The 57,671-nt window shown below is 44.2% G+C and carries 42 protein-coding genes, 2 rRNA genes and 1 pseudogene; 35 read left to right on the plus strand and 10 right to left on the minus strand.

All coding sequences use genetic code 11. From position 1 onward, the window contains the following. Positions 1 to 125: 125 nt before the first annotated feature. The 4 genes from MHH57_RS11815 to MHH57_RS11830 all read left to right on the plus strand — a co-directional run bounded on the left by MHH57_RS11815 (position 126) and on the right by MHH57_RS11830 (position 5,445). Positions 126 to 3,052: ribosomal RNA gene (locus MHH57_RS11815) — 23S ribosomal RNA — on the plus strand. Positions 3,053 to 3,203: 151 nt separating this feature from the next. After that, a 5S ribosomal RNA gene (gene rrf, locus MHH57_RS11820) occupies positions 3,204 to 3,320 on the plus strand. A 278-nt stretch (positions 3,321 to 3,598) separates the two neighbouring features. After that, on the plus strand, positions 3,599 to 4,450 hold the full coding sequence (locus MHH57_RS11825) for an alpha/beta hydrolase (RefSeq protein ID WP_069011302.1): 852 nt from the start codon (positions 3,599 to 3,601) through the stop codon (positions 4,448 to 4,450). Positions 4,451 to 4,722: 272 nt separating this feature from the next. Next, positions 4,723 to 5,445 (plus strand): YjjG family noncanonical pyrimidine nucleotidase, encoded by a 723-nt coding sequence (locus MHH57_RS11830; RefSeq protein ID WP_069011304.1) that lies wholly within the window; start codon positions 4,723 to 4,725, stop codon positions 5,443 to 5,445. 297 nt (positions 5,446 to 5,742) lie between these two features. Here MHH57_RS11830 and MHH57_RS11835 read toward each other — a convergent pair whose 3' ends face one another. Both MHH57_RS11835 and MHH57_RS11840 read right to left on the minus strand, forming a co-directional pair. Then, positions 5,743 to 8,019 (minus strand): alpha-galactosidase, encoded by a 2,277-nt coding sequence (locus MHH57_RS11835; protein WP_069011305.1) that lies wholly within the window; start codon positions 8,017 to 8,019, stop codon positions 5,743 to 5,745. A gap of 84 nt (positions 8,020 to 8,103) precedes the next feature. Further along, positions 8,104 to 9,090, minus strand: a complete 987-nt coding sequence (locus MHH57_RS11840) for a substrate-binding domain-containing protein (RefSeq protein ID WP_069011307.1) — start codon at positions 9,088 to 9,090, stop codon at positions 8,104 to 8,106. Positions 9,091 to 9,267: 177 nt separating this feature from the next. Between MHH57_RS11840 and MHH57_RS11845 the strand changes: the two genes are divergently transcribed. From MHH57_RS11845 to MHH57_RS11920, 16 genes are all read left to right on the plus strand, one after another. Beyond that, positions 9,268 to 11,076 (plus strand): histidine kinase, encoded by a 1,809-nt coding sequence (locus MHH57_RS11845; RefSeq protein ID WP_342435113.1) that lies wholly within the window; start codon positions 9,268 to 9,270, stop codon positions 11,074 to 11,076. Next, a complete protein-coding gene (locus tag MHH57_RS11850) occupies positions 11,069 to 12,175 on the plus strand; it encodes a response regulator (RefSeq protein ID WP_029518497.1) in 1,107 nt (368 codons plus the stop codon). The genes MHH57_RS11845 and MHH57_RS11850 overlap by 8 nt, the downstream gene beginning before the upstream one ends. A 199-nt stretch (positions 12,176 to 12,374) precedes the next feature. Further along, positions 12,375 to 13,676 carry an extracellular solute-binding protein gene (locus MHH57_RS11855; protein ID WP_029518496.1) on the plus strand — a complete coding sequence of 434 codons (1,302 nt, stop codon included), beginning with the start codon at positions 12,375 to 12,377 and terminating at the stop codon, positions 13,674 to 13,676. Positions 13,677 to 13,755: 79 nt separating this feature from the next. Then, on the plus strand, positions 13,756 to 14,634 hold the full coding sequence (locus MHH57_RS11860; protein ID WP_029518495.1) for a sugar ABC transporter permease: 879 nt from the start codon (positions 13,756 to 13,758) through the stop codon (positions 14,632 to 14,634). Between the two features lie 28 nt (positions 14,635 to 14,662). Beyond that, positions 14,663 to 15,505, plus strand: a complete 843-nt coding sequence (locus MHH57_RS11865) for a carbohydrate ABC transporter permease (protein WP_029518494.1) — start codon at positions 14,663 to 14,665, stop codon at positions 15,503 to 15,505. Between the two features lie 491 nt (positions 15,506 to 15,996). Continuing rightward, positions 15,997 to 16,698 carry a response regulator transcription factor gene (locus MHH57_RS11870; protein WP_069011312.1) on the plus strand — a complete coding sequence of 234 codons (702 nt, stop codon included), beginning with the start codon at positions 15,997 to 15,999 and terminating at the stop codon, positions 16,696 to 16,698. Beyond that, the gene (locus MHH57_RS11875) at positions 16,695 to 17,681 is read left to right on the plus strand and encodes a sensor histidine kinase (protein WP_209950342.1); all 987 of its coding nucleotides are present in this window, start codon (positions 16,695 to 16,697) and stop codon (positions 17,679 to 17,681) included. Before MHH57_RS11870 ends, MHH57_RS11875 begins: the two co-directional genes overlap by 4 nt. Positions 17,682 to 17,781: 100 nt before the next feature. Then, positions 17,782 to 18,561 carry an ABC transporter ATP-binding protein gene (locus tag MHH57_RS11880; protein WP_342435114.1) on the plus strand — a complete coding sequence of 260 codons (780 nt, stop codon included), beginning with the start codon at positions 17,782 to 17,784 and terminating at the stop codon, positions 18,559 to 18,561. Then, positions 18,527 to 20,539 (plus strand): ABC transporter permease, encoded by a 2,013-nt coding sequence (locus MHH57_RS11885; RefSeq protein ID WP_029518490.1) that lies wholly within the window; start codon positions 18,527 to 18,529, stop codon positions 20,537 to 20,539. Before MHH57_RS11880 ends, MHH57_RS11885 begins: the two co-directional genes overlap by 35 nt. A 181-nt stretch (positions 20,540 to 20,720) precedes the next feature. Beyond that, on the plus strand, positions 20,721 to 21,830 hold the full coding sequence (locus MHH57_RS11890) for a TolC family protein (RefSeq protein ID WP_342435115.1): 1,110 nt from the start codon (positions 20,721 to 20,723) through the stop codon (positions 21,828 to 21,830). A gap of 35 nt (positions 21,831 to 21,865) precedes the next feature. After that, a complete protein-coding gene (locus MHH57_RS11895; protein WP_069011321.1) occupies positions 21,866 to 23,320 on the plus strand; it encodes an efflux RND transporter periplasmic adaptor subunit in 1,455 nt (484 codons plus the stop codon). Continuing rightward, positions 23,317 to 24,054, plus strand: a complete 738-nt coding sequence (locus MHH57_RS11900; RefSeq protein WP_208332515.1) for an ABC transporter ATP-binding protein — start codon at positions 23,317 to 23,319, stop codon at positions 24,052 to 24,054. The genes MHH57_RS11895 and MHH57_RS11900 overlap by 4 nt, the downstream gene beginning before the upstream one ends. After that, complete coding sequence (locus tag MHH57_RS11905; protein WP_069011322.1) at positions 24,051 to 25,265, plus strand: ABC transporter permease; 1,215 nt, start codon at positions 24,051 to 24,053, stop codon at positions 25,263 to 25,265. The genes MHH57_RS11900 and MHH57_RS11905 overlap by 4 nt, the downstream gene beginning before the upstream one ends. 66 nt (positions 25,266 to 25,331) lie before the next feature. Beyond that, positions 25,332 to 26,273, plus strand: coding sequence for a polysaccharide deacetylase family protein (locus MHH57_RS11910; RefSeq protein ID WP_342435116.1), 942 nt, complete (start codon positions 25,332 to 25,334; stop codon positions 26,271 to 26,273). A gap of 40 nt (positions 26,274 to 26,313) precedes the next feature. Beyond that, a complete protein-coding gene (locus MHH57_RS11915; RefSeq protein ID WP_029518484.1) occupies positions 26,314 to 26,790 on the plus strand; it encodes an RNA polymerase sigma factor in 477 nt (158 codons plus the stop codon). A 177-nt stretch (positions 26,791 to 26,967) separates the two neighbouring features. Next, a complete protein-coding gene (locus MHH57_RS11920; protein WP_069011325.1) occupies positions 26,968 to 28,569 on the plus strand; it encodes an alpha-amylase family glycosyl hydrolase in 1,602 nt (533 codons plus the stop codon). A gap of 243 nt (positions 28,570 to 28,812) precedes the next feature. Here MHH57_RS11920 and MHH57_RS11925 read toward each other — a convergent pair whose 3' ends face one another. The 4 genes from MHH57_RS11925 to MHH57_RS11940 all read right to left on the minus strand — a co-directional run bounded on the left by MHH57_RS11925 (position 28,813) and on the right by MHH57_RS11940 (position 33,351). Then, positions 28,813 to 29,595 carry an HAD family phosphatase gene (locus tag MHH57_RS11925; protein WP_029518482.1) on the minus strand — a complete coding sequence of 261 codons (783 nt, stop codon included), beginning with the start codon at positions 29,593 to 29,595 and terminating at the stop codon, positions 28,813 to 28,815. A gap of 30 nt (positions 29,596 to 29,625) precedes the next feature. Continuing rightward, positions 29,626 to 30,675 carry a 2-amino-2-deoxy-D-mannitol dehydrogenase GutB1 gene (gene gutB1, locus MHH57_RS11930; protein ID WP_029518481.1) on the minus strand — a complete coding sequence of 350 codons (1,050 nt, stop codon included), beginning with the start codon at positions 30,673 to 30,675 and terminating at the stop codon, positions 29,626 to 29,628. Between the two features lie 34 nt (positions 30,676 to 30,709). Then, positions 30,710 to 31,948 carry an aspartate aminotransferase family protein gene (locus tag MHH57_RS11935; RefSeq protein WP_069011327.1) on the minus strand — a complete coding sequence of 413 codons (1,239 nt, stop codon included), beginning with the start codon at positions 31,946 to 31,948 and terminating at the stop codon, positions 30,710 to 30,712. A gap of 194 nt (positions 31,949 to 32,142) precedes the next feature. Beyond that, positions 32,143 to 33,351 (minus strand): MFS transporter, encoded by a 1,209-nt coding sequence (locus tag MHH57_RS11940; RefSeq protein WP_069011329.1) that lies wholly within the window; start codon positions 33,349 to 33,351, stop codon positions 32,143 to 32,145. 510 nt (positions 33,352 to 33,861) lie between these two features. On the opposite strand from MHH57_RS11940, the gene MHH57_RS11945 reads away from it, so the two are divergent. From MHH57_RS11945 to MHH57_RS11975, 7 genes are all read left to right on the plus strand, one after another. After that, positions 33,862 to 34,770 (plus strand): AraC family transcriptional regulator, encoded by a 909-nt coding sequence (locus MHH57_RS11945; RefSeq protein ID WP_029518478.1) that lies wholly within the window; start codon positions 33,862 to 33,864, stop codon positions 34,768 to 34,770. Positions 34,771 to 34,885: 115 nt separating this feature from the next. After that, complete coding sequence (locus MHH57_RS11950) at positions 34,886 to 35,950, plus strand: Gfo/Idh/MocA family oxidoreductase (RefSeq protein ID WP_039275006.1); 1,065 nt, start codon at positions 34,886 to 34,888, stop codon at positions 35,948 to 35,950. Between the two features lie 632 nt (positions 35,951 to 36,582). Then, positions 36,583 to 37,611, plus strand: coding sequence for an AraC family transcriptional regulator (locus MHH57_RS11955; RefSeq protein WP_069011330.1), 1,029 nt, complete (start codon positions 36,583 to 36,585; stop codon positions 37,609 to 37,611). Positions 37,612 to 37,746: 135 nt separating this feature from the next. Beyond that, on the plus strand, positions 37,747 to 38,541 hold the full coding sequence (locus tag MHH57_RS11960; RefSeq protein WP_069011331.1) for an SDR family oxidoreductase: 795 nt from the start codon (positions 37,747 to 37,749) through the stop codon (positions 38,539 to 38,541). A gap of 92 nt (positions 38,542 to 38,633) precedes the next feature. Continuing rightward, the gene (locus MHH57_RS11965) at positions 38,634 to 38,936 is read left to right on the plus strand and encodes a putative quinol monooxygenase (protein WP_029518474.1); all 303 of its coding nucleotides are present in this window, start codon (positions 38,634 to 38,636) and stop codon (positions 38,934 to 38,936) included. A gap of 638 nt (positions 38,937 to 39,574) precedes the next feature. After that, positions 39,575 to 40,057 carry a GNAT family N-acetyltransferase gene (locus MHH57_RS11970; RefSeq protein WP_069011332.1) on the plus strand — a complete coding sequence of 161 codons (483 nt, stop codon included), beginning with the start codon at positions 39,575 to 39,577 and terminating at the stop codon, positions 40,055 to 40,057. 167 nt (positions 40,058 to 40,224) lie between these two features. Further along, the gene (locus MHH57_RS11975) at positions 40,225 to 40,992 is read left to right on the plus strand and encodes an S-layer homology domain-containing protein (RefSeq protein ID WP_069011333.1); all 768 of its coding nucleotides are present in this window, start codon (positions 40,225 to 40,227) and stop codon (positions 40,990 to 40,992) included. Between the two features lie 946 nt (positions 40,993 to 41,938). Here MHH57_RS11975 and MHH57_RS11980 read toward each other — a convergent pair. After that, positions 41,939 to 43,324 carry an MFS transporter gene (locus MHH57_RS11980; RefSeq protein WP_029518470.1) on the minus strand — a complete coding sequence of 462 codons (1,386 nt, stop codon included), beginning with the start codon at positions 43,322 to 43,324 and terminating at the stop codon, positions 41,939 to 41,941. A gap of 110 nt (positions 43,325 to 43,434) precedes the next feature. On the opposite strand from MHH57_RS11980, the gene MHH57_RS11985 reads away from it, so the two are divergent. Beyond that, positions 43,435 to 44,322: a LysR family transcriptional regulator gene (locus MHH57_RS11985; protein WP_342435117.1), complete on the plus strand. Its 888-nt coding sequence runs from the start codon at positions 43,435 to 43,437 to the stop codon at positions 44,320 to 44,322. Between the two features lie 170 nt (positions 44,323 to 44,492). Here MHH57_RS11985 and MHH57_RS11990 read toward each other — a convergent pair whose 3' ends face one another. Next, the gene (locus MHH57_RS11990; protein WP_209950340.1) at positions 44,493 to 45,335 is read right to left on the minus strand and encodes an AraC family transcriptional regulator; all 843 of its coding nucleotides are present in this window, start codon (positions 45,333 to 45,335) and stop codon (positions 44,493 to 44,495) included. A 149-nt stretch (positions 45,336 to 45,484) separates the two neighbouring features. On the opposite strand from MHH57_RS11990, the gene MHH57_RS11995 reads away from it, so the two are divergent. Together MHH57_RS11995 and MHH57_RS12000 are read left to right on the plus strand one after the other, a co-directional pair. Next, a complete protein-coding gene (locus MHH57_RS11995) occupies positions 45,485 to 47,545 on the plus strand; it encodes a beta-galactosidase (protein ID WP_342435118.1) in 2,061 nt (686 codons plus the stop codon). A gap of 197 nt (positions 47,546 to 47,742) precedes the next feature. Continuing rightward, a pseudogene (locus tag MHH57_RS12000) lies at positions 47,743 to 48,320 on the plus strand (glycoside hydrolase family 2 TIM barrel-domain containing protein); the annotation flags it as partial. Positions 48,321 to 48,442: 122 nt separating this feature from the next. Here MHH57_RS12000 and MHH57_RS12005 read toward each other — a convergent pair. Next, positions 48,443 to 48,784 carry a helix-turn-helix domain-containing protein gene (locus MHH57_RS12005; protein WP_029518466.1) on the minus strand — a complete coding sequence of 114 codons (342 nt, stop codon included), beginning with the start codon at positions 48,782 to 48,784 and terminating at the stop codon, positions 48,443 to 48,445. 106 nt (positions 48,785 to 48,890) lie between these two features. Between MHH57_RS12005 and MHH57_RS12010 the strand changes: the two genes are divergently transcribed. The 3 genes from MHH57_RS12010 (at position 48,891) to MHH57_RS12020 (ending at position 53,452) form a co-directional block, all read left to right on the plus strand. Further along, positions 48,891 to 49,805 (plus strand): arginase family protein, encoded by a 915-nt coding sequence (locus MHH57_RS12010; RefSeq protein WP_069011336.1) that lies wholly within the window; start codon positions 48,891 to 48,893, stop codon positions 49,803 to 49,805. Between the two features lie 913 nt (positions 49,806 to 50,718). Then, entirely contained in the window at positions 50,719 to 53,112 is a 2,394-nt protein-coding gene (locus MHH57_RS12015; protein ID WP_069011337.1) for a cellulase family glycosylhydrolase, read from the plus strand. A gap of 235 nt (positions 53,113 to 53,347) precedes the next feature. Then, the gene (locus MHH57_RS12020; protein ID WP_023988604.1) at positions 53,348 to 53,452 is read left to right on the plus strand and encodes a DUF6254 family protein; all 105 of its coding nucleotides are present in this window, start codon (positions 53,348 to 53,350) and stop codon (positions 53,450 to 53,452) included. 457 nt (positions 53,453 to 53,909) lie between these two features. Here the strand turns inward: MHH57_RS12020 and dapA are convergent, their stop codons facing one another. Then, positions 53,910 to 54,791: a 4-hydroxy-tetrahydrodipicolinate synthase gene (dapA, locus tag MHH57_RS12025; RefSeq protein WP_165150627.1), complete on the minus strand. Its 882-nt coding sequence runs from the start codon at positions 54,789 to 54,791 to the stop codon at positions 53,910 to 53,912. 114 nt (positions 54,792 to 54,905) lie between these two features. Here dapA and MHH57_RS12030 point away from each other — a divergent pair, with 114 nt between their 5' ends. Then, positions 54,906 to 55,778: a LysR family transcriptional regulator gene (locus tag MHH57_RS12030; RefSeq protein WP_069011343.1), complete on the plus strand. Its 873-nt coding sequence runs from the start codon at positions 54,906 to 54,908 to the stop codon at positions 55,776 to 55,778. Between the two features lie 379 nt (positions 55,779 to 56,157). Then, complete coding sequence (locus tag MHH57_RS12035) at positions 56,158 to 57,180, plus strand: NADH:flavin oxidoreductase/NADH oxidase (RefSeq protein ID WP_342435119.1); 1,023 nt, start codon at positions 56,158 to 56,160, stop codon at positions 57,178 to 57,180. The last annotated feature ends 491 nt before the right edge of the window (positions 57,181 to 57,671 follow it).

The raw sequence follows: 57,671 nt of genomic DNA on the forward strand, positions 1-57,671 counted from the left end.
TTAGAATATTCCTTTAGGCTGATCTTGTGTAAACAAGTGAAATAAAGGTAGCTGCCTTGAATTTCATTCACACGTAAGTGTTGAACCGAAATTCAAAGCAAATCGTATTTACGATGTAAATACTAGGTTAAGCTACAAAGAGCACACGGAGGATGCCTAGGCGCCAGGAGCCGACGAAGGACGTGGCGAACAACGATAAGGCCTCGGGGAGCTGTAAGCAAGCTTTGATCCGGGGATGTCCGAATGGGGAAACCCGGCTGTCTTCATCGACAGTCACTTTCTGCTGAATACATAGGCAGAATAGAGGCAGACCAGGGGAACTGAAACATCTAAGTACCCTGAGGAAGAGAAAACAATAGTGATTCCGTCAGTAGCGGCGAGCGAACGCGGATTAGCCCAAACCAAGGAGCTTGCTCCTTGGGGTTGTGGGACGTCTCACATGGAGTTACAAAGGAACCGGTTAGATGAAGAGGTCTGGAAAGGCCCGCCAGAGAAGGTAAAAGCCCTGTAGTTCAAAACTTGTTCTCTCCGAGACGGATCCCGAGTAGTGCGGGGCACGTGAAACCCCGTATGAATCCGGCAGGACCATCTGCCAAGGCTAAATACTCCCTGGCGACCGATAGTGAAGCAGTACCGTGAGGGAAAGGTGAAAAGCACCCCGGAAGGGGAGTGAAATAGATCCTGAAACCGTGTGCTTACAAGAAGTCAGAGCCCGATCTATGGGTGATGGCGTGCCTTTTGTAGAATGAACCGGCGAGTTACGTTCCCGTGCAAGGTTAAGGTGAAGAGCTGAAGCCGCAGCGAAAGCGAGTCTGAATAGGGCGAATGAGTACGTGGACGTAGACCCGAAACCGGGTGATCTACCCCTGTCCAGGGTGAAGGTGCGGTAACACGCACTGGAGGCCCGAACCCACGCATGTTGAAAAATGCGGGGATGAGGTGGGGGTAGCGGAGAAATTCCAATCGAACCCGGAGATAGCTGGTTCTCCCCGAAATAGCTTTAGGGCTAGCCTCGGAAAGAAGAATCGTGGAGGTAGAGCACTGATTGGGTGCGGGGCCCGCAAGGGTTACCAAGCTCAGTCAAACTCCGAATGCCATAGATTTAGTTCCGGGAGTCAGACAGTGAGTGCTAAGATCCATTGTCGAAAGGGAAACAGCCCAGACCATCAGCTAAGGTCCCCAAGTGTGTGTTAAGTGGGAAAGGATGTGGAGTTGCACAGACAACCAGGATGTTGGCTTAGAAGCAGCCACCATTGAAAGAGTGCGTAATAGCTCACTGGTCGAGTGACTCTGCGCCGAAAATGTAACGGGGCTAAACACACCACCGAAGCTATGGCTTGATGCTTGCATCAGGGGTAGGGGAGCGTTGAATGCGGGTTGAAGGTGTACCGTAAGGAGCGCTGGACTGCATTCAAGTGAGAATGCCGGTATGAGTAACGAAAAGATCTGTGAGAATCAGATCCGCCGAAAGCCTAAGGGTTCCTGAGGAAGGTTCGTCCGCTCAGGGTAAGTCGGGACCTAAGGCGAGGCCGATAGGCGTAGTCGAAGGACAACAGGTCGAAATTCCTGTACCACCGTAATCCGTTATGAGCGATGGGGTGACGCAGTAGGGTAGTGACGCGGACGGATGGATGTCCGTCTAAGCAGTGAGGCTGGTGTGTAGGCAAATCCGCACATCGTAAGGCTGGGCTGTGATGGGGAGCGAAAATTATAGTAGCGAAGGTCATGATCTCAGACTGCCAAGAAAAGCCTCTAGCCAGGAGAAGGTGCCCGTACCGCAAACCGACACAGGTAGGCGAGAAGAGAATTCTAAGGCGCGCGGAAGAACTCTCGTTAAGGAACTCGGCAAAATGACCCCGTAACTTCGGGAGAAGGGGTGCCTCGGTAGGGTGAATAGCCCGAGGGGGCCGCAGTGAAAAGGCCCAAGCGACTGTTTAGCAAAAACACAGGTCTGTGCGAAGCCGCAAGGCGAAGTATACGGGCTGACGCCTGCCCGGTGCTGGAAGGTTAAGGGGAGTGGTAAGCTCGCAAGAGCGAAGCTATGAACCGAAGCCCCAGTAAACGGCGGCCGTAACTATAACGGTCCTAAGGTAGCGAAATTCCTTGTCAGGTAAATTCTGACCCGCACGAATGGCGTAACGACTTGGGCGCTGTCTCAACGAGAGATCCGGTGAAATTTTAATACCTGTGAAGATGCAGGTTACCCGCGACAAGACGGAAAGACCCCATGGAGCTTTACTGCAGCTTGATATTGAATTTGGGTACGATCTGTACAGGATAGGTGGGAGCCGTCGAACTTTGAGCGCCAGCTTGAAGGGAGGCATCCTTGGGATACCACCCTGATCGTATCTAGGTTCTAACTTGGTACCGTAATCCGGTGCGAGGACAGTGTCAGGTGGGCAGTTTGACTGGGGCGGTCGCCTCCTAAAGAGTAACGGAGGCGCCCCAAGGTTCCCTCAGAATGGTTGGAAATCATTCGAAGAGTGCAAAGGCAGAAGGGAGCTTGACTGCGAGACCTACAAGTCGAGCAGGGACGAAAGTCGGGCTTAGTGATCCGGTGGTACCGCATGGAAGGGCCATCGCTCAACGGATAAAAGCTACCCTGGGGATAACAGGCTTATCTCCCCCAAGAGTCCACATCGACGGGGAGGTTTGGCACCTCGATGTCGGCTCATCGCATCCTGGGGCTGAAGTAGGTCCCAAGGGTTGGGCTGTTCGCCCATTAAAGCGGTACGCGAGCTGGGTTCAGAACGTCGTGAGACAGTTCGGTCCCTATCTGTCGTGGGCGTAGGAAATTTGAGAGGAGCTGTCCTTAGTACGAGAGGACCGGGATGGACGTACCGCTGGTGTACCAGTTGTTCCGCCAGGAGCACCGCTGGGTAGCTATGTACGGAAGGGATAAGCGCTGAAAGCATCTAAGCGTGAAGCCCCCCTCAAGATGAGATTTCCCAGTATGTAAGACCCCTTGAAGACGACGAGGTAGATAGGTTGGGGGTGGAAGTGCAGTAATGCATGGAGCTGACCAATACTAATCGGTCGAGGGCTTATCCTAAAGATAAAGCGCAATGAGTTTCGGATCCAGTTTTCAGGGTGTAACCTTGAACGTATGTACAAGAGACATACGACAAGCGCATGGCTATTCATGCACACGATAAGTGATGAAGCGAATAGCCGTACGATAGAATTTGCACAGCAAATTCATGTTTGGTGGCGATAGCGGAGGGGTTCCACACGTACCCATCCCGAACACGACCGTTAAGCCCTCCAGCGCCGATGGTACTTGGACCGCAGGGTCCTGGGAGAGTAGGACGTCGCCAAGCACGATAAAAGTATGACCTCTATATAAAAAACCGCGATAATCGCGGTTTTTTTGTTTCCAAAAAGATGTGTTTGTCAAAAATCCTGTATGAATGCCATAAGTCAAGACAAGTAAGACAAAAGTAAACCCGTTTTGTTTTTGAAAAAAACATGTTAAACTTTTCTCATAAAAATAAATGTACTTTCTGAGGTGAGTTGAAGTGTTGGAACGTTCTATGGAGAATACAAGGGAATTACACAAAGGAAAGGGAGTGATTTGAAAAAGAGAAGGTGATTATAAATGAGCACTTATCAAACAGTTTTTAGTGATGGATTTGAGCTGAAATATGCTATAAGAGGTAACGGAAGGCCGATATTGGTGATCGGCAGTAGTGTATATTATCCTCGTTTATTTTCAGACCATTTATATAAAAAGTTTCAGTTTATTTTTCTGGATCATCGAGGGTTTGCAAAACCGACTCGAGCTTTAAAACCAGAAGACTATACTTTGGATAAAGTTATTAATGATATAGAAACAGCAAGACAATGCCTTCATCTAAATGAATTTATCATATTAGGACATTCCGGGCATGCCTTTATGGCTTTGGAATATGCTAAACAATACCCGGATTATGTTCAAAAAGTGGTGCTATTAAATTCAGCACCTACGAACAGCCAAGAAAGACAGCGGCAAAGCTCTTCATTCTTTTATGAAACGGCCAGCCCAGAAAGAAAGGAACGTTTTGAAAAGGACATTGTTTTATTAGAGGAAGATATCAAAAGAGACCCAGATAGAAGATTTGTTCACATGTGTATACGAATGGGAGCCCAAACCTTTTATGATTATGCTTACGATGCGGCTTATATGTGGAAGGATGTATACACGAATATGCCTATCATTGATTATTTATGGGGAGAAGCTTTCGGTAACATGAATTTAATACAATCCTTGGCGGATATCCACAAACCTGTATATATTGGTTTGGGAAGGTATGATTTTTTGGTTGCGCCAGTTTCTTTATGGGATAGGGTCGATGACACCTACGAGAACGTGAAAAAAGTGATTTTTGAATATAGTGGGCATAACCCAATGTTTGAAGAACCTCATTGTTTTGATCAAACATTAGCTAAATGGATTAATGAAGATCACTAGGATTTTTGCTAAATCATCTCTTAGATGCTCAGAAGCCCGTAAAATGAGAATCACCTTCATTTTACGGGCATTCTTATTGAGCGTTATTTACCTTTTGCACCGGTGACAAAATACTATGACTTTGTTATTAGTGACTTGACGGTTTAACTAGGTTCTGTATAATAACCGAAAGGTAATAATGTATTGTTAGTTTTTCGTTGTGCTACTATCAGAAACAATCTAAGACTCATGGAACTGAACAATAGTCGTAAAGCAATGATATGGAGGTCGTTATGAAATACGAAATTATTATATTTGATGTCGATGACACGCTGTTTGATTTTAAAAAGGCAGAGAGTTATGCGCTACATAATACGTTTACCCAATTTGGCTTGCCACAAGGGGCCACGGAGTATAAAGCTAGTTATGATGAAATCAACAGCGTATTGTGGCGAGAGGCAGAGGAAGGACTTATTACCTCAGCGCAACTGCGTGTGGAGCGGTTTAAGCGATTATTTACTTTTCATGATCTAGATTTTAATCCAGATGCTTTTAGTGCTGCATATTTACGTTATTTGGGTGAAGGTGCTTTTTTAATGGACGGAGCGGTTGAATTATGTGATATGCTGTCTGATTGTCGCTTGGCGATCATTACGAATGGAATCAAAGAGGTGCAAACCTCCAGAATTCAGCTTTCACCGCTGCGTGATGTATTTGAACAGATAATTATTTCAGAGGAAGTGGGTTGCCAAAAGCCACAAGCTGGTATTTTCGATTACGCATTTACTAAGCTAGACATTTCAGATAAGAGTAAGGTTCTCATGGTTGGTGATTCTTTGACCTCCGATATTCAAGGAGGCAACAAATACGGAATGGATACCTGTTGGTTCAACCCTGCTGGGAAAACAAACGCGTCTGGCATTCAACCTACTTATGAAATAAAAAGCCTGATGGAGTTATCGAATCGTGTGCTTTCAAAGCGTCCCATCCTGAATCGTACATCGGCGGAAATCTAGATGAATGAGAAATTGGAAATCAGGATGAATAATGTCGAAATCAGAAGACGGAAGTTAAAGACACCGAAAAGTTGAATGAATTGTTTAGAGTTGTGATTACAGACACGTTCACTTAAGAAGGCATTGGTCATATGCTGGAAGATATAGAGGACGAAATTGAGACTAAGCGAGCGTATTTGGTAAGTGACATGGAGAGTCACGGTTAGCAACACGGGCACCAAAGTGATTAAACAAGGCAGGCCGGAAAATCGGTCTGCCTTGTTTTGATTTTTTTATCGTCACTGGCCAGATTCACAATTAGCAGGAAATAGCTTTAAGGCGGAAAGTAGAGCTGGTGAAGTCTCCAGAGAGATCCGAGACAACAAGCCCAATTTTCATTAGGCGGTCGCCTCCAAAAATTTCGCCATCAAATGCTACGCGGAAGGGGGAACCGCCATCTTCCACTAAGGTATTACCCGTATGGACTGCAGTGCTGCCTGTCGCCCCGTGTTCGATTATATACTTTTTATCTGGGTCAAGTCCTTTTAGAGTTAGTCGCCGGATGGGCCCATTTGGTTCAGCAAGTACGCGGAAGTAAGCGACAAACGCTTCGGATTGGTCCTCGCTAACAAACATCCAGGCCGTGTCGCCTCGGCCTTCAAACGGACTAAGCAGTCGATACATATCTCCCTGCTGTACAAGGGAACGGATTTCTTTATACTGGGCAATTTGTTTGGCAGCGAGTTCTTTTTCTTCATTCGTAAATGCAGTAAGGTCGAGTTCGTAGCCAAAATTCCCGCTCATTGCCACGTCGCCGCGTATGGCGAGGGAGGTGTTTCGTCCCACCTGGTGGTTCGGCACGTTCGATACATGTGCGCCCATGGTACTGGCCGGGTACACGATGCTTGTTCCATACTGGATAGCCAATCTTTCAATGGCATCGGTATCATCACTGGTCCATGTCTGCGGCATATAGTAGAGCATTCCGGGATCAAATCGCCCACCGCCTCCAGAACAGCTTTCGAACAAGATGTCCGGGAACTGGGAGGTCAGACGTTCCAACAGATCGTAAAGTCCGAGCATATAACGGTGCGCAGTTTCCTTTTGTCGTTCGCTAGGGGCTGTAGCCGAAGCAATCTCCGTCATGTTACGGTTCATGTCCCACTTGACATAAGTGATTGGAGCGATCGAAAATACGGAGCTAAGCGTCTCGTACAAGTAGTCGCATACTTCCTTGCGGGAGAGATCGAGCACCAGTTGGGATCGGCCTTCCGTCCGCCGCCGACCTTCCGCATGCAGGCACCAGTCGGGATGGTTGCGGTACAGTTCACTATCAGGTGATACCATTTCCGGCTCAACCCACAAACCAAACTGTAATCCTTGTTCATTAACCCGTTTGGCCAGGTCAGTAAGACCGCCGGGCAACTTGTGGCGGTCTTCGAACCAGTCCCCAAGCGAACTGTTGTCGTTGTCTCGCTTACCAAACCAACCGTCATCAAGAACAAACAGCTCAATTCCAAGAGGCCCCGCTTCTTTGGCAATCGCCTCGATTTTATCGGCGTCGAAGTCGAAATATGTGGCTTCCCAATTGTTCACGAGAATCGGACGTTCTTTGTCACGGTAAGCCCCTCGGCACAGACGTGTGCGATAGAGTCGGTGATAGGTGCGCGACATGCCCCCAAGACCTTCTTCGGAAAAGACCAATACGGCTTCAGGAGTCTGGAATGACTGACCCGGCTCAAGCCGCCAGGAGAAGTCAAAGGGATTGATTCCGATACTTACACGAGTCTGATTGAACTGCTCTACTTCTGCCTGTGCGACGAAGTTGCTGCTGTAGATTAGACTGAAACCGTACACATCCCCACGATCTTCAGTCACATCAGGCCGAAGCAGTGCCAGAAAGGGATTCATTTGGTGACTGCTGGAGCCCCGTCTACTCTCGAGCCGAATGGAGCCAGGTCCGAGGTCGCGGCGTTGGATATGTCTTTCCCGAACCCAGGCTCCAGGTAAGTAGAGGGCTTGGTAGTTGGAATCGGCGAAGTCGACAGAGGCGCTCATGGCGTGTTCAATATTCATGGTAGCGCTTCCCTTTTGTTCAAAAAGAGTAGATCTAGCAATGGCACTGTGGTCCGCAAATACAGTATAGAGCAGTGTAGTCTTAAGCCCCGAGTATTGATCCTCAAGGATCAGATAGAGGGTTGTGGCTTCATCATCCGATTCGGCATAGACGGAAGGAAGTCCCTCGAGCTTGGGTTTACCTGGTTCAATACGGTAACCACTATATTTTAGCTCAGTAGTTCGAGTACCGTCCGCAAGTGCAACCTGGTAAGCCGGTTGACGAAAGTCGCTTGTTCCATACTGGGGGTATTCCTGAGGAAGCGTGTCCAAAGAAATTATACGACTGGAAGAAACGGGAGTGGGAGAGAAGGAGCAACGCTCCCTAAGTTCCAATATACTTGCGAGACTTTGGTCATGATGAAGTTGGGCTCCCCAATAGACATGTGCGGGATATCCTTCTACAAGCTGGATAATATAGCTGCAATCCTTGGACTGCAAATGAAACAAACCAAGTGCTTCGTTAACATGAATGTTCATGATATTCACTCCTCAGGGGTTATCATATTGATTGTTTTACGAAAGGATATTAATCAATGACAATAAGACTCTCAAGTACTAATGTTAGCCTTTTTTGCATGAGCTTTCCCGAATGACAAGCTTAGTCCCGATCACGCTATACGCAGGCGGTTCACGCCCCTCAAACCGTTCAGAGAGCAGTTGCACGGCAGCCTTTCCCATCTGTTCGGGATATGCACGGATAGTGGTTAGCGGAGGCTGCACGAAGGCTGCCATCTCAATGTCGTCGAAGCCAACAACAGCCATATCCTCTGGTACTTTGACTCCAAGTCCATGAAGGGCGCGGAGGGCACCAATAGCGAGCGGATCGCTTGCGACGAAGCAGGCTGTCGGTCGTTCCTGTTGGGCTAGGAGTTCGTTCATCATGAGATAACCATCCGCGGTACTCCAGGAACCTATACGGACGAATTGAGGATTGTACAACCCTTGTTCCCGCATGAATCGTTCAAAATAATGCGTCCTTCGCTCACCGTCGCTCTTACCGCCGATAAATCCGATTTGTCGGTGGCCAAGCTCAAGTAGATGTCCGAGTGCCTGATCAACAGCTTGCCTGAAATGAAGTCGTACAGAATCATACTCTAGCTGTTCATGGTACTGGTCGACAAGGACAATGGTGTTCTTGTCAGGATGAAGCTTGAATACCTCTTCAGGATCAACGCCGCCCACAACAATCAGACCGTCCGCCTTCTGCAGGGTGCCGATGGATGAGCGGCCTCGCAAGGTCTGGCCCAACGTCAGGCCAAGCTCTTCACAGCGCAGTTCGATTCCACGGCGGATCGAAGCGTAATACGGATCGTCTCTTTCCTCCTCAATAGAACACCACAGCAGGAGGGAGACCGTTTTCCCGGCCCGTTCCGTATTCTGCTTTAATTGCCTCAGCCGGCTAGGCTTATACCCGAGTTGCTCGGCAACCCCAAAAATTCTGTTTTTGGTGTCTGAGCTTACGGACAGTGACAGATCGTTATTTAAAACCCTTGAAACGGTTGCGGCAGACACACCCGCTTCGCGGGCGATGTCTTTAATAGTTGCCAAAAGAGCTCACACCTTTTTAGTTAATAATTTTACTAAAAATCGACTTTATCCTAACACATCTCTAAAGTACTTTCAAGATGGACGGTTGAATTTTTTAAACTTTATTTTTGATCTACTACTGTAGAGATTGTTTGTGTTAACATGATGAATATTCTCTTGATGACGGAGGGGTTCTAGTTGAATATTCTGTCACTAGCTCGTAAGTGGTTTGGTCGACTTCGCTTTAAGAGCAAGGTTATAACGGTATTTCTTCCGCTAATTATTATTTCTCTGCTTATTCTTGGACTGTTGTCCAACCAACTTTTCAGCCGTTCTTTGATAGATCAAACCACCAGCAATGTGGTCGATGAGTCTCAGCTTATCTTGTCTAGGACCGATTACATTTTCAGGAGTGTGGAAACGGCGGCCAATATTATGGTCACAAATATTAACCGGATGTACGATTCAAACGGCGCCAAACCTGATACTGCCATGGAGCCTATCCAATTTGGAAACTTGATGCAGAGCCGACTATCCATTGATTTGTCAATCTTTCGTGAGGTGGATGCCGCTGTCTTCATTGATAACGAAGGGAAGATTTTCGCCTCTTATACCGAAAGCGGGGATGATCGCAAGATCTATAGCATGCTTAAGCGGGTAAGGGAATCTGAAAGTTATGGACAGGCCCTCTGGTTTGATATGGAGAAGAGGGATTTCCTAACTCCAGATCCGAGCTCTCCCGTTTTGACACTGGGGAAGACGGTCATTAATATAGACACCGGCGAACCCTATGGAACGCTTTTTCTGTTAGTGAAGGAAGAAGGTTTGTCCGATTACTTTCGTTCCAGCGATCCAGATGCACCCAAATCTTATTATTTTTTAGATAACGAAATGCGCGTGGCTGTGGCAGAAGACAATGAGATGCTGATGAATCCGGTGAATCCACAGCTGGGTGAGGCCATCCAACGTTGTGCCCCTAATGCATCCCATGGAACGTGCTCATTCGAGTATGAGGGCAACCTGATAACGGTCACTGATTATAACCGAATGGAATGGAAGTTGGTCAATATTGTTTCTCTTAGCCTGCTTACAGCTGATGTCCGGCAAAATGTTAGATTGTCGCTATTAATCGGTGTGTTATGCCTTGTTTTTTCCTGGCTGGGTGCTAGCTTTCTGTCCAGAATGGTCGTTAGTCCTCTCGAACAATTGACTAAGGCCATGCGAAAAGTAGTAACTGGTGATTTGCAACCTGTTGCAACAGTCCGTACTGAAGATGAAATCGGTACCATTGCAGAGGCGTTTAACTTTATGGTAAGACGGGTTCGGGAGCTGCTGGATGAGGTAAGGCAGGAACAGAACCGTAAGCGTGAATATGAGCTTGCACTGATAAGCGCCCAAATTAAACCGCATTTTCTGTACAACACTTTAGATACCATTTATGCACTCAATGAGTTAGATCGTAATGAGGAGGCTAGAGATACTACAAAAGCGCTGGCAGATTTTTATCGAATGGTGCTGAACAAGGGACGGGAACTAATCACTTTAGAAAAGGAAGCTCAGATTACTGATGATTACCTGACGATTCTGCAAATCCGTTATCCCGATGTGTTTCGCTATGAAGTGGATATTCCTCCCGAGTTTGAAGGTACACCGATCCCGAAGCTCTCGCTTCAGCCGCTTGTCGAGAATTCGATTTACCATGGCCTTAAGAAGAAAGGAACAAAAGGTTTTATCCGCATTTTTGCCTTTAGACAGGGCGATAAGGTGGTCGTTAGAGTGGAGGACAACGGCGTGGGGATGAACGAAATACAGGTTCAGACCATTATGTCCAGACATTTGCCGGAAGAAGGAATACGATCAATCGGCACCTACAGCGTTCAGCAGCGGCTGAGCCTGTATTTTGGCGAGGAGTATGGGATATCCGTGCAAAGTGTGCTCACGAAGGGAACAACTGTTGACCTGTCGCTGCCGATGCTGCCAAAGGGGAGTGAACACCAAAATGTATAAAGTGATGATTGTCGATGATGAACCGCTGTTCCGAGACTTTCTGCGTATGAAGATAGATTGGGAAATTCATGGTTTTCGGGTTTGCTGCGAAGCAAGGAACGGACAGGAAGCACTTCAGGAAGCCGAGCGGCATCAGCCACATCTCGCCCTCGTAGATATCAATATGCCCTTCATTGACGGAATTGAATTAGCCAAGAGATTGAAAGTCAAGTTCGAACGCATCGTTATTGTATTCATATCTGGACATAACGAATTTGAATACCTACAGAAGGCGGTTCGAACCGGAGTACAGGATTATTTGTTGAAGCCGTTCAATGCAGAAGAAATGCTCTCGATGTTGGAACGCATTAAGCCGAAGCTACCGGTGCTTCCACAGGAGAGCGAAAGTGCAGAGTTAAGGGGACAGGGCGGCGAAGTGTTGCATAGCAGAGCAGGTATGCCTGATTTGGGCCATCTACGCGATGCGGTTGTGCTTGACCTCCGAATGAAAGACAGTGAAACGCTAGAGGAGGTCCGTAAGGCAATCCGTCAGCTTAGTAAATATAAATGGGGAGACGAATACGCAGATGCGATGCTTATGGGAATCGTATCTTTAGCCCTTTCCTTTGCCAGTGAACGAGGCATTCCTTATGACCGGCTATGGGAAAATGGAGGAGACAATTCTCCTTACGAACGGCTGCGAGAGTTAGATTCCTGGGAGGCTGCTGAAGGTTGGATGCTCGCTCTATACCGCAAGCTGATCCAACTGATGGAGAATATGCGTCCTACGAAGGCTTCCAATTTATTTGTGGCGGCGATCAACTATATTGAGGAACATTATGCAGACTCAGAGCTGTCTGCTGAGCAGGTTTCGTGCGGAGTATTCGTCGATCCCAGCTACCTGCGCCGCGTATTTCGCAAGGAGTCTGGCTTTTCCATAGTGGATCATATTACACACATCCGAATGAAGAAGGCTAAGGAGCTTTTGCTGAAAGGAAATCGGAAGCTGTCAGAAATCGCTGAAAGTGTAGGATACAGTGACCCCAATTATTTTGGCAAATGCTTCAAGAAACGCTTTGGCATGACACCCACTGAATATGAGCAACTCAAAAAAAGGTAGCGCCTGTCCTGCGAGGCAGGACAACTTCGATTTAAGCCTGGCGGTTTTCCTATATACGGAGAACCGCTGCTCTATTTGTCCCGTTTTTTACTGGTTATGCCCGTTTTATTCCTTAATCAAGAATAGAAGCGGCAGTATACTGTAGTCATGCAAATGAAAGCGCAAACATAAAACACACTGCATGAGGGGGATTAAGCAAATGAAAAAAACTTACAAAAGTTGGAGTGCAGCTTTGCTAGTGCTCACTATGTCGATTGGATTGATTGCTTGTGGGGAAGATAACTCGACCTCTTCCAAGAGCGAGGCAGGGGACGGTACGATCAAATTAAAGGTGTATGCACAACATTTTGATGACGATACCATAAAGCCGTTCGATTATGCGGTGGAAGAGCTTAAAAAGAAGATGCCAAACGTAGAAATTGAACTGGATCCTGCCGTACAGGACGGAGGACAGAAGCTTAAAACCTATGCGGCAACGGGCAATATGCCGGATGTCTATTTAGCGGATTGGGCTGTCCTGCAAACTTTCGCAAAATCGAAAAATGTTGAGGTGCTGGACAGCTATGACACAACGGCCGAATTCAAGAAGAATCTTAACCCGGGTGTTGAATCGCGTTTGATAGCTCCAGACAATCATGTGTATGCTTATCCCGAAACCGGCATTGAATTCCAAATGATCTATTACAACAAGTCGATTTTCGAGAAGGTAGGAATTAAAACACCGCTTAAGACGATTGACCAGATGGCCGATGCAGCGAAAAAGTTGAAAGCTGCTGGTTACGTACCTATGTCAATTTTTGCCAAAGAAAAATGGATCACGACCGCTTTCTATAATGGGCTGGTTACAAGGGAGCAGCCGCGTGGGTTCGGAGCACTTGATGAGAAGGGTGTAAAAGCATTGCCGGAAGCATTCGTAACAGCGGCACAGCAGATGAAGCAACTGCAAACAGCCGGATTATTCGATGCAAACGCGACGAACACCAATTATGATCAGGCTTCGTCCCTGTTTTATCAGGGCAAAGCTGCCATGTTCGTGAATGGACAATGGGAAATTTACAGCTCACAGGAAAAGCTGGGCGACCAGGTCGACTGGATGTACTGGCCTGCAAAGGATGAAGCAACCTACGAGAAATCCAAATATTTCATTGACGGCTCAGGTTCTCCACAGGGCTACGCAGTATCATCGAGTAGCAAAAATAAGGAAACAGCCGTAAAGGTAGCGGCATTCCTTGCCACAAAGTCAGCCGAATACAGATACACTCAACTTGGAAGCCCAATTGTTTCGCAGAAAGTGGATAAGCCAATCGCCTCCAATGTTCCAGCAATGATGCAGCGAGTTGTCAAAGAGTTGCTGCCAAATGCGCAGGAATATGCTCAACTTCTGAGTAGTACAAAAATTCAGAACACTATTAATGACAATACTCAGAATTTGATGGTAGACAACTTTTCTGAAAACGATTTTGTGAACAATCTGAATAGCACATTGGATAAAGAAAACTGAGAATTCAGGAACTCGGCTGCCCTTGGCGGCATAAGTCGCTAGGGGATGCTATTCCGAAGATAAGGGGTGGAAGCAAGACATGAATAAATATTTGGGGAACAAACCGGCACTCGCACTGTTTCTCCTCCCTGCTTTGATACTGTATAGCGTGATTTTGATATATCCCGTTCTGCAAACCGTTCTTCGCAGCTTTTATGATTGGGATGGCCTGAGTACGCTGACCTTTTCGGGACTGAGTAATTATCGGGAACTGTTCTCCGATCCTCTACTTGCTACTTCGCTTAAGAACGGATTAATATTTGCCATTGTTCTGGCGGTCTTTCAGATCGGGCTGGGAACACTATTAGCGCTAATCTGTGCTGACCCGCGCACACGCGGGCGAAAAATACTGAAAACGTCTTATTTTATCCCAGTTGTCCTATCGGTAACCGTGGTGTGCCAGCTGTGGATCGCAATCTATGACCCAACTAACGGATTGATCAACCGACTGTTTGATCTCTTGAACATCCCGTACCAGCAAAATTGGCTGAGCTCCCCGACAGCATCGATTATTGCCATTGCCTTCGTTAATGCCTGGCAGTTTATGGGTTATCAATTCGCGTTGTTATATGCGGGAGTTAAGTCAATACCCGAAGACTACTTTGAAGCCGCTACGATTGACGGTTGCAGTAAATGGAGAGCGCACTGGCATGTCACGCTTCCACTGATGAGGGAAACGTACAAATTCTGCTTCATTATTGCGATTACATCTGGAATAGGGGCCTTTGTGCAGATGCTGATTATGACAAACGGAGGGCCCGGCACTACAAACTATACATTGACATTCATGATTTACCGCTATGCTTTTATGGAAAGCAATTATGGGTATGCGTGTGCTGTATCCGTGCTGCTTGTACTAATCTCACTACTGGCAACTGTAGTTATCAATAAGCTGTTCGACCGCGGACAAACCGCCTGATAAGGCGTGTATTGAAAAGGAGAACGAAATGAGTAAAACTGCTTTGAGCAAGTTCAGACAAGCTGTTCTGCAGATACCGCTGTGGTTGTATTTTATTGTTTCGGTCTACCCGTTGTTCTGGATGGTTTCCTACTCGTTCAAGAACAACGATGAGATCTTTGTCTCTAACCCATTTGGACTGCCAACGCATTTTCGTTACGAAAATTACATCAATGCGTGGACGCAATTTAATATTCCCCGTTACTTTCTGAACAGTCTGGTCGTATCAACGATTTCGACTTTGTTCATTCTTTTGCTGGCTCTGATGTTTGCCTTCGCAGTGGCTCGTATGAGATGGAGGTTTCGTTCAGCTGTCCGGACTTATATGATCATAGGAATGTTTATGCCACTGCAGGTTATCATGATACCGCTGGCGATTCTGGTTCGCGATTTTCATCTTACGAATACGTACGGAGCTCTTATTCTTCCTTATATCGCAATTGGGCTTCCTTTCTCGTCAATGATTTTCTATGGATTCCTAACAGCAATTCCTAAGGAGATTGAAGAGGCGGCATGCATGGATGGAGCTAATATTTATAGACTGTTCCTGAAAATCATTATGCCACTTGCATTGCCTGCAATTGCGACGGTAGCCATTTTTCAATTCTTGAACAACTGGAATGAGTTCACTTTGGCCTATATTCTAATTTCTGATGAAAATATGAAAACATTGCCTCTAGGCTTACTTTTCTTCCAGGGTTCCTACAGTACGGATTGGGGAGCCATGGGAGCTGTTATGACTATGGCCTCCTTACCGATGGTACTTGTCTACCTGTTCTTGAGTGAACAAGTGGAGCGGGCGATGACGGTAGGTTCTGCTGTAAAAGGGTAGAAAGGATAAAATGCCCGGCTAGAGAATCAGAAAAAGATTCTCTAGCCGGGCATTTTTGATATGTCCATACGTTAATTCAATCCGACGATGGTTTGTGGCTAATCAGAAACCTTACAGTAAAATAAAGGTTTTTGTAAGTTTAAACTGTTGTTCGTTATGTAGAAGCTGTTATGCTGGTAAACAGCTAGGCAAGGAAAGAAGTGAAGCAGACTTTGAAAGATCCAAAGCAAAGTTTCCATGAAACATTAAAAAATCGTAAAAGAACTATTATAACAGTCACAGTTATCGTTATTATAATTATATTGTTAATCACTCTGGTGCTCGGCACCATGTATATAATTCGGGATTCAATATACACCACCATGAAAAACTCCTAATCATCTACAACCAAAGGGGGTTAGATTGTTGTTATTGCTTGAACGATCAAATAAAGGCATTATATAGAGAAATCAGTTGTTAAAAATTCAAGCACTAAGAAGGTAGAAAACACGATGCAGAAGATATTAATAGTAGAGGATGACCCTCAAATCAGCTCCTTGCTCCAATCCTATCTTGAGAAATATGGTTATCAAGGAATTATTGTTTCAAATTTTGATCAAGTTCTGGCTATCTTTGAAGAGGTAAAGCCTGATTTGGTACTACTTGATGTGAATCTACCTCGTTTTGATGGATTTTATTGGTGCAGGCAAATACGGACTCAGTCTACATGCCCCATCCTTTTTGTGTCTGCACGTGATGATAAAATGGATCAGGTCATTGCTTTGCAAAACGGAGCAGATGATTACATTACGAAACCATTTTATCCCGAAGTACTACTGGCCAAAGTAGAAAGTAATTTACGGCGTGCCTATGGTTCCTATGCCGTTGCTCCACCATCACGATCCTTAACGGTGTCAGGCTTGACTTTGTATCCCGACATTATGGAACTTGTATACCATGACAAGCAGGTAGAGATGAGTCATAAAGAAGCGGCCCTCCTGGAGCTATTGATGACATATCCTAAGCAGGTTGTAGGGCGAGTTCATATCTTAGAGGCTTTATGGGATGATGACCAATATGTAGGGGAGAACACACTGAATGTTTATGTCACACGTGTCCGCAAAAAACTGAGCGAGCTGGGACTAGGGGATATCATAGAGACGGTTCGAGGGGCTGGCTATCGGCTTCACTTGACTGAGGAGGAAGAACGGTGAAGCTTTTTTGGCGCGACCATTTTTCGCTGGTCATTTTTAATATCATCCAACTTTTTCTTGTGTTAAGTATCTATTGGATGGATGGTTACCGTAACTGGTCGACGGCCCTATATTCCGTCTTTTTTGGGTCCATCCTATTGGGGGTCTATTTGCTGTTCCGGTTCGTTATGTATTCTGGTTTATATCGCATATTATCCACTACAAACATTAAAGATTTAGATGAGCTTATTCAGATGAAGGTACTTAATCCGTTAGCCGCTTCTTTACAACATTTGCTTTTGCAATATTATCGATTGTATCAGTCCCGAATTCATCAGTTAGAGCATCAGCAGCGCGATCATATTACGTTTATCAATCAGTGGGTTCATCAGATGAAAACTCCTCTTTCTGTTATTCATTTAATTCTCAAAGGAAGAATAGACCCCGAATCGGATCAGATTCACGATGAGATTGATCGAATGGGAAAAGGACTGGACATGATTTTGTATATGTCACGATTGGAATCCTTTGAACCTGACTTTCATGTGGAGCCTGTTGTATTACGAAAGCTAGTTAGTGATGTGATTTATGATAACAAAAGATTATTGATCCGCAACGAAATTTATCCTTCCAATGAAGTGGACGAGCAGTTGAGTGTGATTACCGATGCCAAATGGCTAAGATTTATAATTAACCAATTGGTGACCAATGCGGTAAAGTACTCTTCAGGTCATGCCCGCAGTCTGAAGCTGATGTCTGACGTAAGAGAGCATGTCATTGTGTTGGAAGTAAAGGATGAGGGGATTGGTATCCCTAAAAAAGACATAGAACGGGTATTTGAGGCTTATTACACAGGTGAAAATGGGCGGAAGTATCGTGAATCAACCGGGATGGGACTCTATTTGGTGTCTGAAATCTGCAAAAGACTGAATCATGATATTCAATTGAAATCGACGGTTGGTAAAGGGACGACGGTTCAAATCCTGTTTTCCATTGGCAAATGAGAAACCTTACAACACATTTAAGGTTTTTGTAATGTTAATCGGTCGCTTCACTTATCTGGATGGATTATGATCATAGCATAGGAAAAGAAAGGAATGAACGATGGAGATTGTACGAATGGATCAAGTTACCAAAATATACTATGGCAAGGTTCCCTACCGAGCTCTTAACAATATCCATTTAACGATCAAACAAGGCGAGTTTGTTGGTATTATGGGGCCGTCTGGTAGTGGGAAGACTACATTATTAAATATGATTTCGACCATTGATATGCCGACTTCTGGCGAGGTTAGCATTAAAGGAGAAAATCCACATCTGCTCAAGAAGGATAAGCTGGCTTTATTTCGCCGCAAAGAACTGGGCCTTGTATTTCAAGATTATAATTTGCTGGAAACCCTCACTTTGGGAGAAAACATACTGTTTCCTCTGATGCTGAATAAAAAAGGGTTAAAGGAAATGGAGCACAAACTGGAAGAGGTAGCGAAAAAACTGGATATTACAGATGTTTTGGACAAACGGCCTTATGAGGTATCGGGGGGACAAAAACAACGTGCAGCCATAGGCAGGGCTATGATTCATTCTCCTTCGCTCCTGCTTGCAGATGAACCAACCGGAAATCTCGATTCCAAGTCTTCGCGTGTTGTAATGGAAATGCTGAGCCTTGTCCACCGTGTAGACTATTCTACAATTGTGCTGGTAACACACGGCGCCTTGGAAGCTAGCTATTGCGACCGGGTAATTTTTATTAAAGATGGTGAGTTATATAATGAAATCCGTCGTAGTCATAGTCAGCAAATATTTTTTCAGGAAATCATAGATATGCTCTCCTTTTTGGGGGGAATTAGACATGCACATGAGCTTTCGTCTGTTAGCATGGAATAATCTCAAACGCAATGCGCGTGCTTACGTTCCTTATTATTTAAGCAGCTCCTTGATGATTACGATTTTTTTCGTATATGCGGTATTTATTTTTCACCCGGATGTCTCGAATGTAATCACAGCAGCTAATGTAAAAAAGGGATTACAGGTTGCCGATCTATTGATTTTTGTATTTTCCTTTTTTTTCGTATTATACACAAATAATATCTTTGTTGCTGCACGTAAGAAAGAATTTGGTATACTCACCATTTTAGGAGCAAGTCATAGGCAAATTTATTTTTTGGTAGCTTTTGAAAATCTAATTATAGGCTTTTTATCATTGGTGACCGGGATGATCGGAGGATTTGTTTCAGCGAAGTTTTTCCTGCTTATGGGTTCCAATGTCATAGGAATGTATTTAAGATTTTATTTTCCCTGGAAAGCACTTGCCTTTACAGGAATTGGATTTATGTTTTTGTTTATATTGATCTCACTTGTGTCTGTTTTCTTTATCCGACGTTTTAAACTACAGCAGCTTTTTAGCAAGGCTCCTCAGCTCAACAAAGAGCCTAAAGCTTCATGGAGTCTGTCCATTCTTGCCGTAGTATTAATCGGAGCGGCTGTATATTTAATGAAGCTTGATTTTTCACCCTACATTTATCTGGCACCTTATCGTTTAGGGACCCTTTCCTTTTATATATTGCACTATTCGGTTGGAGACACCTTTAAATATACAATTATAATGGGATCTCTGGGTATTTACTTATTTTATACTCAATCATGTGTACTATTCATTCAATTGCTTAGAGCTAACAGGAAATGGTCTTGGAGCGGATCGCGTTTGTTATGGTTATCTGAGATCACATATAAAATGAGGAATAATGCCGGGCTTTTTTCATTGATTACCCTCATTTCTATCATTTCCTGTGTAGGAGCCGCATCAACTTTTGACTCCATGCAACAGCAAAAAAGATTTCTTAGGGAGCAATCTTATTCATTTGCATTTACTTCTGATGTTGTAAGTTCTAACGAGCTTGAAAAAGAGATTGACCAAAATCTGTATACGGCTGGGGTGGATTATGGAAAAGGTGAAGTATTAGTCTTCCCTTTTCGGGAACAGATTGCGCCAGTGATGAAACAATCCAACTATGAAGCACTTGCTTCCAAGTTTAAGAAGCTAAAACAGGTACCTACGCTTCGGGAGAATCAAGGTTTTTTCATTATCGATCCAAACGAGATGCCTCTCGAAGAAAAGAAAACCCTTTTTGAAAAAAAGCTAACTTACAAGCAAGGGAAATCTCATATGATGAATCTTGAGATTATGGATACTAAGACGATAGATCATAACCTGAAGTTTGATGGAAATATCGTCTCTGAACTAGGAAGGCTACTTGTTGTTACTGATCGAACTTACGACTATTTAATTGAACATCGGTATTTCAATGATCCGTTGGCATTTAAATCTACTTATTATTTTGTGCCAAAATGGAAGAATGGCCAGCTTTCCTTAGAAACTTCTGAAACTCAACAAGAGGTATGGTTGTATTCTGTGTTGGCCAATAGGGTGAATAAAGGGGTGCTTAACTCTAGGGCCGTAGACTATTTGACATCGGAGATGGATCTGGTTATTAGTGAATTTATTGGCGGATTTATCGCCATTATTATGTTGGCAAGTACAGTAAGCCTGCTGTATTTCAGACTATATGTAGATCTTCAGCGAGATGAAGAAATATACCGAGCTTTATCGAAAATTGGACTAAACTCAAGGGAAATGAGACAATCGGCTTCCAGACAAATTGCATTCCTGTTTCTTCTGCCATTAGTCGTATCGTCTATGGGAATGGTGCTTTGTTTAGTGATGTCAGAACCATCTGTAATATATGGAGTACCCGTTCATCTTACGCTGATTCAGATTATGCTGTGCTTCTGGGCCATCCAATTTCTTTCCTTTCTTATTGTACGTTCTCTGTATCTTCGTCAATTAGATTTAAAGATACTATAAGGAACGGTACGTTGTGTGTAAAAAGTTGCAGAAGGGCAGGACGGTGTTCCTCCTTTCTGGAATGTGCACCGAATAGAAGGTAAGGTCTCAAGTGGGATACAGAAGAAAACACATAATTCATATAACAACTTATTTAAGAACCGACCTTAGTCGTTACCATATTTTTAAAGTGGGGATATCTATGAAAAAACGTATGTTCATTTTATTGCTGCTCGCCTTGTCGGCCAGTTCTTTATCAGAGTCCTTTGTTCAAGCAGAGGAGGCGCAGCAGCAGGTTACCAAAGCAAGTGTGAAATTAACACTGAGTCAAGCCCAGCAGTGGGCACAATCCAATAGTTTTAGCTTGAAGGAAGCCCAGCAGACGATAGATCGCAACCGGATTATGCTAAAAAATGCAGGCAAGAATCTGGACTTCATTCCGGCAGGTCAAGGCAACGGTGAAGAAGATGCGGCTAGTAGTTCAGCATGGAAGGGGTATGCTTCATCGACAGTTTCTTATTTGGAATCCAAAAAGCAAATCGAACTTGCCCAAGATCAGACAGATTACACTGCAATGAAGAATTATTATGACGTACTTCTGGCTGATAACAAAGTAAAGAGTAGTGAGGATGCACTTTCGCTTGCGCTATTGGAGGAAAAAGCTGCTGAAGCGAAGGCCAACCGTGGAAAAATTTCTCCAGGTGATCGAAGTACGATTATTCAGACTCGTATAGAGGCTCAAAAGAATGTAGACATTGCTAAAGCTGCACTGCAAAAAGCGCAGGATTCGCTTAATACACAAATGGGACAGTCACAAGGAAATTTATATGAACTGGTGGACAGACCCGTTTACCGGAAAATGGATAACACGAATCTGGATACGCTAGTGTCGCGTGCCATCTCAGCGAGTCCTTCAGTATGGAGACAGGAAGAGGCAGTCAAGCTAGCAAAAATGGAAATTAAATATTACACGTGGAATTCGGGAACGGATGACTATGAAATTAAGCAGATTGATGTAGATTCAGCAGAAGGTGGACTGGAAAATACCAAGGATCAACTAGCAGAAACACTGAAGAGTATGTACTTTAACTTACAGCAAAATGAAGAACAATATGAGCAAATGCGAAGTAATCTACAGAACCTTAATAAAGTGTTGGACATTTCTCGCAAAAGAAAGGACCGTGGATTTGCTACGGGCACGGAGGTCGCTACAAATCAGTTGAAAGTAAAGCAAATTGAACGGAATATGGATGAACTCGTTGTCCAAATGACGCTGCTGCAACATGCTTTAAACAAGCCGTGGAGCGTATAAAATTTAGAAAAAATACATTTTAAGGGGATATAACATTGTCGGAAACAGAAAAGAAAGATTCACTACAAGTGTTAAGAAAAAAAAGAAGAATGAAAGGAATCATAAGTATTCTGGCCTTGCTCATTATTGTAGGGATTGGTGGTACGCTCTACATGAAAAGGGGTCAGGGAAAGCCTGTGGAAGCTCCGGCGAACCAGGTGGTACAGGTACAGAAAGCTAACATAACCGAGTCGCTTGCCGTGACCGGAACCGTTCAGGCTTCCAAGGAAGTAAATATTAATTTTACAAATGTCGAGGGTGCCAAGCTCATCGCTGTCAATGTCAAAGCAGGGGATAGCGTTAAAGCAGGTCAGGTTCTAGCACGATTAGATGATTCGGACGCTAGGCTGCAAATTAAGGATGCCGAATCCAATGTCGCGATTGCAAGAGCCAAGCTGGAAGAAGCCAAGCGCGGACCCAAAACGAATGATATCGAGCTACAGAAAGCAAATGTCTTAAAGGCACAGATGGCGATTAAAACAGCCAAGAACGCGATGGAATTAGAGGAAGCCACGGCACAAAAGGAGGCAGCCAAGGTGACTTTAGATAAAGCCCAAAAGGATTATGATGACCAGGCTTATCTGGTTCAGAATGATGCGGCTGCAGAAAGTGACCTGGCGACAGCCAAGCAAAATCTGGATAAGGCAAAACTGGACATGAGTAATGCGGAGCTGCAGTACAAGAAGGCACAGACCAAGCAAACTGAGGCGATCGAAGAGGCGGAAATGGGCTATAAAACAGCATTAATACAATTAAAGGCTGCACAGTCCCCGCCTGAAGCTTCCAACATCCAATCTGCACAAGCTTCTTTATTGCAGGCTGAGACGGCATTAGAGCAGAAGAAAAGTGTTCTGAGTAAATTACAGGTTACGGCGCCGTGGGATGGGATCATTTTGAAAGTCAATGGCGATGTGGGGACTAGTCCTACTGCACCCTTTATTGTCATGAATAACTCCAACACAGGGGTTATGAAGGTTCTTGCCAAGGTTAATGAAAGTGATATTGCTAAATTGAAGACTGGACTTCAGGCGACAATGCACTCGAATTCATTCCCGGACAAAACATTTAAAGGCGAAGTACGTTTTGTTTCTCCAGAGCCGGTGACGGAATCCAATGTGACTACATACAAAATTGAATTGTCTTTGAATAGCCAAAACATAAGATTGCAACCGGGGATGAACATGGATGTATCCCTACTGTTAGCCGAACACAAAAATACGCTGTCTGTGCCATTGTTTGCCTTGAGGTCTGAAGGCGGTGTGGATGGAGTATATGTGGCGAAGAACACAGCGAATCCGGCCGATTATGAGTTTAGACCCGTGAAACTGGGTGTTTATACAGCGGATCAGGCCGAAATCAAGTCCGGTGTCAAGGAAGGTGAAACCATTGTTATTCCTCCTCAGAACAGCAGTGCTGACCCGAATGGCAGTGGAGGGGGGCAGACACAATGAGTGAAACTCAATCCATTAAAACCGTGATTGAAATTAAAGATTTGAAAAAAAGGTATGAAGTAGGCGGTCAGGAGATTCAGGCTCTACGAAGTGTGAACTTATCTATTAACGAAGGTGAATTTGTTGCTATCATGGGACCCTCTGGTTCAGGCAAGTCCACCATGATGAATGTTATTGGTTGCCTGGATCATCCGGATACCGGTAAATACTATCTGGATGGTTACTCCATATTGGATGCTCGTGAGAACGAACTTTCAGAGATTAGAAATCAGAAGCTAGGATTTGTGTTTCAGAAATTCTATCTGCTTCCTCGTACTACAGCTTTAGCAAATGTGGAGCTGCCTATGATGTATGCAGGTGTTCCTGCCAAGGAGCGTCGGGAAAGAGCTATAGAGGCGCTTCGGATGGTGGGTCTTGCAGAACGGATGTATAACAAGCCTAACGAGCTTTCTGGCGGTCAGCAGCAGCGGGTTTCCATCGCCCGAGCTTTGGTGAATCATCCGGTCATTCTGCTGGCAGATGAGCCTACGGGTGCACTGGACACGAAGACGAGCATCGAGATTATGGAGCTGTTTCAAGGCTTGAATGAGCAAGGAAAAACCATTGTCCTGGTTACTCATGAACTGGAAATAGCGGAATATGCCAAACGATTGATCAGCTTTCGGGATGGTAACATTGAGCGAGATGAGCCTATTGCAAATAGACGAATTTCATCAAGGGTGGTAAGTCTATGAATCTGATGGAAACGATCCGTGTATCGATGAACAGCTTAACTACCAACAAGATGCGCTCATTTTTAACGATACTCGGTATTATTATCGGGGTGGCAGCGGTGATTGCCATTATGGCCATCGGGAATGGCTCAAAGGCCAGTATTAAGGAGGAAATCAATAAGTTAGGGAATAACGTACTTTTGGTTGCTCCCGTCATGCCAATGACTGAGGAAGAAATAAATCAGGATACCTTGCCCTCATTTACGTGGACAGATGTCGAGGCATTGGAACAAAAGAGTTCGATTGCAGCAATGATGCCCCGTATTTCAAGCAGTTCAAAAGCTGCATGGGGGCGATATAACTATAATGCAACCATTGTAGGGACATCTGCTTCATTTTATAAGGCCAAAAAGTTTTCCTTTGCCGAGGGCAGAACATTTACCAACGATGAGATGGATAAACGTAGGAATGTTGCCATTCTGGAAAGCCAAGCGGTTGTGCGTCTTTTTGGTGGAGATACCAAAGGCGTATTGGGACGAACGTTTCAAATCAAACAGATCCCTTTCAAAGTAATCGGAGTATTGAATTCTCAGCCTGTTACGAATTTAAGCTACAGTACGAATGATCAAATCTACATCCCGGCTACAACCATGATGAACCGTCTGGGTGAGAAAAGCATTACTGGTCTGGAGGTATCCGCCAAGTCACCAGGCTTGATGGGTCAGGCTCAATCAGACATATTGGAAAGCTTGCGTGTGACGCATCAGCTAAAACCTTCGGAACCGGATCAATTTCAAGTAATGAGTCTGTCCGAAGCAGCAGGTGCAGCATCCGGTGTAGATAATATTATGACCAGCTTGCTGGGAGGTGTAGCTGCGATCTCGCTTGTGGTAGGGGGAATCGGAATTATGAATATTATGATGGTGTCGGTTATAGAGCGCACGAAAGAAATTGGTATTCGAAAAGCTATTGGTGCCAAGCCAAGAGATATTATGATTCAATTCCTGTCCGAAGCGGTCATTTTTGGTCTGCTAGGGGGGATGCTCGGGGTTGTTACAGGCGTAGGCGCCTCCAAAATAATCGAAGCAACAGCACACATGACCATTGAATTTACAATCTCGCCGATCCTATATTCGTTTCTTAGCTCTGCAGGTACAGGCATTCTATTTGGGGTATATCCGGCTTATAAAGCAGCAAGATTAAAACCAATAGATGCATTGAGATACGAATAATTGAATGGGCACATGGTCGCAACATAAAACGTGAACTGCTTCTAGATTTTTGGAGGAATATATACTATGGAAAAAAGCTATGTGCAAAATAGAACCAGAGCTCATCGAATGAAGAGGAAGAGAAGAAGACTACTGTTTATTATTCTCATTTGTATGGTTCTAATGATTATAAAACTCTTTGACATCTTCAGTAGTAAACCACAGCCAGTAAAAACGATTGAATATGCAGAAAAAATAGAATCAGTATCAACCGACAAACTAAATAACAAATCCAAAGGGAGCGAATCTTCTCTACAAAATGTTTCGGGTGTTGAAGATGCAGCATTTGTTGAAAAGTACTTAAATCAGCAAATGCAAGGGCAGCGACCTGAGGGGATCGACGGTAAAAAAGTAGTCTATTTATCTTTTGATGATGGTCCATCGGTTACCGTAACGCCTAAAATATTAGATATTCTTAAAAAAGAAAGTGTGAAAGCAACGTTTTTTGTGGTAGGAAAAGCAGTAGAGGAAAATGAAGTGACTAAAAAAATAACAAAAAGATTGGTTAAGGAAGGACATGCGATCGGAAATCATACCTACTCACATGACTACAGTTATTTGTATCCGAATCAGACTGTGAATTCGAGCAGTTTTATGAATGATATTGAAAAAACAAATCAAGTTTTAAAGCAAATATTGGGGCAGAATTTTTCCACAAGAGCGATTCGATTTCCAGGCGGCCACATGACATGGCAGAGAAATGATCCCGATGGTATGGAAGTACTGGACAAAGCACTACAGGATAAGGATTACCATCAGATTGACTGGAATGTGTTACCTAAAGATGCAGAGGGTGCACGTAAGAATGCTGAGCAATTAATTAGTGAATTCATGAGAAATATTGGGACTAGAGAAAAAGCAGTGGTACTCATGCATGACACTTATGGGAAGGAAGAGACAGCCAAAGCCTTGCCTGAAATCATAAGATATTTAAAAAAACAGGGATATGAATTTAAGACTATCAAGTAACGTACCGATTTCAATCAAAGCAGAAGGGATACGCAATAATATGGATGTTAAAGATCTGGAGGATCTATATTTATCTTGCAAATCAGACCTCTTTGGCTATCTATTGAGGATATTGCATAACAAACAGGATGCTGAAGATTTGTTGCATGAGTGTTTTATTCGGTTTATAAGAGCTTCGCCTGACTTGCCCCAAGATCGTATTCGGTTTTACCTTTTGAGAATTGCCAAAAATTTAGCTATAGATTTAATCAGAAAACGAAAAAAGATGGAGGAATACATTTTACGTAAGGGGCTGCTCCACTATCACTGGGATATCCTTGATTTTGAAATTCAGGAGGAGGTCAATCAAATTCTCTTGATGGCAAGTAATACCGAGCAAAGAACGGTACTTGAATTGCGATTAGTCCAAGGATACTCCATAAAGGAAACGGCTAGAATTTTAAACAAGAGTGAGAATGCAGTGAAGTCTTCGCTTCACAGAGCTTCCCAACGTATTAAATTGAGATATATTTCTTGAACTGATTGGATGAAAAGAGGAGTAGACATAGAGTCTGCTCCTCTTTTCGCTCAATACAGAGATAAAACAATAAGATCGATATTTTCCACCATAATAGATAATAAATATCCCCTTTTTTTGGATTGTTTCTATTTATAATGAAAGCGCACCCATAACAATCAAAGGAGCTGATTTGTTTTGACACGTAACAAACGCTTAAGAAGATTGTCCACCGCCATGTTAACGGTGCCTATGCTCACGATGTTCGCTTCAAGCGCAATGGCAGAGCAGGAATCGAACGGACATAAGCCTCCGGTTTCTACTGGAAGCGGCGTATTTTATGAAATTTATATCAATTCTTTTTATGATTCGAATGGAGACGGACATGGTGATTTGAAAGGAATCACACAAAAGCTTGATTACTTAAACGATGGAAAACCCCATTCGGGTAGGGATTTGCAGGTCAGCGGCCTCTGGCTTATGCCCCTAAATCCATCTCCAAGCTACCATAAATATGATGCAACTGATTACTATCAGGTGGACCCACAGTATGGGAGTCTAAATGATTTCCGCACCTTGATGAAAGCAGCGGACCGAAAGGGCGTTAAGGTGATCATGGACCTTGTTATCAATCATTCAAGCAGCGAGCATCCATGGTTCAAGGAGGCCAGTGCCAACCCGCAAAGCAAATTCCACGACTATTACGTATGGGCGGATGAGAACACAGATTTGGAAGAAAAGGGCTCGTGGGGTCAGCAGGTATGGCATAAGAATCCGAATGGCGAAGGGTATTTCTACAGTACGTTCTGGTCGGGCATGCCGGATCTGAACTTTGACAATCCCGAAGTCCGCAAAGAAATGATCAAAGTCGGCAAGTATTGGCTGCAGCAAGGTGCAGACGGGTTCCGACTTGACGCGGCGATGCATATTTTTAGAGGACAGACGAAAGATGGTGCGGATAAGAACATTGCCTGGTGGAGTGAATTTCGTTCCGAGATGGAGAAGGTAAATCCAAATGTATATCTGGCAGGAGAGGTATGGGACAAACCGGAGACCATAGCTCCTTATTACGGACAGCTCCACTCCTTGTTTAATTTTGACCTGGGCGGAACGATTTTGAAGTCCGTGAAAAACGGCCGAGATCAGGGTATCGCGGCATTCGCCGAGAAAACGCTGCAACTGTACAAATCATATAATAAGGCGGCACTCGATGCTCCGTTCCTGAGCAACCATGACCAGACTCGTGTCATGAGCGAGCTAGGCGGGGATGTGCGAAAAGCCAAGCTGGCCGCTTCCATTCTTTTAACGCTTCCGGGTCAGCCGTTCCTCTATTATGGCGAAGAAATTGGTATGAAGGGAGAGAAGCCTGATGAGTTTCTTCGTGAGCCTATGCGCTGGTACAAGGGAGAGGGCCCTGGTCAAACGACATGGGAGAAACCCAAATACAACAAAGGCGAGGTATCAGTGGAAGCGCAGCTGAGAGACGATGATTCCCTGCTGGAAAGCTATCGCACACTCATCCGTCTGAGGGAAAAACATGAAGCTTTACGCAGCGACAGTCTGCAACCTATACAAGCAGGCTCTGCCAGCGTGACCGCATTTAAACGTACTTCAGGCAAAGAAGCACTGTATGTATATCATAACCTGTCTGGAGAGCCGGTTACCTTGCAGATGAAAGATCCCGATAAGGGTAAATGGAAAGTGGTCTTCTCCACCTCAAAGGATGTGAAGGTGAAGAAAGGAACAGTTAAAATTCCGGCTTACAGTTCTCTGATTACCGAAGAAGACAGAAAGAGCTGAATATACGCAAAATTACCGTTCAGATGAAGCAGGACATATATCGTTGAATCCAGTTTGGGGTGTTAACAGCACCCCTTTTTTCTATTGAACCGGAAACGTACGTGTTCTAACTATACCGATTTGACGTAAAGCACGCCCCTTAGAGTACACACAGGGAAGGAAAAATGACATTCTCCAGTGTATATTCCAAGGGGCATTATTTAATACCCTCAATCATAGTAAAGATCGGACGATTCCATATGATTATAAAGGGGGTATGCCTTCCGGTATGTTTCGACTCTTGCTCTTGGCAAGCAACTGCTCATCAAACGGCAAATTCTCTTTGATCGCCCACAGATCGTCATAGCTGAGAATACAGCGATCAGCTCTGGACAGATCCTGCCGGCCGGAGCCGGGGTTATGGAAGCCGATACAGTACATTCCTGCACTTTTGGCTGCCTGGACCCCGTTATGTGAATCCTCAATAACGATGCAATGGGCTGGTGCAATGCCTAGCTGCTCGGCGGCGTATAAGAAGATGTCCGGTGCCGGCTTACCCTGCAGTACCTCTTCACCGGTGATTCGAATGTCAAAGTAACGGCCAAGTCCTGTCTTTTCCATAATGAGATCAATCAGCGCCCGCGGAGAGGAAGAGGCCACCGCGACCGGAATCCCTTTCTCTTGCAGCCAGTCCAGCCACCGCTCCAGTCCATCGATCGCCGCAAGGCCCTCGTGTGCAATCATTGTCTGCATCACATTTTTTCGGTGATAGGACAAGGCCTCTTCCACCGTATTGGTGAGCTGATGCCTGTCCAGCACTTGACGCCACATGGATTCGAGTGTCACTCCGACATAGGTGTGATGCTCTTCTTCCGTCATGGGCGCACCGAAATGGGCAAAGGAGCTGCGTTCGACCTCAAAGTAGATCGGTTCGCTGTCTACTAACACCCCGTCCATGTCGAAAATGACCGCTTTGACTGGAACGGACGCGGATAGGTCTCCTGTGCATTCATTATTCGTCGGTGTAACATGATGGATGCTCGTCATGTCCATTCTCCCCCTTGTTAGTAGCTAAATTTAGTTGTCGGAGCCACTAGATTGCAGCACAATCTTGATCGCCTGAGACGAGGGCTGAAGTGTCCGCTCGCTGATATTGCATCCAAGCGTCTTAAAGGCTTCATGGTAGTCATCCAGCGGATACGAGTGGGTAATGATTTTTTTGGCGGGAATGATTTGCTGCTCAATCAGGTAATGCGCCGTGGAGAACGTGCCCAGAGAATCAATCGAACCGATGATTTTAAGGCTACGGTCAACTACCTCTTTCGGATTAAACGAGCTTATCCCATCTCTCAGCCCCACCAGCATCAAATACCCGCCGCTCGCAAGCTGGCTTAGCACCTCAGTGCCGACCACTCCTGTGGTGTCCACAATCATGTCCACCTGATTTTTTAACGGAGCCAGCTTATGAATGGCCGATTCCAGTGTGGCGTGCGCGGACCACCGTTCGGGGGCAATAGAATCCGCTATGGCGAGCCGTTCCTCCGAGATGTCAACAAGGCAACCAGTTACGCCTTTCGAAGCAAGAGCATAGCTGTACAGAATCCCGATCGGACCTGCGCCTATAATAACGGTTGTGAAGTTCGGCAGCAGGTTAATCTGGTTGATTCCGGTCAGCATACAGCTCAGCGGCTCGGTCAGCGTCGCTTCTTCGTAGCTGATATGGTCCTTCAACTTGTACAAAAAACGGTCCTCAGTCACATAATAATCGGTGAACGTACCGTCTGCGCTGACTCCGGTCTCTGTTACGGATTTGTGTGTGCAATGATTTTGTCTTCCTGTCCGGCACATTTCGCATTGGCCGCAGTAGTAAGTTGGATCAATCACCACTCGGTCTCCAGGCTGCAGTGAACTGACGGCTGGTCCTACAGCGATCACATCCCCCGCTGATTCGTGCCCCAAAATCGTAGAAGGCACGGCATGATATTTGCCACTGATGATACCTAGATCCGTACCGCATACGCCAGTCGCCCGAATCCGGACGAGTACATCGTTATCTTTTTTTATCTCCGGGATAGGTCTTTCCTCAAGTGCGACATCCCAAGCTGATTTATATACAAGTGCGAGCATGTATAATTCCTCCTTTTGCTTATTGGGCAGATCGTTAGTGAAGGGTAGCAAGAACGGCGTCAAGCCGTTTAACAATTTCGGCAATCTCATCTTCGGTAGCCGTGAGGGAAGGTCTGACTTTGACCACATTCCCATAACCGTAACGGGAACCTCTCAGAATTAATTGTTGTTCCTCAAATGCGCGATCGATAATCCCGTTGCTTTTCACTGCATCCGGGGCATCGTCCTCGTCTACAATTTCCAGTCCCCACATCAGTCCGACGCCACGAGCCTCACCAATGCAATCATACTTGTCGGCCATCTCCGTCAGTAGGGATCCGAGCAGGCTTCCTTTGGACCGGACGGCTTCCAGAAAACCGGGCTCGGTTACAACCTCCAATGTGGATTTGGCTGCCGTGACCGAGATCAGATTGCTGCCCGAAGTAAAGGAATGTTCGTGCTTCTCCAGGACATCGAGACGAGACTGCATCAATACCGCCGCAACCGGGACTCCAATACCACCCAGACCCTTAGCGAGAGTAATAATATCCGGTTGGATGTCAAACAGTTCACTTGCGAACATGTAACCTGTCCGCCCGATTCCGGTCTGCACTTCGTCTGCAATCAGAATCATCCTATGCTCGTCGCATAGCTGACGGAGGCGCTTGAAATATCCTGCAGGCGGGATGATATTACCTCCGTTGCCCAGAATGGGTTCAATAATCATGCAGGCCACAGACCCTGAGCTTCCATACTCAATGGCGTCCGATATAGCGTCAATACAATGATGACCACACTTGTCTGGTGAAGAATTAAAAGGACAGCGATAACAGTAGGGGGCAGGCACATGCAGAGAATTTGCTGCAACTGAGTTAGGGAAATTCTTGCGACGAAAGGCATTACCGGAAATGCCTGTTGCAAACTGGGTTTGTCCATGATGTGATAGATGCAGACTGATGATATCGGTTGCTCCGGTGTATTTTTGGGCCAGCTTCACAGCACATTCGTTCGCTGTGGAGCCGGTAATATCTCTCATCCATCCGGCGTCTATGCCGTTCGGGGCATACTGGATTAGATGATCTAGGACTTCTTCGACATAAGGCTCTGTAAAAGTAGAAGACATGTGTGCAAGATTGCCGACTTGCTCCTGTACTTTGCTTACGACATGAGGGTGGTTATAACCGAGCGACAAGTTGAAGGTGCCGGATACGCCATCCAAATACTCCTTACCCGAATCGTCAATTAGAGTAATGCCTTTACCATATCTGAAACGTTCTTTGGTCAACGTATGCACGATATTTCCCCTCCATATCAGAATATACATTCTTATTAAGTCATCTTTATAAAGTCTACCACCCTATCAGAGCATAACGAGGCTGAACTCACCTCCCCAAAATAAGAAATCCACCTTCCTTGCCCTCATGGACAAGGGAGCATAATCCGGTGCTTCTGCGATAGGCCTCACCTCCCCTAAGAACTAAAACAATATCATCCTTCCTTGCCCTGATGGACAAGAGAGTCAACGACTCGGCTGCCCCGATCATTCCACAGATGCGTGAGAATAAGTGCCAGCAGCAAAATCAGAGTAAACCCTCCTAAAATCCAGAGGCTAGCCGCCACTGGCCATTCGCTCATGCTCCAGCCAATTACATATTGAAGCACCGAGCCGCCAATTCCGCCCGACGCAATCAGAATGCTGGTCGTCCGCTCGGTCATTCCTGGAATCAGCACGTTGGCATAGACAAGCGCGATACAGAAGAGTCCAGACATGAATAGACCTGCACCGAAAATTATAAGGTATGTAGCCCATTGGCTGGATATAAACACCATGGCAACTAGGAAACAGAAAGTACCGATTGCACTCCACAGCAGGTAAGGAATATATCCTGCTGACTCTGCAATCCTTCCTGAGAACATACGACCAATGATCATTGCAATCCAAAGCACGCTGACACCCAGCGAGGCTACGGATCCTTGAAGATGTAGCGTCTCTGTCAGAATAGAAGGTAGGAAGTTCATGAGCCCCAGTTCAAGACCCATATAAACAAAGAAGAATATAATGAAGATTCCTAGCAATACACGATGCTGTCCAGAGTAACGGGCTTGTTCAACTGAACGTTCAGTAGTTCGGATGTCTGCTTGGGTAAGGTGAGAGGAGGCGGATGTAGGCATGGTAAGCCACAACAGCGCTAAGACAAAAGTGAGAAGGGAGATGGTGTAAAAGGTTAGATTCCACATTCCAAGCCAGATATACAGGCTAACGATCGCCGGAATAAGCAGTGCACCAAGTGCAAAATAGACATCCAGCTTAGACATGGCCACGGCTTTTTGCTCCTCCGTGAACTCAATGGTAAACGCTCCGATGGACGATTCAATGATGCCTGAGCCGAAACCAACCCAGATGGCCATTGCGATGACCCAATTCCATGAGGGTAGTACACCCAAGATAATGCACGCTGCCACGATACTACCCAGGGCTATGGATAACATGGACTTGCGACCCAGATGCAGAGCCATGAAGGGGGTGAGCAGAACACCGACAAGAAATCCGAAAAACTGCAGGAACAGCAGTAATCCACCATCGCTGTACCCCCGTCCATAGTGAGATAGTAAAGTCGGCAGTAATGCCCCAAGCACCACACTGGTGACGCCGATTAACAGATAGAAAGCACAACTTAAAGCGAATAGTCTCTTCAAGGCCTGTCCCTCCAGTAGGTCATATTTTTTATATGAGTATTTTTTTTACTAGAATATACCATCACATTGGAAATGTATATATATTTTTATATAGAAAATGTAAAAAATTAATTTGACAATTTTACACGTATTTAACTTCAATTATGTTTAATCCAGTTAAGGTGAAACCTTTATCTAAAGAAACTGCAAGCGGCAGGAGGGAATAAGATCAGTCCAAATTGTTCTCGAACGCCAAACGGCTCATAATTAAGTCATAACTTTGAGTTTGCAATAATGTTAGTAAGGATACCTAGTAAAGATGCCTAACAGTTGCTTTACTTCATAGCAACTATGATTGATAGGGTAGAAAAACGAATGTTAAACGCTTACAATTCAAAAGGGAGAGGGAATTTTATTCGCTAGTTGAGAAGGAGAAGCATGAAGAAGGGAAGAAAGGAATGCAGTGCAGCATAATTATCATTAGTCATGTGCACGGCTTTTTGAACTTTACTGCAAAAGGAGTCTACCAAAATGAATTTTTATTTAGAAATCCCGGAGCTTGACCGACATTTTCCTTTCCGGAGTTTTATTAATAAAGGCGACGTGCTTTGCTATCCTCATTGGCATAAAGAAATTGAAATTATTTATGTGACCCAGGGAACCTTGGATCTGGGAATTAACGATATTTCGATACGCATGAAACAAGGTGAAGTTCAGTTTATAAATGGGGGTGATGTTCATTATTTCTTGGCCTCTCCCGACAGCGAACGGGTGGTTATTCAATTTGATCTGAGCTTTTTTCAAGAGGTTTCCACATTAAGTGATCAGAAACGCCCTCTAAGATATATATTTACGGAGATGGAGCAATCAAGCTGGAACTGGCCAGAAGAAACAGCAGCTAAAATGCTTCCTCTGATTCAAAGCATTTATGATGAGAACGTCAACCGACACGAAGGCCATGCTTATATGATCAAAGCCAAGGTGTTTGAGATGTTGACTCTTATTATGCGTGAAGTGCCGAGAAGCATAACCCCAAGGCTTCCTGAACTCTCAGAAAGAACCTTAACACAATCCAAGGACACTCTTTATAAACTGGAACGTATTTTTGAGTATGTGGAATGTCATTATCATGAAACCATCTCGCTGAAGAATGTCGCTGATTATATGGGGTTCAGTCCTTATTATTTCGCCAGGCTGTTTAAGAAGAATACGGGGATGACCTTTGTAGCATTTTTGAATGATTACAGACTAAATAAGGCAAAATGGATCTTGTTGAATGAAAACAATCCGATTACTGAGGTCGCAGAGGCGGCAGGGTTCAGTAGTGTAAAGACGTTTCATCATCTCTTTAAGGAAGCGACAGGAACATCACCATTGAAATACCGCAGGACAATATTCGGGAATAAAACAGCAAGAAATGAGGAGGAAAGCTTTTCATGAGATTTGTATGATAGAGCTATCCGACGAAGTTAAGGGTGAGTTACGAGGACATTAAAATTTATTGACATGAGCACCCACTTGATAGGCGGTGGGCTTAAATCAGGAGTGGAGGAAGATGAAAATGGACAATCGTATATACAATGTAGTCATCATCGGTTATGGAGGCATGGGAAGCTACCATGTTCAATTGATCGAATCTAATCAGCAACTTGCCGTTGGCGGTGTATATGATATTGTCGATTACCGGATGGAACTGGCTGCGGCTGCCGGCTATAAAACCTACGCGAGCCTGGACGCCGTTCTGGCCGATGAGGCCGTCGATATTGTTTTGATAGCAACACCTAATGATGTTCATAAGGAAATCGCGATCCAGGCGCTACAAGCCGGAAAGCATGTCATTTGCGAAAAACCGGTTACGATAACGAGCGCGGATTTCTTGGATATTGTTGAGGTGGCAAAGAAAGAAAATCGTGTGTTTACGGTACATCAGAACCGTCGATGGGATGAAGACTTCCGAATTATCAAAGATATAATTGGCAATAAGACCGTGGGCGAGCTCTTCCAGCTGGAATCGCGAGTTCAGGGAGCTAATGGCATTCCAGGTGACTGGCGGCAACTAAAGGCGTATGGAGGAGGAATGCTACTGGATTGGGGAGTACATCTGTTGGACCAGCTGCTTCAGATTACGGACAGCAAAATAGAAAGCGTAGCTGCTACCCTAAGCTATATTTTGGGGACTGAAGTGGATGACGGCTTTGCCAGCTTTATTGAGTTCAAGGACGGCCTGACAGCAGTCATTGAAGTGGGTACAACCAATTACGTAAAGCTGCCACGCTGGTATATTAAAGGAACCGAAGGAACCGCAGTGATTCGAGATTGGGATTTGAGCGGAGAGATCGTCACCCGAAATCCAGATGTTGCTCACGTGGAACCCAAGCCGATTCAAGCAGGTCAAGGATTGACGAAAACGATGGCGCCGCCGTCTGAGGAATCCACCCTTAAGTTCCCGATTGAGAAAATACCTGCTGCTGCAGAAAGCTTTTATGAGAATTTTGTCTCCACCATCGAAGGAAAAGCGGAGATTGCGATCAAAAATGAAGAAGTACACCGTGTATTGGTGCTGATTGAGACGATTTTTGAGGCGGCAGCAACCAAAAGCGTGATTCGAAGAACTATTTAGATCTGCTCTATTTTTCGATCCATCATAAGAGAGATATATAGGAATCTGGAGAGAAACAAACAGATTTATTTAATGAAATTTTGGGATGCATTTAAGTAATCAGTAAACCTTTGAAATGGTGAGCAAAATAGTTTTGCCCACCATAAAACTCAAGCGGGTATCGCTCCACAACCGAATTCTATGGCTTGATCATTTTTAAGTTGCTTTTTACATAAAAATTAAATCCGCTATTTCCTCCTTAAATCAACACATTTCACTCTAAATCTTCCATGAAAACATAAAATAATCCATGAAAGAGCTAGAATAATCAGTATTAAGGGAATGACATTCCTAGGAGTGTCGGTGATTTGGGGTTTTAAAAACACACTCATAAACATATGGGTGTGTTTTTTGGTGTTGAGAATGAGTCGTTCATGCATTAACAGAATTTTATCATGATTAAGTAATTCGCCAAATCACTCATCATTGATTGAAAGTAGCCCAGATAACAATATGATGTAACATTTTCCACAGCTTATTACATTAATGTAGACACCTTAACGTACTTAAGAGTATTCTTATGTGTACTTAAGAGGGACCTCATCGCAACCAAAACCAATGAATATGTAAGTATATAAAGGAGGCCCATATATATGAAGTCTCATACCTCTGAGCGTATTAAATTCCCGCCAGGATTGTGGGCAGGATTATGTCAGTTAGGGTTTGGCGCCCACGACGTAGCACGCAAAGCACGACTGCCGATCACCATTATTACTGAACCAGTAGTCACCACCGCCCAATATTTCGCGATCTGGCAGGCATATTCTGATCTCATTGGTGACACAGCCCAAGGAATCATCAGACTTGTGACCGTCTTTGATACAGCAAAGTACCCACCGACTGTCTTAGCGACTTACCACGCTCGGGACTATCGCGACGCTCTAAACCGAATGGCTCGGTACAAACAACTGTGTCCCCCGGAAAACCTACATATCACGGAGGAGGGCGAGCACTGTACAATTGATCTGGAGTGGCTATCTCCCGAGCAGTCTGGTCCGCCGATGCTGGTTGGTAGCACGCTGGCTTGTCTTCTGGAGATTGGGCGCCGGGGCACAGGTCAACCTTTGAAAGCGCAGCTTGTTGAATTTTCGCACTACATGGGCGATATACAAGCCCTTGAAGCTTATTTCGGCTGTCGTATCCGGATTGGTGCAAAATGTAACCGATTGACGCTACATCGAAGAGACCTGGACCGCCCCTTTGTCTCGTACAACGAAGAGTTGCTGGAAATCTTGACTCCTGTTCTGGACCGATCGTTGGATGAACAGCAGCGCAGCCGTTCAATTACCGAGATGGTCAAATGGATCATGAAACGCAGCCTTACAAGAGGGCGCCCCGACATTCAGGCTGTGGCGAAGGAGCTCAGTATGAGCGATCGTACCTTGCAGCGCCGTCTTACTGACGAAAATACGAGCTTCAAGATTCTATTGACAAAAGCTAGACATGAGCAGGCACGAGAGTACTTGGCAGACCCCTCGCTCGATATTAAAGAGGTAGCATTCCTGATTGGGTACGAAGATCAAAACTCGTTTTACCGCGCCTTCCGCCAATGGGAGGGGGATACGCCTTCAAATTGGCGGACTGAACATTTAGGTACAAACTCGATATCAGGAGCACGCTAGGACTGCCTAATGAGTTTTGTCATTTGGCGTGTTAAACAAGAACTTTGGCGCAATATGCTAGTTACTGGACAATCCAGACAAGATAATATAATCACTATCCGGAGCACAATTGTTTTAAAAAAGGAGAAGTGTATTATGGATATGGGATTAAAATATAAAACAGCTTTAGTTACAGGATCAACGAAAGGCATAGGTAAAGCAATTGCCATTGAACTAGCCAAAGAAGGTGTTAATGTACTAATTAATGGACGAAATTATGAAGAGGTAGAACGAACTGTAAATGAAATTAAGTCAGATTTCCCAGCTACCTCCCCTCAAAATGCTACAGCCGATATTGTGGATATTGGACAAAGAGAAGCCTTATTTGAAAAATGCCCCGAAATTGATATTTTAGTTAACAATATGGGTATTTATGAAATTATGCAATATGTGGACGTAGACGATGAAGTATGGGAAAAATACTTCCGCACTAACGTTCTTGCTGCAAATGGATTATCAAAATTTTATTTACCTAAAATGTTGAAAAATGATTATGGTCGCCTTATTTTTATTGCGAGTGAAGAAGCAATTATGCCTTCAGGACAAATGCCTCAGTATGGTATGACAAAATCTATGTTGTTGTCATTGTCAAAAAGCTTATCTAAATTAACAATAGGAACAGAAGTTACAGTCAATACGATCATGCCGGGACCAACGCTCTCTGAGAATGTGCACCAAATAATTGAGAGTATGTATCCTCATGAAGATATGACTTTTTCAGAAAAAGAGAAAGATTTTATGGTTACAAACCTGCCTCAATCTGAAATACAGCGATTTATCAAGCCTATTGAAATAGGAAGACTAGCTACATTTGTATGTAGCCCTTATGCATCTGCATTTAAAGGTTCTCCAATCCGTATGGATGGAGGAATGGTACCGACTATTTTTTAGCGTTTGTGGAGAAACTTGCTGAAATTACGCTGACATTGCGGAACATTATGATAAGATGAAGTCAAATTTCACTCGAGGGTAGGATGAGGATCATGAACCATTTTGCTATGTATGGAAAGTTGATGGCACTTCCAGGGCAAAGGGATGCTCTTGCAGGCATCTTGCTAGAAGCGGCCGATCTGTTGAAGTCGAATACTGACTGCTATTTGTATATAGTCAATGTGTCAGACGACGACCCGAATGCGGTGTATGTGACCGAAGTGTGGAAAGATGCAGATGCTCATGCAGCCAGTCTTAAGAACGAAGAGGTACTGGCGTCGATACAACGCGGCCGACCGTTGATTGTCGGAGCGGAGCCTATTAAACTGCGTGCCCTAGGCGGAAAAGGCCTGTAGGGTTATCACTCAATAACGAGTATTCTAATCACATTAATGAAAATTATTGTTGCATATTACGCTGAAGGAGTTCAAGCAGCTAAGTTATGTTTTTAGATATTTAAAGGTCGGAGGCTACATTCGATGTGCAATCCCAGATGGTTACTTTCCGGATGAATGGTATCAAAATATAGTCAAAATCGGAGGACCTGGGAAAACGCTTTTGTAACAAGTGAAAGGTCAGCAGATAAAATTGGCCTTGGTATAATAAGGGTAATTCACTAAGGAGAGATTTTATTGTCTAGAGCTGTTCTTTACTAATCCAATTCCATAAAAAGGGGTTTTCATGTACTTACTATTTCTCTGCCCAATTTTTGTATTACGGGTGGGATTTGAAAGCTTCGGAATTAGTTAAGAACAACGGATATTACCAGATCCTTAGGGATACCTGTTATAATGAGTCCAATCCGTGTTGTTTCAGCGCGGATTTTTTTGTGGCCCAAATAGCAGTTGATATGAGGGTAGGAATGACGTATGTTCATTCCTACCCTTTTCCAATTTTTAGCAAAGTGGGATAGAAGGGAATTACTCCAATTGGATCAAATACAACCAGATTTCTTGAATGAAAGATTCAATCTAAGTAAATAGAAAGGTGGACAATATATGAACTTCAAACGAATCGGCTCTTATTAAAAACACTTGATCTTAATTTAATCGAAGCAGCAGCCCGACGTGATATAGGTGCTATTGAAGCTTTGGGTTATAAAACCAGTGATGAATGGCCGGGGCCTGATAAAAATAATGGCACTAGAGGTTTTGATTCTTGGATCATTGTAGATAAGGATAACCAAGAAATTGTTGGAGGGATTGGTTTTTTAGGAGATCCTGACCAGAACGGTATGATTGAGATCGGTTTTGCAACGAATGAAAGCCATCGCCGCAAAGGCTATTGCTATGAAGTCGCTCAAAAAATAATAGAGTGGTCATTAAATCATGAAGAAGTTCAAATCATAACGGCAAGATGCGTACTTGACAATATCAGCTCTAAGAATTTGTTATTGAAGTTAGGATTTCAAATTTGTCACAAGGATGAAGAATTGCTTTATTGGAAATATCAAATGAAGAAAGTAGGAGGGGTTTAGCAGAAAAGAATGCGAATACTGGAGGGTGGGTTCGCTAAAGTAACTGAGAACGATAGTTCAACGCTATTTTCTCATTAATATCATCATTTTCTTTTGAAATGCCGATATAAAATTGAGTCTAGAGAACTATTTTATACATAAATTTTACCTAAAGGAAGTGGAAAGAGATGTTGAAAAAGAAATGGCTTATCGCCCCGTTGGTTGCGACGACACTGTTTTTCGGTCAATCTGCCTTCGCGGCAAACACGTTTTCTGATGTGGAAGGAACAAAATATGAATGGGCTGCCGAATCGATTCGTTCCATGGTCGATAAGGGCATTGTCAAGGGCTATGAAGATGGGACCTTCAAGCCAAGCAAAACCATAACGAAAGCGGAATTTGTACATATGTTTCACAAGCTTTTTCTAGAAATTGATCGTTCTTCCGGCGAATCTTCCGATTTTGTGGATGCGCGTAAACACTGGGCGAATAAAGATTTTGCAGCAATATTCAACGGGGACTATGTTTGGCCGTATGCTGAAAGTGTTGGGGGGAAATATCCAAACTATCAATTCTATGTCAAGCCTGACAAACCACTGACCCGCTGGGATGTGATGATGATTGCCTCTCTTCGGACGAATTATACCAATCAGACGCTTCATCCTGAGATTGAGGAAGTGATCTCCGCAGCTGCGCAGTACAAGGATATGAAAGTTCGTCAAGCCAATTACAATGATAATTTCTCGGCCTACTATCCGGTGCTGTACATCGACAAGACTGGAGAAGAGTACTCCTATGATGGAGATTCCCAGGATCAAAAGGCAGAAGCATTCTACACCCTAACCAAGATGGGGGTCCTTACCGCTAATGAAGGATACCTTCACCCAAAAGCGCTAGTCACACGGGCTGAAGCTGTTACCATTTTACAGCGTTTGTACGAGGCCACAACGAAGTGATTTTTAGATCAATGATTATCAGATAAAAGCAAAAAAAGATTCAACAAATGGCTTCATTTACACCTCAAAGGGTAGTGCTGTTAGGTTTTGATAAGCCGAATTCAGAAAATAAACAAATCTAAAAGTATGTTGATGAATATGTGGGAAAATTGAGATTTCAAACCGCTGATCTGAACAAATCAGCGGTTTTTTAGTACGAAATGGGAGGGCGAATCACGTTACATCTGCTGATAAAGGGTCGACCTACCGCGCCATCGAGGCAAAAGTTAAGTCAAACCTTGATCAAGGTGGTCAGTGGATGATAGGCACTAGCCGCTTGCGCATTGTAGCCATCAAAGAAACTGAATAAGGAGATGAACTGCTTTGGAGTTTTCTACTTACTTAGTTACATATCTATGGCGACGCCTGACCGTTCATTACTGTCGAAGGACAACAACTATGTATAAAAAGTCGCCAAATTGGCGTTTTTTGTTGTAACCATCTTTAAGCCAAAAACATTAAATCAAACGTTGTATTGTCCGATAGAATACCAAGAAACGACTGATTCGTATCCAAGAAGTTAAAAGATTATAGTGATGTACTGTGATTAACTAATGTAAACGACGAATAAAATATCATTTAAATATGTGTTGAGGAAGTTTTCCTGTTTGATTGTCCAATTTTCAATCGAACAAAAAAGCTTCCTTTTTATTAAAATCCTGAAGCTACTAGAGTTTTCCCAGTATATCAAAAGCTGGGGAAATATTATTCTTTCTTTCGGATTCTTCCCTTCTTCGATTTATGTGATGTACCTAGATTATCTAGTGTTTATTTATAAACTTTCTTTCCACCATCCTGCGTAAAGCCTTCCATTTTGAGGGGAGACACCATCTTTACGCCAGATAAATGACATTTGGTTCATGATGATCCGTGCCACACATTGGTTTGAGATATGAACTTGGTGAACCTATGACTCATGCAATTGCGCTGACTTCTGGTGCCGCCGACTTATGAATACCAAAGACAATGCAATTACCGTGAGGATAATCCCAAGCATTTGAAATCCCTTGAAGCTAAATGTACCTCCCATTACGATACCTATCAATAATGAAGAGATAATGGTTCCCAGATATCTTGATGTGCTAAATAATCCGGATGCTACACCGATTATTTCTTTTGGAGAACTTTGAAACAGGGCTGCTTGCATACCTACATTGTTCAAACCGTTGCTAATACCGAATGCAGCTAAAGCCAAACACACGCTGATAACCGGTGAATTTGGATTCAATGTCACCAGCCACACTGACCCCAATGTCATCAGAATTGCGGACACCAGCAATGCCGGTCTGGGTCCTGATTTATCGATCCATTGTCCTGCAATGGGAGAAGTAATTAGCGAGCACAAGCCTAAGCTTAGCATGAGAATGCCTGTTTGGAATTCGCTGACATGACGTACCATTTGCAAGTAGGACGGAAGCCCGAAAAAGAGCGAGTAATATAGTACGTTAACGAGCATGAATTCGACATTAATCCAAATCATCGCAGGGTAACTGGCGAATGTGCGTAAAGGAATGAAGGGTGATGTCGCTTTTAACTCATGTCGTACGAATGCCCCCAGCGCAACGAAGCCTATCAGCCCGACAATGACATTTCCTAATGAGATATGCCCAGATGATTTTGCCGAGAGTAACCCAACGAGCAGGGCAACCAGACCCAATGTGAAGAGCAGAATCCCTGTTGCATCAATCAAATCAAACCATTTACGAAAAGACATGTTGCGTGCTACGGATGTTGGCAGTTCGTCCTTAGGAATATTCCTCCAAGCCAATACAAAGCTGGCCACCACAAACGGAATATTGATGAAAAAGATAGCAGGCCAATTCCACCAATGAATCAACACCCCGCCAATAAAGGGGCCAATTGCTGCTGCTCCAGATAGGAATATGGACAAAACAGACAACGCAGTTGCTTGTTTCTCTGTAATATGAATTCGAACAATAGCCATTCCAACTCCAACCATCATGCTTGTTCCGATGGATTGCACAATGCGGAACATGATGAGCCACCCGAAATTTAGTGATAATGGAGCTAATAATGATGCAATGAAGGCTACAACAAGCCCGGTAAGGAATATCTTCCTACGACCAAATAAATCGCTGGCCTTACCCATGACAGGTTGAGCGATGCTACTTGCAATGTAGAAAGAAAAAATAATCCAGGAAACACCTGTAAAGTCAAGATGGAACACATTTTGTAGACTTGGAATAGCAACTGAAACCATCGAAGAATTTAATGGGTTCAATAGTATCCCTAGACCAACTGAAATCATTAACCACCAGCTGCGAACGCTCATTTCTGGTCCCCCCATAGCGAATTAATGTCATCGTACTTGAAATCGATTATTTATTCCAACGCATTTGATGTTATAATCTCATTGACTTGAGGGAATTAATGGAGGGCATAATGGAACTTCTTCAACTGCAATATTTTCTGACGGTAGCTCGTTTGGAACATGTGACCGAAGCTGCACGAAGTCTGCACGTTACTCAATCGTCGCTGAGCAAAACGATTCAACGCCTGGAGGAAGATCTGGGGGTTCCTCTATTCGATCGAACAGGGAGGAAACTGCGATTGAATGAGTTCGGAAGCAGATTCCTTCATCGAGCAGAGAGGGCTTTATTTGAATTGGAGCAGGGGAAGCAGGAGCTTAGTGATTTATCCAGCCCGGAACATGGCACTCTCGAATTGGCGGTGACCACCGCTAGCACATTACCCAATATCCTGCGAGAGTTTCGGAAAAAGCGACCCTATATTCAATTTCATGTGCAAATGCTGACTACGCAGGAAATGGTAACGCTTCTTCATAGAGGCGAGGTCGATTTTTGCTTGTCCTCACCTCCAATAGAGGGAGATGACATCGAATGCCAAATCGTGTTTATCGACCCAATCCTTGTAGCTGTTCCAAAGGGGCATCGGTTGGCAGATCGAAGCAGTGTAACGTTGAAAGATCTAAGGGATGAATGGTTTGTCGGTGTAAAGAGAGGCTACGGTACTCGCGATTTAGTGGACTCTGTATGCAAATCGGAAGGTTTCGTACCTAAATATGTGTATGAGGGGGATGAACCTGCAAGGCTTAGTACGCTTGTGGAAGCTGAAATTGGCATAGCCTTCATACCAAGCACGGCAAGGAATTCACGGGAACATCTTAAATATCTCCAAGTAGAAAATCACGAATTGGTACGGGAGATCGCTTTATTATGGCACAGAAGTCGGTATATTTCGCGGGCTGCTTTGGAATTCCGTGAGGTAGTTGTAGAATATTTCGGAGCGATATCCAAACAGATAATATAATCCCATAATATAAGCGAAATAAAAAATACATTAACAGAAGCGGTAGCGTAGGACATGTTAATCAAACGTCCTAAGCGGCCGCTTATTCTTTATTCAACTACAAAATTTGTGTTTTCGATTTGTACGCTGCCTACACACCTGCCTAGCTATTAAAGGAGTTCTTGCATTGACTAACCCATCCTTCTTAGCTGACGAAACTGCTCCGGTGTGATACCTGTTTGCTCCCGAAACCTCTTGATAAAATAGCTGCTTTGATGAAAACCAGATTCCAGTGCAATCTGCTTTACAGTGAGTGCCGTGGATACAAGGAGCTGTTTAGCCAGCGTTATTCGGCATTGGAGTAAATATTGAGCTGGGGTACTGCCCATGATCTGATGGAAGAGCCGGCTAAAATGAAAGGAGCTATAACCTGACGTCGCAGCCATTGTCTTCAAATCGAGCATGTTCTGACATTGCATACGAATATATTCCGCCGTATGACGAATCCTCTCATGGACGGTGCCGCCGGGAGAGGTCCCGAAAATTTGGTTGGAATGGTGGACGATCTCCAGAAGAATTTCATAAAGCAGGGAAGAGATCCGTACATCATAGTCGTGACGGTAAGCTTGGGCAAGTTGCAACATTTCTTCCATCAGCGGTTTTAAACGTTCTGGCCGGTGGAGCGAGAACAGATACGGTTCGTGCATGCTTCGGCCTTGTAATAGCGAATCTACATCTTGCCCGTCAAAATGAATCCATCGGACATCCCAGGGATCCTCGGGTTTAGTTCGATATTGCTGTGTCGTATGCTTGCCGAAAAGAAAGCCCATGCCAGGAGTAAGCTCGATTTCCTTCCCATCATGCACAATAGCGCCTTTGCCTGCAAAAATGATATGTAAATTGTATTCTATCAGTAATCCTGCATTCCTTCGCTCCCCATGATTGGGGAAATTCTTGTAATGCCCTAACGATTCGGGAAACAGTATACCTTTATTTAGAATGGGTGAAGGAAGATAACAATCTATTTTAATCATGTATCCATCTCCTTGAGTAAGTTAGCAAAAAAGTAATTCATTTAGCAAAATCGAGTTATTCTAATCCTTTTATTCCTATATTACAATAGATACAATTATAAGAGAATCACATTTTTGTACTATCACTTCTACTGAAGGAGAATTGGAGCATGCCGAAATCCTTATCTTTAGATCGCTTTCATTTGGGAGCTTGTTATTATCCTGAACACTGGGACGAATCGTTGTGGTCGGACGATCTCATAAGAATGAAGGAACTGGGCTTCAGCGTCATTCGGATTGGGGAATTTGCTTGGTCGATCTTCGAGCCGGAGGAAGGAAAGTTCGACTTCACGCTGTTTGACCGTTTCTTGGAGCAGGCAGACGCGATCGGGATTCAAGTGATCATGGGCACACCAACAGCTACGCCTCCGGCATGGCTTACTTATAAGTATCCAGAGGTGCTGAATGTGTCTATGGAGGGGGTCACGTTCCAACATGGTCAGCGTCGGCATTATAACTACAGTAGTCCCATTTATTTGGAGCTTTGCGCACGTATTACAAGAGAGATGGCACAACATTACAAAGATCATCCGGCCATCATGGGTTGGCAAATTGATAATGAGCTGAACTGCGAGATAAATGTTTTTTATGCCGAGGCAGATCATCAGGCCTTCCGATGCTGGCTAGAGGAAAAATACGGTACGTTGGAGCAACTCAATAAGACCTGGGGTACTGTATTCTGGAATCAAACTTATGACAGCTGGAAGCAGGTTCATCTAACTCGTCCAACCGTATCCGGGTCAACGAACCCTCATCAGTCTTTGGACGAGAAACGGTTTATATCCGATAACACCATTTCGTTTGCCAAACTACAAGTGGACATCCTTCGGTCAGTGGCGCCTAATCAGTGGGTGACAACCAACGGTGTATTCGGGCATTTGGATAGTCATAGGATGACGGATCAATTACTTGATTTTTTCTCGTACGATTCTTACCCTCAATTCAGTACCATTTATCCGGACCAAGGGGAGATGCCATTGCTGGATCGCAAGTGGGGGCTTTCTTTAAGTAACGTCAGAGGGATGTCACCAAATTTCTGCGTGATGGAGCAGCAATCCGGTCCGGGAGGATGGGTGAACAGGATGGAGATGCCATCCCCGCGTCCGGGGCAGATGCGATTGTGGACCTACCAAAGCATTGCTCACGGGGCAGACATGATTTTGTATTTCCGCTGGAGAACGGCAACGTTTGGTACAGAAATGTACTGGCATGGAATTAATGATTATCATAATCAGCCGAATCGTCGGGTCGCAGAAGCAGGCCGCGTCGGAAAGGAGCTGCAAAAGGTTGGAGGACGGATTCTTGGCAAACGCTACGTGGCAGAAGTTGCTCTACTTCGCGATTATGATAACGAGTGGGATGGCGAGTTGGATAAATGGTATGGTCCCTTGACAAAGCAAAGTGAGCTCGGCTGGTACAAGGCACTGCAGTATGGACATATACCTTCGGATATGGTTACAATCCGTCCGGGTATGGAATCAGAGCAGCTGCGGGAACTGGGAAATTACAAGGTGTTGGTATACACGCATCCGGCGATCCTAAGAGACAGTACAGCAGCTATGTTGCAGAAGTATGTAGAGGATGGGGGCATCCTGATCTTCGGTTGCCGCACCGGTTATAAGAACGAGTTTGGTCACTGCCGTATGCAGCTACTCCCAGGGCCTGCAGCCGAAATGAGTGGCGTTCATGTAGAGGACTTTACGATGGTAAATGGGACGGCATCACCTGTATCGGTGCGGTTTAAGGAACAAGCCCTTGATTTTTGGGCTCCAGACTTCAACGACATTTTGAATGTTCATGCTGATACGGTAGAAGTACTTGCAGAGTACGCATCAAGCTACTATGAAGGAAAACCGGCCTTGACCGTCAATCGTGTTGGCGAGGGACTGGTCTACTATTGGGGCGCAGCTTTTGACTTACCGATAGCGGCTGAGCTTCTAAGACAGCTGCCGGTGGCATCTCCGCTTGCGGGGTGGTGCCAAGCTCCTTCGACGGTAGAAGTTGCTATTCGTGCGGATGTACAAGAAGAGCTGGTATTTCTATTGAATTACAGCGGAGAAACGGCTCAGGTTAAACTGAGTGTTGAGACGGAGGAGCTCCTTTCCGGTAGCAGGCTTACGGGTACCGTACCTTTGGAACCGTATGGAGTATGGGTATTAAAGAAAGTTTAAAATGAAGAGAGCATCAGCCGCTGGTCTTAATCCGAAGATCAGTGGCTTTTTATTGCATAAAGCAAGGAAATAACGTGTGCTTTTTTGTGCAGGGTTCGGCTCAATAATCGCTGTCTTTCCTATGGGTTCTTGAACCAGAGAAATCGAACATGATCGGTATTTAATACAAAATTAATAATTTAATACAATATTATTGACGCTTTTTATATTGGTGTGATGTGAAAGGCATGCTCGTCTGGTCAGAAATGACGTCGACCTTTGAGTTCAATGACCAGGCGGTTAGCCGCTTTACGAAGGAATGGCTGGAAATCGTGCCGCAGTAGTACAATCATCCAAGCATCATAACTTGGGTCCCGTTCAATGAATCGTGTGGCATATCGACCATAGAACATGATGTAAGGCAGCAGCAGTTCACGCAAACCATTTATCATCTGACGAAGACGATTGATCCGTATCGTCCGGTGGTTACCAATGACGGATGGGAGCATAGGGTCTCGGATATTTTTAACTCTTCATGATTATGTGGAAACGGGCGAAGAGTTTTTGGGGCGATATCAGGAAAAGGAAAGCATCGTAAACAACAGCATTTCCTTTATTCAGTCGAAGCTTCTATCGAACGTTTCCGTGCAATCACCGGAGCAATTAAAGCGACCCCCCTATCTCTCGGGCTATTGCTATACACAGGTAACCGATGTACAGCAGGAAGTCAATGTTGACGGAAGACCGAAAACCGAAGGTTCCGCTTGAAGTGATTCGGGAGATAAATCTGGCTTGATGCGATAATTAAGATAATAGAATTTGCAGAACGGCTGTATGCTGTCTCTTCCGTTGGAGAATAAGGAATACGGCATCTTCAGCATACTTTTCGCATATGGGCTTTTTAGTATAAAACTGGATTTAACTATTTTGGTTTTTTGTTCCCCACTCACATAACCCTTCCAAAACTGGTAATAGCGTTTCTGCTTTATCTGTGAGACTGTACTCGACTTTAGGGGGAATTTGAGGATATTCTTTACGATTTACCAGACCATCCGCTTCCAATTCTTTTAGTTGTGAACTCAATGTTTTATAAGTAATAGCCCCTATCTGTCTTTTCAGATCATTAAAGCGAACGGTTCGGTTTTCGGCTAGAAGATAAATAATAACCATTTTCCATTTACCACCAATCAATGAAACTGTATAACCAAAAGGTGTATCTTGAATATTTTTAACTTTACCTTTAAATTCAGCCATACTCATGGTAACAATATCCTTTCGGGTAGTACCTATCAAAATAGTGCGTACTACGTTTTTATTTGTGTTCAGTTTATACTAACCTTACTTTTGAAGTAAAGGAGAGAATAACATGACTAAAAAAACAATACGCCTGTTAATGCCACAATGGCAAGGGGGAAACAATCCTAATTACTCTTTTGGAGCCGAACTGCTTGCTTGGCTAGCTCCGGATAATGATCAACCCCTTATTCATGTTCCAGTTCAAGCTTATGATGGAACTCCACTTGAAAACGAAAACGGTATGAATGGGAGAACACAGCTACTTGAACAATTAGAGGCTGCTCAGCATATCATTGATGCTCATAAGCCAGATCGCATTGTAATGTTTGGTGGTGACTGCTTAGTGGAACAAGCTCCATTTGCCTATTTAAACGAACGATATGGTGGGGAATTAGGTTTAATTTGGATCGATGCTCACAGTGATTTAGTTAGATATGTAGGCTATGATAACGGACATACATTACCGCTCGGAAATCTGTTGGGAGAAGGAGATGAGGAATTCGCAAAGCATGTGAAAATCCCTCTAAAACCAGAAAATGTTTTTATCGCAGGATTAGCAACTCCTACAGAGCAAGAAATAGAAGTGATTTCAGAAGCGTTTCAAAGACTAGGTATAGCACCAACAGAACCAGATACAGAAGTGATTCAAAGACTAGGGATTAAAACTGCAGAAGCTCAAGAGTTAACAAACAGTACTGAATCTATAAAAGAGTGGATTAAAGAAAGTGGCATTAAGCATCTGGCTATTCACCTTGATTTAGATGTGCTTGACCCAAAAGCATTTCGTTCTTTATTATTCGCCAACCCTGAAGCACCTTATAATTATTCTCCTGCGGGAACAATGCAAATGCCCCAACTACTTAATCTGATTAGAGAACTATCTGAAGAAACAGATGTAGTTGGCTTAGGTATAACGGAGCATATGCCGTGGGATTCTATTAATTTAAAAAATCTGCTTGGAGAGATACCTATATTAAATAACTAAGTTCATACACGGATTATAAGAGAACAATGATCTGCTTACAGTTTGTCTGGTTCTACTCCGCTTGTACTTTTCGGAAGCTGCACATTAGGCGAATATCCCCTATAATGGATCTTAAAACTAATTACAGAAGCGTCTTATTATGTAAAAGTACGTTGAAATCGGTTACCCAATATATGAAGAAATGCCTGTTTATCCAGGATTGCCAGAAGTGAGGTTAGAGCCTAGAGAGCGTTTGGACAAAGGGGATGACTGGAATGGAGTGTGTTAAGTATAGGCTATTTTGTTCACTATGGCTTGGTTAACATCATCAGCACTGCAAGGAGAGACAACAATATATACGCATAAGAAGTCGCCATTTTGGCGGCTTTTTTGTTTTGGATAAAATTTATAGTAAGCCTTCAAAGGTGCCTATAATCTTTATAATGATGGTTTGACACTGAATTAGTGGGAAATGTGGGAAGGCGGTTCACTTGCTTCATTTGCTGAATAATTGATCATTAGCTCATAGTCTCTTTAAAAAACGTTTCTTTTAGGGAGTTACAATAACAGCTATTAAATAATTTGCATGATTCAGGCGCATTGTTATGAGTTTTTCAAATAGATTTTAAAACTTTTTATTAATCAAGGAATAGTGCTGGAGGACAAAAATATATATGCTTTAGGTCGCTTTGATGAATTTTATCTCTGGAGGACGATATAGAAAATCAATCGAAGCGAAATAAGTGATGTAACTCTAAATGAAAGCGGTTAAAGGAGGAGCCTTTATTAAGCCTTTGGGATGAAGATTTGAATAGAAAACTATGAAGGGAGGGTCGACCTAGAAAAGACAATTTAGGTAAATTAGTGAACTTCAAGATGAATAATACAGGACTAATCAAGCAGTTGTTTATTTATATGAATTGGAGGTTTTGAGATGAAAAAAACCATAACATGTTTGATTTTGTTTGGTCTGCTTATTAGTCTGTTGCCGATCAAAAATGTGAGCGCTTCCGAAAGCCTTGTTCTCACCAAATCGGCAACTGCAAGCTCCGTCGAAGATTCGAGTAAGGCGGCTGATTTTGCGATTGACGGGAATTCGCTAACTAGATGGTCTTCACAATATTCAGATCCACAGTGGATAAGTGTAGATCTCGGCAATACTACCGAAATCAATGGGGTTACGCTTAACTGGGAAGCGGCTTATGCGAAGTCCTTCCAAGTTCAAACATCAACGGATAATGATCATTGGGCTACCGTCTATTCCACTACGACTGGAGAGGGAGGAATTGAGAAGATATCTTTCGAAGCAACAAACGCAAGGTATGTAAGAATGAACGGCATCGAAAGGGCTACTGGCTACGGATATTCCCTCTGGGAATTCGAGGTGCATTCAGCCGACGAACCGGGGGATAACACACCTCCAACAGCGCCCTCCGGCCTGACTAGTTCCTCTATATCTGATACGACGGTAAGCTTAGAGTGGACGGAATCTACAGACAATGTAGGGGTTGCCGAATACGACATCTACAACGGATCAAACCTCATAGGCTCCAGTGCGTCTACGTCCTTTATCGTTACCGGCTTAACAGCTAACATGGCGTACAGCTTTTATGTGAAAGCCAGAGATGCTGCTGGGAACGCGTCGGCTGCAAGCAATGTGATTGATGTGAACACTAGCGCATCCGACACAAGTATTGTTTCAGGTGAAATTTATAAACTAACAGCACAACATAGCAGAAAAAACCTAGAGGTAGCAGGAAACTCCACTGCCGATGGAGCCAAGGTGCAGCAGTGGACGGACAGCGGCAGACCCCAGCAGAAATGGAAAGTGATCGACGTTGGCGATGGATACTATAAACTGATTGTGCAATCCAGCGGTAAAGCATTAACAGTAGCTGGAGGTTCTCTCGAAGATGGTGCTAATGTGCAGCAATGGACAGACAACGACTTATCTAATCAAAAGTGGAAGATTATTAGCGTCGGCGGCGGATATTATAAGTTGCTCGTTAAATCTAGCGGTAAAGCGCTGGATGTAATCGGGGGTTATACTAATGATGGGGCAAATGTACAGCAATGGGTGGATAACGGAAATGATCAGCAGAAATGGAAGTTTACGCTTGTCGAATCCACCGCTGATACGACAGCACCAACGGCACCAGCGAACCTGAAAAGCTTTTCCAAAACAAACACTTCGGTAAGTCTTATATGGGATGCTTCAACAGACGATGTAGGGGTTACCAGCTACGATGTGTATAATGGAACAACATTAGTCGATTCAACCGACACGACAAGTTATACGGTGACAGGACTTACCGCCAATACAACGTATAGCTTCACAGTAAAAGCCAGGGATACGGCAGGGAATGTTTCAACAACAAGCAATATCACAAATGTGACGACAAATGCTACCTCTGAGAATACAGGCTTTTATATTAACGGAACAACGCTGTACGATGCCAACGGAAATCCGTTCGTAATGAGAGGAATCAATCACGCTTATACATGGTATAAGGGTCAAGAGTCAGCAGCGATCCCTGCCATTGCGAGAACGGGAGCGAACACCATCAGAATCGTACTGTCGGATGGTCAGCAATGGACAAAAAACAATCTGTCTGAGTTACAGAATTTAATCACTTTGTCAGAGCAAAACAAATTGGTTGTTGTCCTTGAAGTACATGATGGTACAGGGTCTGATAGCGCTACTGTATTGAATAATATTGCGAATTACTGGATTGAAATGAAAGGTGCACTCATTGGAAAAGAAAGCACCGTTATCCTCAATATTGCGAACGAATGGTATGGAACATGGGATGGCGGAGGCTGGGCGCAAGGCTATAAGTCTGTTATACCCAAGCTTAGAAATGCCGGCATCAAAAACACAATCATGGTTGACGGAGCAGGATGGGGACAGTATCCGCAATCTATTTTTGACTACGGAACAGAAGTCTTTAATGCAGATCCGCTTAAAAATACGATGTTCTCTATTCATATGTATGAATATGCCGGTGGAAATGCTGCTACAGTAAAAAGCAACATGGATAATGTACTGAATAAAAACCTGGCTCTTGTGATTGGCGAATTCGGCATCAAGCATACGAGCGGTGATGTTGATGAGGCTACCATTATGAGTTACGCTGAGCAAAAGGGGGTAGGTTATCTAGCATGGTCTTGGAAAGGAAACAGCGCGGGTCTCGATTATTTGGATATGGCTACTGACTGGGAAGGAACAAGTTTTACGGAACAAGGTCGTATTATTATTGAAGGTCCCAATGGTATTAGGGCGACATCGAAATTAAGCACAGTTTATAGTGGTTCAGCCGACAAATAGCCTTCTACTGCTCCTTCCAATCTTGCGGGCGCAGTTATATGTACTAAATCCTCTTATCGGCCGATTCCACATGCAGCTACATTTCTCGCTTCCAAGAAGGCTAGTTGGCTTATCCAGATTACACCCTGAGTTATTCCAAAAATCCAGCGAATTTAGTTTTATGAATGAACAGAGCTGAGAAATGACAACTTAAGAAAGTAGTATACATCACAATTTCCAAAGGAGGATATCTGTTATGGCTCACCAGAAGAAAAGGAAAGAAGCAGCCTGGAAGTCACGAAAGCAAGAACAGCATCCCCATGGTAAAGTCAAATCGCTCAAGGAGTTGTCCAGCGAATAGGATTGAGGAGTATACTGCGTAAAAGAGAAGAGCTGTCGATGAAATTCATCGGCAGCTTCTTTTTGCAATGATTTCGCGTACACAAAGAATTCCCTTAATGCTGCAACTGGATTTACTAGCAACCATCCAGCTATTGCTTGTGAGCTTTTCAGATTGAGGGACTTGCAAAAAATGTATCTTGATGACAGACAGTTAGGGTTGGGTGGGGCAAGCAACGCAATGATCTTTCGGACATTTTAAGCTCAATAGAAGACACGTCTTCAAACATCAAATTGCTATGTGCTACATTCATCTTCACCAATTTTAGACCAGTAACTTATAGCGTTCTAGTATAGAAGGTATCTTCTTAAATTCGTTTTTCAGAAGGGTGCCAGTTCCGGCTAAAAATTGAAGCATCTCCTGACTAGGAGATGCTTCCTCTACGTTATGATTGGGTAGTCTGAGATAAGCTGATTTATCAGGATACGATTGAATTCAGGAGTCCCTGCTTCACCTGATCCGACAGTGGCATAAGTGGCAGGCGCAATTGCTCGGCGGCAATAATCTCTTGCTGGGTAAGCCACCACTTGATCGCGGCCGGGGCTGGCTCTGCAAATACATGCTGGATCAGCGGTTCCAGTAGCTTAAAACTGTCTCGCGACCCGTTCATGTCGCCAGCTGCAAAACGTTGGTACGTATCCACATACTTCTGGATATTGAGATGAGCGGATGCAAGCATACCGCCGGCAGCTCCCTGACATAGCATGGCATGGAAATAGGCATCCTCTCCGCAGAGGACAGGCTTGGTCTCGTACTGGGTCAATTTTAAGAGCAGATCAAGACCGCCCGTGCTGTCCTTGAGCCCAATTACGCCATCCAGGTCCAGCACCTTGCGTATGGTATCTATTGTCATGCGACTGCCCGTGCGAACCGGAATCTCATATACAAGCACAGGCAGGCCTACACGAGATACGACACGGAAATGCTCCAAGATCCCTTCCTGCGTCGGTCGGTTGTAATACGGAGTGACCACCATGGCTGCATCCGCTCCTAATTCAGCCGCCATTTCCGTCCGATGCACCGTTGAATAGGTATCGTTCGTTCCCGTGCCAATGACGATCGGAATGGTTTTGTTCATGCTCTTCAGAACATCCTGCGTCACCTGTACCATTTGCTTCACTTCATCCCAGGATACGGTTGGCGACTCTCCTGTCGTACCGTTAACAACCAGTCCCTGAATGTCATGACCTGCAAGATAGGTAACATACTTCCGGTACGAATTGATGTCCAACTTATAGTCACGCGTAAAAGGTGTAATCAGCGGTATGAAAATCCCATGAATATGTTGTTCGTTCATCATCATCATCAGTTATCCCTTCCCGTTGAATTAAATCTAATGTAACATAGGAGACAGCATCGGAGTTATCTATAATAAGCGATGATTCTAATCAAAATTTTTGATGGGGTGGCCAGAATGGATTTCATTTATCTTCAGACATTTCGGGAAGTTGCTATTCGTGAAAGCTTTACGAGAGCAGCAGAAGTGCTCGGTTACGCACAATCCAGCGTCACGACCCAGATTCAGAAGCTGGAGAAAACGTATCAAGTCAAATTGTTCGAACGCTACAGCAACAACAAGATTCGTCTTACCTCTGCCGGGGAAGAACTGTTCAAGCTTGCTGGACAAATGCTGGAGCTTTTCGAGCAATCGAAAGAAAAATTGGCCAAGCAGGGCGGGGGCTCTATGACGATCGGTACTATGGATTCCATCGCTTCGTATTTTCTGCCGCCGTTTATGCAGGCGACTCGCAAAGAATACCCTGATCTGAACATACGATTGCATACGGATCGCGAAGAGATGATTTTGCACCAGGTCAGGGAAGGGGAGGCCGATGTTGGACTGATCCTCGCGGACGATTCAAGCAATCCGGCCTTGCAGTGGATTACGATTCGAGAAGAACCGCTTGTGCTGATTGTCCATCCGAACCATCCGCTTATCGCTAAAGAGCGAATCGGCCTGGATGATCTGGTGGATGCGGAGTGGATTATGCCCGAGCATACGTGCAACTACAGACAACTGCTGGAGAGAGTGCTTCGAGCAAATGGAATCACCTATCGCGTAAGCCTGGAGCTGGGTAATCCGGAAGCGATCAAACGGAGCATCAAGACTGGAGAGGGTATATCCATTCTACCTCTAATGGCTGCGCTGGAGGAGATTGAACGGGAAGAGCTGAAGGTGTTACCCTTTGAGCATGCCGAACTCAAGCTGGAAATTCAGCTTGTTCTTCATCCCAAGAAGTGGGTGTCCAACGCATTGAGCTTTTTTATGGAGAGCATGAGAATGTAGATTTTCCTCCACATCAAAAATTAATATACAGTATGAGCGCTTCCTAGTGGAAACAAGAAGCGCTCACAGTTTATTCAAATCATTCACGTATTTTTTTGAAAAATAAGCAAGCAAAATGTGCATTAATTAATTTAAAAAGCGGGATCACTATGAAGAATAGCGTATGGCTCCGATGACTACGTGGTCAGGCAATGCCGGTTTTACGATATAGACGAAGAAGTGGCTTACTACAACAAACGAGTAAATGACGTAATCTTACTTTGAAGTTTTGAAATCATGCTTAGAGTTGACAAATGAAACAAACATGTTAGTATATATGCTTGTGCATGCATTTTGTTGTTGTTTTTCCTAATATAACTCAGAGAGGAGTCTTTCTCACATGAAAGATTTATTTAGTCCCTATACAATTAAAGGTTTGGAATTGAAAAATCGCGTAGTTATGCCTCCAATGTGCCAATACTCGGTTTTCAAAAAGGACGGGGTTGCCACAGATTGGCATTATATGCACTACGTTAGCCGTGCGGTAGGCGGAGCTGGTTTTATCATAATTGAAATGACAGATGTAGAGCCGGATGGTCGTATCTCCGATTTTGATCTTGGTTTATGGTCAGATGAGCAAATTCCTGCTCTCAAACGGATTGTAGATGCTTGTCATAGCTACGGTGCCAAAGTGGGAATCCAGATCGCGCATGCCGGACGCAAGGCGGAAGATGCTGAAGTTCCTGTATCACCATCTGCTATTGCATTTGATGAAAATTCAAAACAACCTCGCGCGCTTACAACAGGAGAGGTTAAAGGCCTGGTTGAGAAATTTCGTGCTGCTGTAGCTCGCGCTGTCAAGGCTGGATTCGACAGCATTGAAATTCATGGTGCACATGGCTATTTGGTTCATCAATTTCATTCGCCGCTTACGAACAAACGGGAAGATGAATATGGTAAAGACCTTACCCTTTTTGGTCGGGAAATCATCCAGGCAGCGAAGGGTGAAATGCCAGAAGATATGCCGCTCTTGATGCGTATTTCTGCCAAAGAATACGTAGAAGGTGGATATGGTATTAAGGAAAGCATTGCTTTTGCCAAGGAATATCAAAAGGCAGGAGTAGATATGTTTGATATTTCATCTGGCGGTGAGGGACCTATAGCTGCATGGGGCAGACCAGGAACTCACGCAGCGTATCAAGTCCCCTTAGCAAAAGAGATCAAAGAAGCTTTGGATATTCCAGTGATGGCCGTTGGAAGACTAGAAGATCCAATATTGGCGAATGCAGTTATCGGAAATGAAGAGGCCGATCTGGTTGCTGTGGGTAGAGGGATGTTGAGAAATCCTTATTGGTCACTGGAAGCCGCATCAAAATTGAAAAAAGAAACTGCAATCCCTACACAGTATACTACAGGGTTCTAAGACTGAGCTCTTGCTAATCATAATTGGCCTGTCAAAGTTAAAATGGTGGTGAACCGCTAGCTATATTTGACCAGGAAAAGATTTTAAGACCGAATGCAACGATAAAAGACTTTGAAATGGAAATGGTCGATTAAGCGAAAAAAGTACGTCCTTTAGACCTTTTGTAAAGTACTCTATCAAGGTACTCTACAGAAGGTCTAATTCAATGAACTATGCGACCACAGAGAGCATGTCAGAGGAAGATACATAAGATGAGATTCGGTTTTAGCTCTTAGGTGTTGTGATATGTGGCACTATAAGATGGTTATTCATACCATGGACGTTACAATGCAATGTAGCTATCAATGTTAGAAGTGAAGGTTGGTAAAAGCCTTGCAAACCACTCCTCGAGTTTTTGGCATTTCCATTGAACTTTTTGTGTGGAAAATTTGGTGAAAATACAAGCTGGTTACGGAGGATTTTTTGTATTCCATATTTTCTCTAATTGACTT

This window comes from Paenibacillus sp. FSL H7-0442 (assembly GCF_038593105.1).
Taxonomy (GTDB): Bacteria; Bacillota; Bacilli; order Paenibacillales; family Paenibacillaceae; genus Paenibacillus; species Paenibacillus polymyxa_D.

Coding starts and splice junctions, on each gene's coding strand:
- MHH57_RS11825 (WP_069011302.1), top strand. CDS start 3,599: ATGAGCACTTATCAAACAGTTTTTAGTGATGGATTTGAGCTGAAATAT.
- MHH57_RS11830 (WP_069011304.1), top strand. CDS start 4,723: ATGAAATACGAAATTATTATATTTGATGTCGATGACACGCTGTTTGAT.
- MHH57_RS11835 (WP_069011305.1), bottom strand. CDS start 8,019: ATGAACATTCATGTTAACGAAGCACTTGGTTTGTTTCATTTGCAGTCC.
- MHH57_RS11850 (WP_029518497.1), top strand. CDS start 11,069: ATGTATAAAGTGATGATTGTCGATGATGAACCGCTGTTCCGAGACTTT.
- MHH57_RS11855 (WP_029518496.1), top strand. CDS start 12,375: ATGAAAAAAACTTACAAAAGTTGGAGTGCAGCTTTGCTAGTGCTCACT.
- MHH57_RS11860 (WP_029518495.1), top strand. CDS start 13,756: ATGAATAAATATTTGGGGAACAAACCGGCACTCGCACTGTTTCTCCTC.
- MHH57_RS11865 (WP_029518494.1), top strand. CDS start 14,663: ATGAGTAAAACTGCTTTGAGCAAGTTCAGACAAGCTGTTCTGCAGATA.
- MHH57_RS11870 (WP_069011312.1), top strand. CDS start 15,997: ATGCAGAAGATATTAATAGTAGAGGATGACCCTCAAATCAGCTCCTTG.
- MHH57_RS11880 (WP_342435114.1), top strand. CDS start 17,782: ATGGAGATTGTACGAATGGATCAAGTTACCAAAATATACTATGGCAAG.
- MHH57_RS11885 (WP_029518490.1), top strand. CDS start 18,527: ATGCACATGAGCTTTCGTCTGTTAGCATGGAATAATCTCAAACGCAAT.
- MHH57_RS11890 (WP_342435115.1), top strand. CDS start 20,721: ATGAAAAAACGTATGTTCATTTTATTGCTGCTCGCCTTGTCGGCCAGT.
- MHH57_RS11900 (WP_208332515.1), top strand. CDS start 23,317: ATGAGTGAAACTCAATCCATTAAAACCGTGATTGAAATTAAAGATTTG.
- MHH57_RS11905 (WP_069011322.1), top strand. CDS start 24,051: ATGAATCTGATGGAAACGATCCGTGTATCGATGAACAGCTTAACTACC.
- MHH57_RS11910 (WP_342435116.1), top strand. CDS start 25,332: ATGGAAAAAAGCTATGTGCAAAATAGAACCAGAGCTCATCGAATGAAG.
- MHH57_RS11915 (WP_029518484.1), top strand. CDS start 26,314: ATGGATGTTAAAGATCTGGAGGATCTATATTTATCTTGCAAATCAGAC.
- MHH57_RS11925 (WP_029518482.1), bottom strand. CDS start 29,595: ATGACGAGCATCCATCATGTTACACCGACGAATAATGAATGCACAGGA.
- gutB1 (WP_029518481.1), bottom strand. CDS start 30,675: ATGCTCGCACTTGTATATAAATCAGCTTGGGATGTCGCACTTGAGGAA.
- MHH57_RS11945 (WP_029518478.1), top strand. CDS start 33,862: ATGAATTTTTATTTAGAAATCCCGGAGCTTGACCGACATTTTCCTTTC.
- MHH57_RS11950 (WP_039275006.1), top strand. CDS start 34,886: ATGAAAATGGACAATCGTATATACAATGTAGTCATCATCGGTTATGGA.
- MHH57_RS11955 (WP_069011330.1), top strand. CDS start 36,583: ATGAAGTCTCATACCTCTGAGCGTATTAAATTCCCGCCAGGATTGTGG.
- MHH57_RS11960 (WP_069011331.1), top strand. CDS start 37,747: ATGGATATGGGATTAAAATATAAAACAGCTTTAGTTACAGGATCAACG.
- MHH57_RS11965 (WP_029518474.1), top strand. CDS start 38,634: ATGAACCATTTTGCTATGTATGGAAAGTTGATGGCACTTCCAGGGCAA.
- MHH57_RS11975 (WP_069011333.1), top strand. CDS start 40,225: ATGTTGAAAAAGAAATGGCTTATCGCCCCGTTGGTTGCGACGACACTG.
- MHH57_RS11980 (WP_029518470.1), bottom strand. CDS start 43,324: ATGAGCGTTCGCAGCTGGTGGTTAATGATTTCAGTTGGTCTAGGGATA.
- MHH57_RS11985 (WP_342435117.1), top strand. CDS start 43,435: ATGGAACTTCTTCAACTGCAATATTTTCTGACGGTAGCTCGTTTGGAA.
- MHH57_RS11990 (WP_209950340.1), bottom strand. CDS start 45,335: ATGATTAAAATAGATTGTTATCTTCCTTCACCCATTCTAAATAAAGGT.
- MHH57_RS11995 (WP_342435118.1), top strand. CDS start 45,485: ATGCCGAAATCCTTATCTTTAGATCGCTTTCATTTGGGAGCTTGTTAT.
- MHH57_RS12005 (WP_029518466.1), bottom strand. CDS start 48,784: ATGAGTATGGCTGAATTTAAAGGTAAAGTTAAAAATATTCAAGATACA.
- MHH57_RS12010 (WP_069011336.1), top strand. CDS start 48,891: ATGACTAAAAAAACAATACGCCTGTTAATGCCACAATGGCAAGGGGGA.
- MHH57_RS12015 (WP_069011337.1), top strand. CDS start 50,719: ATGAAAAAAACCATAACATGTTTGATTTTGTTTGGTCTGCTTATTAGT.
- MHH57_RS12020 (WP_023988604.1), top strand. CDS start 53,348: ATGGCTCACCAGAAGAAAAGGAAAGAAGCAGCCTGGAAGTCACGAAAG.
- dapA (WP_165150627.1), bottom strand. CDS start 54,791: ATGATGAACGAACAACATATTCATGGGATTTTCATACCGCTGATTACA.
- MHH57_RS12030 (WP_069011343.1), top strand. CDS start 54,906: ATGGATTTCATTTATCTTCAGACATTTCGGGAAGTTGCTATTCGTGAA.
- MHH57_RS12035 (WP_342435119.1), top strand. CDS start 56,158: ATGAAAGATTTATTTAGTCCCTATACAATTAAAGGTTTGGAATTGAAA.